Raw genomic sequence first — 56,683 nt, forward strand, 5'->3', positions numbered from 1 at the left:
ACCGCGCCGCAAGAGGCCAGTTCGCGGTGCAGGGCGCGCTCGAAGTCCACACCCGGCGCGATGTCGGCGACATCCATGAACACCCGATCGCCCAGGATGCGGGTGAGATCGTCCTTCAAGCGGCCGGCGTGGCCGGCGGAGTCGGCGCGGCGGTAGCTGATGAAGATTCGCTCGCGCCGCGGCGGCTTGGCATCGGGCTCTGTCTTGCGCGTGTCCATGGTCCGATCTTCGCAGGGACGCGGGCGCTTTGCGCACATCGTCGTCCTGCGCCAAAGCCGCGGTTCCCGCGGAAGGCCACACGCTCGGTGTGGGTTAAGTTAATCAATCGATTGATTTATGGGTTCCAATACGGGCCCCATGTCCGTCTCCACCCTGCCACCCCATCCCACCCGCGCCGACGGCGTGGAGGCGCGCGGGCGCATCCTGCACGCCGCCCTCGCCCTGTTCGCGGAAAAGGGCTTCGCCAAGACCTCCACGCGCGAGATCGCGCAGGCGGCAGGCGCCAACATCGCCGCCATCAGCTACTACTTCGGCGACAAGGCCGGCCTCTATGCCGCAACCTTCACTGAGCCCATGGGCGGTGATTCCGGCGAACTGATTTCGCAGTTCACCGCCCCCGACCTGTCGTTGGAACAGGCATTGCGCACCTTCATGACGAGCTACGTCGCACCGCTGAAGGACAGCGAAACGGCACGCCAATGCATGCGCCTGCACATGCGCGAACTCATCGAGCCCACCAGCCAGTGGAAGATGGAGCTGGAGCGCGACGTCAAGGCGCCCCACCAGGCCCTCGTCGGCCTGCTGTGCCGGCACCTCGGCGTCCCCGCGAACAGGGCCGACGACGACATGCACCGCCTGGCATTCTCGGTGACCGGCCTGGCCATCCAGCTCTTCGTGATGCAGGACGTCATCGGTGAAATTCGGCCGCCGCTCCTACGCTCGCCATCGCATATCGATACATGGGCCGAGCGCCTCGTCCAGTACGCTCTCGCGCTGGTTGCCTCGGAGGCCCGGCGCCGCGGCGACATGCCCTCTTTCCAACCCCGGCGGGCGGCCATCGCCCGCAAGAAGAAGACCGACAAGATCCTATGAGCCTTCGCAGATCGAGACGGATCGGTCCGGCCGCCTGCCTGTCCCTCCTGGCGCTCGCCTTGGGCGGCTGCAGCCTGACGCGACCACCGTCCAGCGTCGACGCCCCGTTGCCCGCGCAATGGCACGCACCCTTGCCGGCGCCCGGCGCCTCGGCCGCCCTGCCCCACGGCGGCTCGGTGCGCGAGCTGACCGAATGGTGGCGTCAGATCGACGACCCCTTGCTGGTCGAGTTGATCGACGCCGCCGAGAACGCGAGCCCGACCCTGGCCAGCGCCGCGGCCCGCGTCAGCGAGGCGCGCGCCAGCAGCGTCGCGGCCGGTGCGGCCTTGCTGCCCAACCTGTCGGGCACGGCATCGGCGTCCCGCGGCAACTCGCAGTTCGCCGGCACCAGCGGCTTTGGCAGCGCGGCCACCACCACGGGCGGATCGACCGCCACGCCGATCGTCACCACCTACCAGGCCGGCTTGCAGGCAAGCTGGGAAATCGACCTGTTCGGCAAGCTGCGTGCGGGGCGTGACGCGAGCAGCCTGCGCCTTGCCGGGGCCGACGCGCGCTGGCACCAGGCCCGCGTGTCCGTGGCCGCCGACACGGCCAACCTCTACTTCAACGAACGCGCCTGCGAGCAGCTCGTGACGGTGGCCGAGAACGACGCCAAGTCCCGCGGCGAGACGGCCCGCCTGACCGAGCTCTCGATGCGCGCCGGCTTCACCGCCCCCGCAGATGCGGCCCTGGCCCGCGCCAGTGCGGCTGACGCATCGAACCGCCTGAAGCTGCAAAGCTCGCAGTGCGCCGTGGTGCGCGCGGGGCTGGTGGCCTTGACCGGCTTGGACGCCAAGGTGGTCGACCAGAAGCTGGCCGCGGCACCCGCCGATCGTCCGCTGCCGCGAACCCGCACCGTTCAAAGCGTGCCGGCCGAGGCGCTCGCGCAACGGCCCGACCTGTATTCGGCCGAACTCGATGTCGCAGCGGCCAGCGCCTCGGTCGGCGAAGCGCAGCGCGCGCGCTATCCGAGCCTGACGCTCACCGGCACCGTCGGCAAGCTGCAGCTTCGCACCCAGGGCTTCAAGGAAACGCTGGACACCTGGAACATCGGCCCGCTGCAGCTCACGGTGCCGATCTTCGACGGCGGCGCGCTGGCGGCCAACGTCGATGCCGCGACCGCACGCTATGACGAGGCGGCCTCGGTCTATCGCGGCAATGTGCGCCAGGCCGTGCGCGAAGTCGAGACGGCGCTGCTCAACCTCGACAGCACCACCCGCCGCGCCGACGATGCCGACGTCGCGGTGCAGAACTACCAAGCCTCGCTCGACGCGATGCTGGCCCGCTATCAAAGCGGCCTGGCCAGCCTGCTCGACCTGGAGACCTCGCGCCGCCTGCTGATCACCGCGCTCACCGCGCGCGTGCAATTGCAGCAGGAGCGCTCCGACGCCTGGGTGGCGCTGTATCGCGCCATGGGAGGCGGCTGGGTCCGGCCCGATGGCGCGACCGCCATCAGCCAGACCGCGCCCCAACAAGAAACGACATCCTCGAAGTCGCAATGAACATCAAACGTCCAACCCTCATCGTCGCCGCCGTGGTGCTGCTGGTCATCGCGGCTGCCGCCTTCTTCATGATGCGCAAGCCCGAGCCCGCACCGGGTGCCCCCAGCCCGGCTGCCGCCAAGCCCGGTGCACCGCCCGCTCGGCCGACACTCACGGTCACCGTCGCCAAGCCCGAGCCCGCCGAACTGACCGACACGCTCGCGGCCAACGGCAACGTGATGCCGTGGCAGGAGGCCAGCGTCGGTTCCGAATCGAACGGCCTGCGCCTGGCCGAAGTGCGCGTCAACGTCGGCGACGCCGTCAAGCGCGGCCAGGTGCTGGCCACTTTCGCGCCCGAGACGATCAATGCCGACGTGGCCCAGGCCAAGGCCTCGCTCGCCGAAGCCCGCGCCACCGCCGCCGACGCCGCCGGCACGGCCGAACGCGCACGCACGCTCGAGAAGACCGGCGCGCTGAGCCAGCAGCAGATCAACCAGTACACCACCGCTGCACAGACCGCCAAGGCCCGCGTCGAAGCCGCCGAGGCGGTGCTTGCCGCGCAGCAGGTCCGTGGCCGAAACACGCAGGTGCTGGCCCCCGACGACGGCGTGATCTCCGCGCGCACCGCCACCGTCGGCAGCGTGGTCGCCGCCGGCACCGAGCTGTTCAAGTTGATCCGCCAGGGCCGCCTCGAATGGCGTGCCGAAGTCACCTCCGCCGAGTTGGGCCGCGTGCCCGTCGGCACACCCGCCACCGTCATCAGCGCCAGCGGCGCACAGGTGCAAGGCAAGGTGCGCGCCGTATCGCCGATGGTCGACCCGCAGACCCGCGCCGCCATCGTCTACGTCGACATGCCCAACCTGCAGCAGAACAGCGCCATCAAGGCCGGCATGTTCGCGCGCGGCGATTTCCAGTTGGGCCGCAGCAATGCATTGACCGTGCCGCAAGCCTCCATCGTCCCGCGCGACGGCTTCAACTACCTGTTGCTGCTGCAACCCGACAACCGCGTGAGCCAACTCAAGATCGAGACCGGCCGCCGCGTCGGCGAGCGCGTCGAGATCACGACCAAACTGCCGCCCGATGCGCAGGTGGTGGTGCAAGGCGCGGGCTTCCTCAACGATGGCGACTTGGTGCGCGTCGTGGATGCTGCCAATCCGGCGCCCGCCGCGTCCAAGTAAAGGGGTCACCATGAACGTCTCCGCATGGTCCATCCGCAACCCGATCCCGGCGGTGATGCTGTTCGTGCTGCTCACCTTTGGCGGGCTGCTGTCCTTCAATGCGATGAAGGTACAGAACTTTCCGGACATCGACCTGCCCACGGTCACCGTCTCGGCCGCCTTGCCCGGCGCCGCACCCTCGCAGCTGGAAACCGACGTCGCGCGCAAGCTCGAAAATGCCATCGCCACCATCCAAGGCCTGAAGCACATCACGACCAAGGTGCAGGACGGCGCGGCCACGTTGATCGTCGAATTCCGCCTGGAAAAGCCGGTGCAGGAAGCCGTCGATGACGTGCGTTCCGCCGTTCAAAAGGTGCGCTCCGACCTGCCCGCCGACGTGCGCGATCCGGTCGTCACCAAGCTGGACTTTGCGGCGCAGCCGGTGCTCGCCTTCACCATCGCATCGAGCAAGCTCGACGCCGCCGCGCTGAGCTGGTTCGTCGACAACGACGTCACCAAGAAGCTGCTCGCGCTGCCGGGCGTCGGCGCGGTCAACCGCGTCGGCGGCGTCACGCGCGAAGTGCATGTGGACCTCGACCCGGCCAAGTTGCAGGCGCTCGGCGCGAGTGCGGCCGACATCTCGCGCCAGCTCCGCCAGGTGCAGACCGAAAGCGCCGGAGGCCGCACCGACCTCGGTGGCAGCGAGCAACCGGTGCGCACGCTCGCCACGGTGCAATCGGCCGACGAACTGGCCGACCTGCAGATCGCGCTGTCCGACGGCCGTCGCATCCGCCTCGACCAGGTCGCGCGCGTGAGCGACACCATTGCCCAACCGCGCGCCGCTGCCCTGTTGGATGGCAAGCCCGTGGTCGGCTTCGAAGTCGCGCGCAGCCGCGGCTCCAGCGAAGTCGAGGTCGGCGCCGCGATCCAGAAGGCGCTCGGCGAGATGCGCGCGGCACATCCCGACATCCAGCTCACCGAGGCCTTCAACTTCGTCAAGCCGGTCGAGGAAGAGTACGAGGGCTCGCTGCACCTGCTCTACGAAGGCGCCATCCTGGCCGTGCTCGTGGTGTGGCTGTTCCTGCGCGACTGGCGCGCGACCTTCGTCTCGGCCATCGCCTTGCCGATGTCGGTCATCCCCGCGTTCATCGGCATGTACCTGCTTGGCTTCTCGGTCAACGTGATCTCGCTGCTGGCGCTGTCGCTGGTGGTCGGCATCCTGGTGGACGATGCGATCGTCGAGGTCGAGAACATCGTGCGCCACCTGCGCATGGGCAAGACGCCCTACCAGGCGGCGATGGAGGCTGCCGACGAAATCGGCCTGGCCGTGATCGCCACCACCTTCACGCTGATCGCCGTGTTCCTGCCGACCGCCTTCATGAGCGGCGTGGCGGGCAAGTTCTTCAAGCAGTTCGGCTGGACCGCATCGCTCGCGGTGTTCGCCTCGCTGGTGGTCGCGCGCGTGCTCACGCCGATGATGGCGGCCTACATCCTCAAGCCCATCGTCACGCAGGAGAAGGAAGCCGGCTGGCTGAAGGTCTACATGCGCATGGTGGGCTGGTCCATGAAGCACCGCTTCTCGACCATGGTGCTGGCCACGCTGTTCTTCTTCGGCTCGCTGGCGATGATCCCGCTGCTCAAGACCGGCTTCATCCCGCCCGACGACAACTCGCAGACGCAGGTCTACATCTCGCTCGCACCCGGCGCCACGCTGGCACAGACCACGGCCACGGCCGAGGAGGCGCGGCGCCGCGTGATGGAGGTCAAGCATGTGCGCAGCGTCTACACCACCGTGGCCGGCGGCAGCGCGGGCGGCGATCCCTTCGCCAACTTCGGCACACCGGAAACGCGCAAGGCCACGCTCACGATCCAGCTCGACGAGCGCGGCGACCGGCCGCGCAAGCAGGTCATCGAGAACCAGATCCGCGCCGCACTGGAAAGCCTGCCCGGTGTGCGCAGCACCGTCGGCCTCGGTGGCTCGGGCGAGAAGTACATCCTGGCGTTGTCAGGCGATGACCCGAACGCGCTGACCACCGCCGCCCGCGCCGTCGAGCGCGACCTGCGCACCATCCCCGGCCTCGGCAACATCACCTCCACCGCGAGCCTGATCCGCCCCGAGATCGCTGTGCGCCCCGACTTCGCCCGCGCCGCCGACCTCGGCGTGACCAGCAGCGCCATCGCCGAGACCCTGCGCGTGGCCACGTTGGGCGACTACGACGTGTCGCTGCCCAAGCTCAACCTCGCACAGCGCCAGGTGCCGATCGTGGTCAAGCTCGAAGACTCCGCACGCACCGACCTGCCCCTGCTGGAACGCCTCAGCGTGCCGAGCGCACGCGGCCCCGTCATGCTCGGCCAGGTCGCCAAGCTCACGGTCGAAGGCGGCCCCGCCGTGATCGACCGCTACGATCGCTCGCGCAACGTCAACTTCGAAATCGAACTCTCGGGCGTGGGCCTGGGCGACGCGAAGGATGCGGTCATGAAGCTGCCCTCCATCACCAACCTGCCACCGGGCGTGCGCGTGGCTGAAGTGGGCGATGCGGAAGTGATGACCGAACTGTTCAACAGCTTCGGCCTGGCGATGCTGACCGGCGTGCTGTGCATCTACATCGTGCTGGTGCTGCTGTTCAAGGACTTCCTGCATCCGGTGACCATCCTCTGCGCACTGCCACTGGCATTGGGCGGCGCCTTCGTCGGCCTGCTGATCGGGCAGAAGGCGCTGTCGATGCCCTCGCTGATCGGGCTCATCATGCTCATGGGCGTGGCGACGAAGAACTCCATCCTGCTGGTGGAATACGCCATCGTCGCGCGGCGCGAGCAGCACATGAGCCGCTGGGACGCCTTGCGCGACGCCTGCCACAAGCGCGCACGGCCGATCATCATGACCACCATCGCGATGGGCGCCGGCATGCTGCCGATCGCGGTGGGCTTCGGCGCGGCGGATTCGAGCTTCCGCTCGCCGATGGCCGTGGCCGTGATCGGCGGGCTCATCACCTCGACGGTGCTGAGCCTGCTGGTGGTGCCGGCCGTGTTCACCTACATCGACGACATCGAGCACTGGATCCGGCGTACCGTGCGCAAGGTGCGCGGCCAACCGGCCGATCCGCACATCGATGACGACCTGAAAGGCCCAGCCGAAGTACCGGCATGGGAAGCCGGAAAGGGTTAGTCTTGCGGGCACGTTCCGCGTCTGCGAAGAAGCGAGGTTCAACCATGCAACGCTTGCCCATTGCTATCCTCCTGGCCCTGCTCGCACTCGCCGTGTCGACGGCAAGCGCACAACCCTCCGAGGCCGCCCGCCAGCGCTACGAGCAGACGATCGCGCAGTGCAACAGTGGGAACCTGCCCCGGCCCGAGCGCAATGCCTGCATCCGCGATGCCGGTGAGGCGCTGGCCCGTGCGGGCGGCGGCCAGGTCACGAACCCGGACACCATCCCCGACAGCCGCTCCACGGTGATCGGCCCGGACGGCACGCCCAGGCCCGCTGACGACAGCGATTCGACCTACACCACCCGGGACGGCCGCGCCGTCGTCGTGCCACCCGCTGGCAGGTGAACGCCGTGCCGCCGTTCAGAGGCGCAGCACGCTGCGCACCTCCTGCGGCCAGCGATCCGGATCCATCCCGTGGGTCTTGAAAAGCGCCAGCACTGATCGATCCAGCCCCAGCCCGATGCAGGCCGTGTGCGCGACCGCACTGTCGGACTGCCGGATGCCGAACTTGCCGGTGAAGTGCTCCTGGTGCCAGTTGAACGAACAGATCGCCGTCGGCCTTTCGAGTGACACCACCGGCACCACGATCTCGAACTTGAGCGCCATCTCCCGCTGGCTCTCGGCCAGCAAGCGTCCGGTCTTGCCGAAGAAGGGGTCGTTCGCGACCTCGCTGTGCACCGGCAATCCGAGGCTGCGGAACATCGCCATCCCGCGCGCCAGCCAATCGTCGCGCCACTGCTGCACGGCCTCGGGCGCACCCACGCGCACCAGCTCCCGCATGCGAAACGACTGCATCCGTGTCGGTTCATGGGAGGGCTCATGCCGGAAGCACCATCCCACCACGCTGACCAGGCGTCCGCCTTGCGGAAGCAGGCCGCCGAACAGCGGATAGACCGGATAGCAGGCGGCAGGCAACAGCATCACCTCGGCGATGTCGAGCATGTCTTCCCAGCGCTCGCCTTCGGCCGCCCGGGCCGCCATCTCGCGCGCCTGCGCATCGCTGCCGAAGAAGCTGTGCACGCTGCCGATCAACTGCGGGAAGTTGCCGAGGTAGCCCATCTTCTCGATCAGCTCGCGTGCCACGATCGGGGGAAACATCATCGGCCTCGCGTCAGGCGCATCACCGGTGCGCATGAACAACGCGTCGAAGCACTGGAGGATGTGCTCGAAGACTTCTCCCCGGCCATGCACTCCCCTCACGCCTGATGGATGGAGCAAGCCGTGCGCGACGAGCTCTTCGTGGAACTTGCGGGGGTCATAGCGGTCGGCGGCTTGCGCTGCCGGCGGCGACTGGTTCATGAATGTCGAAGCCTCTCTTGTCATCAGAAAAACCAGGGCGCTGGCAGCGCCCAGGACGCCCATTGGAAACCATGCGAGAGCCCGGCAATGTGCCTCAAGCCGCCTGCCCTGCGCTGAAACGGACAGTCGTCACAGTACCCTGCAAATGCCGACCTCTTTCAGCGAATCGCGGCCCTCGTCAACCAGTGACGGAGTGGTGTCAATCATTTCCTTGAAGCAACGATCGTCATCGAAATGCACAGCACGAATGCAGCCTCTTTGGTTGTCGTGCATTGCCAACACCGGCACATTTGAAGCGCAACATTCCGCAAGCGCACAAGCCACGTCACCAGGCCTCCGCATGCGCATTCCGATCACCCCGCAACTCATCCTGCAATGGGTCCGGCAACAGGCGCGCCATGTTCCGCGCGACACGTCCATTGCTTGCAAAGCGCAGCGCTCATTCACCGCCGAAGCGTGCACGGCTGCGGAGTTCGGGACGACGGGGCCAGCCGCAAGCACCGCGACCGAGCCGGCCCCACGGCATTGGGCAACAAAGGCAAACGGACCCATGACGATGTTCGTGACGCGAGCCTCCGCAGTTTCGCTCCGACGTCTGCCTCATGGCCGGTACCGACGGAGGTAGTCGAGATGACTATGTACAACTTTTGGCCGAATCGTTAGGCTCCCTGTCGTCGGATTCACGTCAACACCCAGTCAGCATGCCCAGCCCCCGTCGTCAAGACCCCACCTCCAATCTCCGCCTCGGCGTGGATCTGGTGGACGTCCATGCGATCGAGGATTCGCTGGCGGAATTCGGCGACCGATTCGTCCATCGCATCTTTTCGACGCACGAGGTCGAGGTTTCAAGCGGATCGCCCAAGCGCCTCGCCGCGCGCTTCGCCGCCAAGGAGGCCCTCATCAAGGCGCTCGACCTGGCCGAGATCGGTGTCGACTGGCGCAACATCGAGGTCCGCGGTGATGCCGCTGGCCGCCCGGGCATGCGCCTGGCCGGCAACGTGGCGGCACGTGCGCGCGAACTCGGTGCACACGACATCCTGCTCTCGATGAGCCATGAAGGTAGCCTCGCGATGGCCACGGTCATCGCGCAGATCAGGCCGATGGAGCCGGCCGCAACGGGATAGGAGCATGGCGCCCGCAAGGCGGGTGGGGTACGCAGAGTCGATAAAAAAATGAGTTCGTTTTAGCTGTCACACACATGAATACAACAACCGACATTCACAACGTCGAGGCCGTGGTACGGGAGGTACTCGGCAAGCATGGACGCCTGGTCCATGACGTCTACAGACTCCCCAAGGATGCAAGCCTCGGTGATGCCGGCCTGACCTCGCTCGCCAGCGTCAACGTGATGCTGGCGCTCGAGGCGGAGTTCGGCGAGATCCCGGAAGCGCTGCTCACGCGCAGCGTGTTCCGGAGCATCTCTTCCATCACCCGGGCCATGCAGTCGCTCACGGCCTGAAGGCCGCCGCTTCCGTTCGTCCGGCCGGTTCCGGCCCTCTACAGATCACTCCCTGCTTCGGCGACCTTCGCCAGCCTCGATGCGTGCGTGACGAGCAGCACCTCCCCTTCGTTCGATCGCCTCCTATGAAGTCCAACATGTCCATCTCCACGACCCCGTCGAAATCCATCGCCATCATGGGAATTCGAGGCATTCCCGCCAATCACGGTGGCTTCGAGACCTTCGCGGAGCAACTCGCGCCCTACCTGCTTTCCGCTGGCTGGGCGGTCACCGTCTACTGCCAGGAAGACGGAAAGATGCCGACCCGGGAAAGCATGTTCCACGGCATCCGGCGCGTGCACATCGGCGTCGGGCGCGACACCGCCCTCAACTCGATCCGCTTCGACTGGGCCTGCATCTCGCACGCGCTGAAAGACCGGCCCTCGCTGGTGCTCACGCTCGGCTACAACACCGCGCTGTTCGGCCTGCGCCTGCGCGCGGCCGGCATTCCCAACGTGATGAACATGGACGGCATCGAATGGTCGCGCCAGAAGTGGGGTCCGATGGCGCGTGCCTGGCTCTACCTCAACGACTGGGCCGGGTGCCTCGGCGCGACCCACCTCGTGGCGGACCATCCGGAGATCGCACGCCACCTGTCCTCGCGCGTACGAGCCCGCAAGATCACCACGATTCCCTATGGCACCACGGCCATCGAGGACGTGGATGCCGCGCCGCTGAAGGACCTGGGCGTGCAGCCGGGCAAGTTCGTCACCGTGATCGCACGGCCCGAGCCGGAGAACTCGATCCTGGAGATCGTGCAGGCCTTCTCCGCGAAGAAGCGGGGCGTCGACCTGGTGGTGCTCGGCAACTACCGGTCCGAGGTCGCCTACCACGCCCAGGTGCAGGCCGCGGCCAGCAGCGAGGTGCGCTTCCCGGGCGCGATCTACGACAGCAGCATCGTTCATTCGCTGCGCAAGCACTCCATGCTGTACGTGCACGGCCATCGCGTGGGTGGAACCAATCCCTCCCTGCTGGAAGCCATGGGCGCCGGCAATGCGGTGCTGGCCCACGACAACCAGTTCAACCGCTGGGTGGCCGGCGACGGCGCGGGCTACTTCAAGGACACCAGCAGCTGCCGCGACGCGCTCGACAAGCTGCTGGACGACGCCGCGCAGCGCAGCGAGATGAGCGCCGCGACGCTGAATCGCGCGCGCGTCACCTTCGCTTGGCGCGACGTGCTCGCAGCCTATGCATTCCTGCTCTCCGATGTGCACTCCTGGGCCCACGGCCGCCCCTCGTCCTGGCAACGCCTGCCCACATCGCTCCCCCAAGAACCTGAAAGCACATAGATGATTTCCTTCCGACCGATGGTCGCGGCTCTTCTGGCATGCGCGCTCGCAGCTTGTTCGAGCCCACCCCGTCAAAAAGAAGCAAGCACCCTGCCGCCGCCCGTCATGGCGATGGCGACGACAGCCGCCGGCGCGCCGCAACCCGATGCCGGCTACACCTTCGAGCCCGGCGACGAATTCGACCTGCGCGTGCCGGACGCGCCGCAACTCGACCAGTCGCTGCGCGTGCTGCCCGACGGCAACGTGAGCCTGCCGCTCATGGGCGTGGTGCGCTTCCAGGACCGCACCGTCGACGAGGTGCAGAAGGACTTGCGCGCGCGACTCGACAAGCTTGCTGGCGAAGCGCCGAACCGCGAATACCTGTTGCGCCCGAACGATGAACTCGAGATCAAGTTCCCCTTCGCCAAGGTGCTCAACGACGTGGTGCGCCTGCGGCCCGACGGCAAGATCCAGCTTCAATTGGTGGGCATGGTGCGCGCCGAAGGCCGCTCGCCCGAAGAGCTCGCGCAAGACCTGCGCGCCCGTTATGCCACCTATGTGCGCAACCCCGACGTCGCGGTGATCGTGCGCACGGTCAACTCGCAAAGCGTGCGCACGGCCAATGGCGTGGGCCGCGCCGGCTTGTTCGGGCTGAAGCCGACCATCGTGATCCGCAGCTACCAGGCACCGCAGGTCTTCGTCGGCGGCGAGGTGGCCAAGCCCGGCACGCTGCCGTTCCGGCCCGGCCTGTCGCTGGTCCAGGCGATGGTCGAGGCGGGCGGCCAACTGCCCAGCGGCGACCCATCGGCCTTGATGCTGTTGCGCCGCCGCCAGGACAACACCCTCGAAGTCGTCAGCACCGGCTTCACCGCCGACGCGCTGCGCTCGCCCGATCGCGACATCCTGCTGCGCCCCTTCGACGTGGTGATGCTGCCCAAGTCCGGCGTTGCCATCGCGGCCGACAAGCTGAACCAGTACGTCTACAACCTCGTGCCCTTCCTGAAGAACGGCTCGATCGCCCTGAACTACGACAACGTCGGCAGGCGCTGAACACAAGAACACACGCTCAAATGCCCGGTACCACTCCCCTGTTCCCAGACCGTCCTTCCGCTTCCTCGACCCTCATCTCGCCCGGCGAAATCGCGGGCATGCTTTGGCGCAACTGCCGGTTGATCGCGACCTGCGTCGTGCTGGTCTCGGCACTCGCGCTGGGCCTGTATTTCGCGCAAGTGCCCGTCTACACGTCCACTGCGCGGATGTTGGTGCAGATCGACCAGATCGGCACGCCGTCGTTCCTGTCGGGCATCGCGGCTTATCGCGAATCCCAGTTGGCCGAGCCGGTCAGCCGCAAGATCGAGACCGAGATGGCGCTGGTGCTCAACCGCACCAACGCCATCGAAGTGGTCGACAAGCTCGGCGTCCAGGCTTCGCAACTCCCGATCTCGCCCATCGCCAGCGCCCGGTCGATCGTCATGGAGATCTTTCCCGCGTTGGGTACCCCGGAGAAGACCGACGCCGCCACCCGGCAGGGCCGGATCGCCGACGACATGCTGGCCAGCATGAGCATCGAGCCGGTGCGTTCCAAGACGGCGGAGACCACGTCCAACGTGCTCGAAGTCAGCCTCGCCAGCACCGACCCCGAACTCGCCCAGCGCGCGCTCGCCGGAATGCTCGACGCCTACCTGCGCGTCAGCACGCAACAGAACCGGCGCCTCGGCACGGCCACGACCAACCTGCTGAAGTCGCAGATCGAATCGGCGCAGGCGGAACTCAAGAGCGCAGAGGACGCGATGGTGCAGTTGGCCATCCGCGAGAGCCACGACAACGACCTCACCGCATCGGCCACGTTGGCTGGCGCGGCCACAGGCGCCGTGGGCACGCGTCGCGAAAGCGGCCGCGGTGCCAATGAAACAGCGAACGCGCAACTGGTCACGCAGTACCTCGAACTGCAGGGCCAACTCGACGAACTCCGCCAGACCTTCACCGACGAGGCTGACGGCGTCAAGAAGCTGAAGCAGCGCGTCGCCGACATCCGCGCCCGCCTCGCCTCGCAGGTGCGCTCGACCGCCACCAACGCGGCCGCCTTCAACCGGCTGGAGCGGCAGCGCTCGCTGGCATTGGACCGTTATGTGGAACTGCGCCGCAAGCTCGACCAGATCGACATCTACATGCAGCTCACGCCGGCGGCACTCGACGGCCGCATCGTGGTCGACCCGCCGAGCGCGCCCGACACGCGCGACGCGCGTCGGAAGAAGCTCATCGCGCTGGCCGGCCCATTCGCCGGTCTGCTGCTGGGCCTGTTCCTGGCCACCTTGAAGCAGTTCCTTCGCCCGCGCATGCGCGGCCGCCGCGAGGTCGAGCGCCTGCTGGGCACGCCCATGCTGGGCGCCCTGCCCACCTTCACCGACAAGCCTGCCAGCACCACCCCGTAAGACGCCGCCGGACGCGCCCCTCGAATGAAAAATCCTGATTCGTTACTGGCAGCCCGCCTCACGCTGGCCATGCTGGAAAAACTGCCGCCGCGCAATCACGGCGGGAACGTCGTGCTGGTGACCAGCGCAACGGCTGGTGAAGGCAAGAGTTTCGTGTCACGCATGCTCGCCCATGAATCGGCCCAGTCCACCCTCGGCGACATCGGCCTGGTCTCCACCGGCTTCGTCGATGCGACCATGGGTACCAAGCTGGTCGACACATCGGTCCATGCCACCCGGACGCCGCACCTGTTCTACATCCCCGTCTCGCAGGAGCAGCGGCCCGACGAGCTCTACAACGCAGCCGCAGTGACGGCGGGCATCACGGCGCTGCGTACGCGCTTCCAGCTCAGCCTGATCGACGGTCCGGTGCTCGCGAATTGCGGCGCGCTCTTGACGCGCGTCGACGCTGTGCTGCTGGTGGTCGACTCGGCCCGGACCTCGCCGCAGAAGGTCCGGCGCGCATTGAGCGATGCAGCCATCGCGCCCAGCGATATCACTGGCGTGGTGCTGAATCGCGCGCCGCAACCGCTTCCTTCGTGGATCGGCGGCGATTGAACACCTGGCAGGTCCGCGCCACATCGAGCTTCGAGTGCATCCTCCTCGCGGCCGGCGTGTTGCTGGGCGGGATCGGCATGGCGGTGTTGCTGGGCGCACCCTCGACGGGCGTGCAGGTGGCTGGACTGGGCGTCATGGCGGCGGCCGTCTACGCGCTGGCCACGCGGCAGGTGCGGCGTCCGCTGCTGGCCGCGGTGTTCTTCCTGGCGCCCGTCGACATCAGCAAGGCGGTCATCTCGCCGCTGACGTCGCTGTATTACCCCGCCGGCCCCTATTTCTCGCCGGGCCTGTACCTGACGCTTTCGCACATGGCGCTGCTGGTGCTTCTGGTCGCCTGGCTGGGCCGTCGGGCGCTGCTGGAGCGGCGCTGGCCGCCCATGACAGGGCTCGACTGGCTGGCCATGGGCTTCATGGTGTACATCTGGATCCGCAGCTTCGGCGCGGCGCAAGGGCTGCTGTCGCTGGGCAGCGCCGCGTCCTATTCGCTCGCGGTGATCGGCTTCTACGTCGCCTCGCACGCCATCCAGGACACCGCGGACCTGCGGCTGGTGGTCAAGGCCTCTCTCGCGGTGCTGTTCCTGACGATCCTCTTCGTCTCTCTGCAAACCATCACCCAGTTGCCCCTGACGCTGCCTGGCTCCAAGGGGCTTTCCTTTGGCGCGACCGTCGACTTCGGCAAGGGCGTGACGACGTATCGGCCTTCGGGGTTCATGAACCACCCCAATTCGCTCGCGCACTACCTGGTTGTCGTGCTGCCGCCGGCCATCGCGTTGTGCCTGCTCGGGCCGGCGCGCATTCCCCTGGCGGCCTGGTGGCTGGCCATCGTGGCGACCGCGGGCGGGATCATGACCTTGCTGGTGACCCTGTCGCGCGGCGGATGGGCCAGCACCGCGCTCGCCACCTGCGTCATCGTCGCGGTGTATGTCCGCAAGGGGCTGATCAGCCGCTCGCGGCTCGGGCTCATCCTGTTGGCCGTCGTCGTGTGCGCATTCGTGGCGGTGACCGTCTACCCAACGATCCTGCTGCGCCTCACTGCGCCTGACAACCGCGCGCTCGAATCTCGCGTGCTGCTGGCGGACATGGCCTTCACCATCATCAAGGCCAATCCATTCGCGGGCGTGGGATTCGGCGACTACAACCGCGCGGCGTTCGAATACGCGACGCCGCTGTTCGCCACCGTCACTGCCGACTACCAACACGCGTTGCACCAGCTGGTCGTACACAACCATTTCCTGCTCGTCGCAGCGGAACTGGGCATCCCGGCGATGCTGCTGTTCGTGTACCTGCTGTGGCGCTTCGTGCGCCTGCCCTGGCCGCTGTCGCGCTGGCAGGACCATGGCACCTTCGCCATCGCAATCGGCCTGTCGGCGGCGGTCGTCGGCGAGGCGCTGTTCTTCAACTCCGACAATTACTACGCCGACATCAGGGTCTACCTGTTCTGGCTGGCCGCCGGCGTATTGCAGGCGCTGACCCTGCTCGCCAAACGGGAGCGCGCGGCGTGAAACGCGGCAAGTTCCTGGTGGCGCTGGGCTCGGCCATGGGTTCGCGGCTCGCGACGGCTGCCCTCAACTACGGGCTGTTCTGGGCGCTGTCGCGGCTGCTCGGCACCGAGGCGCTGGGCGGCTTCTCGCTGCTGATGAACGTCTTCCTGATGGTGCAGTTGTTGCCCTTGCTGGGCCTGACGGTGCCGCTGATGCGGCGGGTCGCGACCACGCCGGACAGCCTGCCGGTGGAGACTACCAACGCCTTCGCCTTTGCCGCGCCCGTCAGCGTGGTGCTGGCGCTGGTGGTCGCGGCATGGGGCCATGTCTCGTACAGCGGCGACATCGCGCTGTCCTTCGGCCTGGTCGCGCTGTCGCTGCTGCCAACTGCCTGGACCATCGTGGCCGAAGCCGGGCTGCTTGCGCAGGAGCGCGTGGCCGACGTGGCGCGGCTTTATTTCATCGAGGCGCTGCTGCGGACCGTACTCGCGATCGTGTGCGTCTGGCTCGGTTATGGGCTGGTCGGCGTGTTCACCGTCTTCCTGGTGCTGCGCTTCGTGGCGGCACTGCTCTATGCCCTGCATTCGATGATGCCCTTTCCGCGTGTCGGCGCGTGGACCTGGCAACTGCAGAAGCGCAATTGGTCCGAGGTGCCGGTGTTCTTCAGCATCGCGGTGGTCGCGGCGCTGGTGTCACGGCTCGACGTGCTGACGCTGTCGCACCTGCGCGGGCTGCATGACGTGGCCACCTATTCGGCCGGCTCGCGGCTCTACGACGCGGCGCAGATGCTGCCGACGGTCACCGCGCTGGTGGTGCTGCCCACGCTGTCGCGGCAGTTCGTGTCGGCGCGCGAGCAGTTCCGCACCACGCTCGGCCTGTCGGTGCACATCGGGCTGCTGCTGGGCCTCGGCATCGCGCTGGTGGGCGCGGCGTTCGCGCAGCCGGTGATCGACCTGCTCTACCGCCCCGACATGGCCAGCGCCGCGGCCGGCCTGCGTTGGCTGATCTTTGCCGCGGCCATCATGATGGTGGACGTGATCCTGTCGTCCACGATGCTGGCGGCGAGCGCGCAGAAGCATGACTTGCGCGCGCTGACTTTCGGACTCGTGGCGCTGGTGCTGGCACTGGTTGCGCTGGTGCCCAGCTTCGGACCTACGGGAGCGGCGGCTTCCGTGGTCATCGGCCTGACCGTCCGCGTGATGTGGCGCCTGCGCTGGGCGGTGCGGGAACTCGGCATGCCCGCGCCCTGGCTTCATATCGCACGCCTGGTGGTCGGCTGCGCGGCCGGCGTGGCCGCCATGGCTTTCACGCTCCCGCATGGCGCGCTCGCGGCCGCGATGGCCGCGCCCGCCGCCTACGCAGCGACGGTCATCCTGCTGGGCACCTTGGGCCGTCATCCGTGGCGCACGCTGCGCGCCGACCTCGTGCTGCTGACCAGCCGCAACCCGACCTGAAGAACCCCTCCCCTCATGCGAATCCTCCACCTCGATCCGGACGACATGGGCAACCCGTTGTCGGGCGGCGGTCCCATCCGGACCTACGAGATCTACAAGCGCCTCGCGCTGCGGCACGAGATCACCGTGCTCACGCCGACCTTCGCGGGCTCGACGCCCGAGATGCACCGCAGCGGCATCCGCTACGTGCGGCTGGGCCGCAAGATCCGCAACCACGGCTCGTCGCACCACATCACCTACCTCGCCTCGCTGCCCCGCGCCGTGCGGCGCTTCGACCACGACCTGCTGGTGGAAGACTTCATGCCGCCGTCGTCGGCCACGTACACGCCGCTGTTCCGTCACCGCGACCGCCCGCTGATTGCCTCGGTTCAGTGGTTCTTCGCGCGCGCCTACACGCGCCGGCTCAAGCTGCCGTTCCACTGGGGCGAGGAGTACGGCGTGCGGCTCTACGACAACTTCGTCGTGCTGACCGAGGCGATGCGGACCTTCATCGAGACCCGGCATCCCAAGGCCAACTGCCGCGTGATCGCGAACGGCGTGGACGATGCCCTGTTCGAGACCGATCCGCTGCCGGGCATGGGCATCCTGTTCCTCGGCCGCATCGAGATCCGGGCCAAGGGCATCGACCTGCTGCTCGCCGCCTACGCGCAGATCCCCGAATCCGAACGCGAAGTCCTCACGCTGGCCGGCACTGTGCAGGAACCGCAGGAACTGCAGCAACTCATCGACCGCCATGACCTGCGGCGCTGGGTCCGCATCACCGGGCCCTTCAATGCGGCCGAGCGATTACTGCTGCTGGAGGGATGCCGGTTCGTGGTGATGCCCTCGCGGACCGAGACCTTCGGCATGACCATCGCGGAGGCCAACGCCGCCGCGCGGCAAACGGTGATCTGGGACATCGCGCCGATGAACGAGGTGGCCTCGCCGTTCAGCCCCCGCGTGAAGGCCTTCGATGTCGACGCCTATGCGGCGGCGATGCGCGTGCTGCTTCATGCGCCCTTGGCCAACCTCGCCGGGCTCGGCGAAGGCTCGCGCGAGTTCGCGCGGCGATGGGACTGGAGCGCGGTGGCCGACGCGCAGGAGCGCTTCTACCTCGACGTGATGGACCGGCATCGGCACCAGCGCGCCAGGGCGCGCGCCTGAACGTCACGACAGGCCTGACTTCGCGATGAATCACTCTACTGCCATGCCGCCGAAAGACGCTCCGATGCGCTGGGCCGAGACGCGCGCGTGCATCCGGCTGGACTTCGCTCGCTTCACGCCACTGATGGGTCACAACGTGACGCTGCCAAAGAAGGCGTTCCTGTTCCTGCTGCCGTCCTTCCAGGGCATCTTCCTCTACCGCCTCTACCGCCATGCCTACCTGCGCGGCTGGCGCACCCTGGCCAACCTGATGTACCTGTTCAGCCAGTACGTCACGCGAGTGGACATCGCGCCCGCCACGTCGATCGGCCCCGGCTGCCTGATCGGGCACTTCCCGATCGTGCTCTGCGGGCGCATCGGCCGCAACTTCACGCTGATGGGCGATGGCGGCACGGGCGGCGGCTTCGACAGCCAGGACATCGGCGGCGGACCTGGCCTGCCGGTGATTGGCGACAACGTGGTCATGGCCATCAAGTCGATGGTGCTCGGGCCGGTCCATGTCGGCGATGGTGCGCGGCTCGGCCCTGGCGCCGCGGTCATGCGCGACATCCCGGCTGGCGCCTTCGTGGCCGCGCCGCTGTCGCGCGTCACGCTCGCCACGCGCGGGGATGAGACATCGGGGGCAAACCCATGAGCGCAGCAACGGGCCTGGTCTCGCTCGCCCCCGAACGCCTCGGCTGGCGCGAAACGCGCCGGCTCATCGGCACCGACCTGGATCGCATCGCGCAACACCTGCAAGTCCCCAACTCGTGGGCGCATCGCCTCTACTTCTTCTGCCTGCCGGGCTTCCAGGCGCTGCTGTTCCATCGCATCTCGCGCTGCCTCTACCTCAAGGGATGGACCAGCCTGCCGCGCATGGTGTCGCTGTTCGCCCTGTACCTCACGCGCGCCGAGATTCCGCCCACCACTTCCATCGGCCCCTCGGCGCTCATCGCGCACGCCACCTGCGTGAACGTGTTCGGCAAGCTCGGAGCGCGCGTCACCATCAATGGCTGCAGCGCCATCGGCGGCGGCATGGCCATGGACGACATCGGCGGCGGCCCGGGCTATCCGGTCATCGGCGACGACGTCGTGCTGGCCTACGGCGCGAACGTGCTCGGCCCGGTGCGCATCGGCGACGGCGTGCACGTCGGCCCGGGCGCGCTGGTCACCTTCGACGTGCCCGATGGCGGGCTCGTCCTCTGGGACCGGCCCCGCGTCATCCGCGGCGGCGCCAGCCCCACCCCTCCCATGCATCAGGACAAGACATGAACCCACCGCTGGTCAGCATCATCATCGTCAACTGGAACGTGCGCGAACTGCTGCATGCATGCCTCCAGTCGGTCTACGAACAGGGAGGCCTCGCGGCCGACGCGATGCAGGTGATCGTCGTCGACAACGCCTCGGCCGACGGCAGCACCGCGATGGTCCGCGACAGCTTCCCGCAAGTGCAGTTGGTGGCCAACGTCGACAACGTCGGCTTCGGCCGCGCCAACAACCAGGTGCTGGAGGACTGCGTCGCACCCTATGTGCTGCTGCTGAACCCCGACACGGTGGTGGAACCCAATGCCATCGCCGACCTGGTCAAGGCCATGGACACCCAGCCCGACGTGGCGGTGATCGGCTGCCGCCTGCTCAATGCCGACGGCACGCTGCAACGCTGGACCGGCGGCGCCTATCCGCGCCTGCTGAACCTGATGACGCACAACTTCTTCCTCGACCGCCTGCTGCCCGCCGCATGGCGGCCGCTGCCGCTCTACCTGGACCATGACGTGGGCGAAGACATCGACGTGGATTGGGTCTCCGGCGCCTGCATGATGCTGCGCGCCAGCAAGCTTGGCGGGCGCCTGTTCAACACCGAGTACTTCATGTACGGCGAGGACATGGAGCTCTGCCACCGCCTCAAGCTCGCGGGCGGCCGGGTGGTCTACAGCCCGAAGGTGTCGATCATCCACTACCAGGGCGCGAGCATGAAGAAGCAGCAAGGCGACGTGCTGCTGTCCTCGCTCAAGGGGCCGCGCCAGTTCTACCGGCAGATGCGCGGCGGCCGGGGCCTGCGCGTGTACGACCTCATCACCGTCTGCGGCTTCGGCTTGCGATGGCTGATGTACCACCTGGCCAACCTGTTGCGGCCCGATGGTGACTTCGACCGCAGGGCCCGGTCGAGCCAGGACATGATGCGGCGCGCATGGGCCATCCTGCGCACCAACTGACGCGGCGCGCGTGGCTCGCGGGGTCGACGCTGGCGGTCGGCGCTGGCGGCTTGCTGCTGCAGTCGTCGTGCCGGGCGGAGCCTGGCCCCGGGGGCTCGGAAAGGGCGACGTTTACCGCCGGCGGCGAACCGCATGCCTTCAACGTGACGATCGATGCGCGGGCGGCGGGCACGCCGGTGAATCGCCGCGTGCTCGGCAGCAACGTCGGCTGGGTCTATGGCGGCGACAACATGGTGAAGGACGACGGCGCCTTCGCCCCCGAGATGCTCGCGATGGCGCGCCGACTCGGCCCGACCGTGCTGCGCTATCCGGGCGGCACCTTCTCGGACCTGTTCCATTGGGAAGCGCCGGTCAACGAACACGTCTTCAGTCGCGAGCGCCAGCGCATGCTGATGGACACGCAGCGCTTCCTCGAACTATGCGAGGCGGTCGACGCGCAGGCGCTGATCACCGTCAACATCGTCACCGGCACGCCCGAGGAAGCCGCGCGCTGGGTGAGCGCCACCAACGTGGCGCGCATGACTTCGCGCGTCACCGGCCGCAAGCTGCCGCGCGTCGTGTACTGGGAGCTCGGCAACGAGCCCTACCTCAAGGAAGAGTCGCGCAACGACGTCAACCTGCCGCCGCCGGAATTCGCAAGGCGCGTCAACGCCTTCATCCGGGCCATGCGCGCCTTCGACCCCGACATCGTCATCGGCCTGCCGCTGACCACCGACCAGCGCGCCGGCCTGCCGGTCACGCCCTACCCAGGCTTCACACGCACTGTGCTGGGCATCGTGACCGAGCGCTTCGACTACGTGTGCCTGCACAACGCCTACATGCCCTTCGGCTACAAGCGCGGCATGTCGCCGGCCGAGTTGTACTGGGGCGCCGCCGCGGGCGCACTCACCGTGAAACGCGACTTCGGCATCATGCGGCAACTCCTCGGCGAACTGCGGCCGAAGCAGAAGCTGCCGTTGGCCGTGACCGAGTACAGCGCGCTGTTCAGCCTGGGCCGGGGCCCGTCGGACAAGTGGACCAGCGCGCCCGCAGGCGCCATCTTCCTGGCCGATGTGTTGCGTGTGTTCGCCGAGACGCCCGACTTCCTGCTGGCGAACTACTGGTCGCTGTCGGCCAACGGGCTGTTCGGCGCGATCCATGCGGGCGCGTTTCCGAGGCCTGCCTTCCAGGTGCTGCAATTGATGCGCGAGGCGCTCCAGGGGCAGCGCATCCCGGCCGTCGTGCAGGCGGAAACCGTGCGCGTCGCGAGCATCGGGCAGGTGGAAGCGGTCGATGCCATGCCGCTGGTCGAAGTGCTGGCCACGCGCTCCGACGCGAGCGGCAGCCGCACGGCCTTGCGCCTGCTCGTCATCAACAAGGACCCCCGGCGCGCGGCCCAGGGCCAGTTCGCATTCGGCAACGTGCGTGCCGTGCAAGCGCGCATGAGCCTCCTGTCCACCACCGACGTCTTTGATGCCGGCGACAAGCCGGACATGCTCGCGCGCAGCGAGTCGGTGCTCGAAGGCTCCGCCAACCAGAAACTCGGCGCCCGCCTGCCCCCGCACAGCGTGGCGCTCATCACCGTGGACCTCCGCAGCTCATGACTCCCACTTCTCCCCGCCCGCGCGTCGGCGTGGACTTCCACACCTTCGACGGCATCTTCCAGGGCAGCCGCAGCCACATCCTCGGCGTCTACCAGGAAGCGATCGTGCAGGCGCCCGAGATCGACTTCGTCTTCCTGCTGGGCAACGCCGCGCGGCTGCGTGCGGAATACCCGGTGTTCCATGCGCCGAATGTCGAACTGATCGAGGTGCCGCACGCCGGCGGCATGGTGCGGCTCGGCTGGCAACTCGCGCTGCTGCAACGCAAGCACCGGATCGACCTGCTGCACATGCAGTACCGCCTGCCCTTCCTGCGGCTCGGCCCCTGCGCCTGCACCATCCACGACACGCTGTTCGAGACGCATCCGCAGTATTTCACGCCCAACTTCGTGCGCATGTCGCGGGTGACCAGCATGATCGCCGTGCGCCATGCCAGCCTGCTCTTCACCGTGAGCGAGTTCTCGCGCGGCGAGATCGCGCGGCTCTACGACATCGACCCGGCGCGCATCGCCATCACCACCAATGGCATCGACACCGCGCGCTTCCATCCGGGGGCCGAGGGCGCCGACTATGTGCGGAGTGCAGGACTGGAACCCGGCGGCTACCTCTGCACCGTCGGCCGGCTGGAGCCGCGCAAGAACCACCTGAACCTGCTGCGCGCCTACGCCCTGCTCCCCGGGCCGAGGATGCCGCTGGTGATCATCGGACAGCGCGACTTCCACAGTGAACCCATCTTCGACGCGGTGCGGACGCTGGGACTGGAGCAGGATGTGCGCTTCATGGAGAAGGTGCCGGACCACGGCCTGCCCGCGCTGCTGCGCCATGCGGCGGTGTTCGTCTACCCGACCTTCGCCGAAGGCTTCGGCATGCCGGTCGCGGAGGCGATGGCCAGCGGGGTGCCGGTGGTGACGTCGAGCACCACTTCGCTGCCGGAGGTCGCCGGTGATGCCGCACTGACCGCCGACCCCAACTTTCCCACCGCCATCGCAGCGGCCATATCAACGCTGCTGTCGAACCAGGTGGCGCGATCACGCGCCATCGAACGAGGCATTTCGCAGGCGGCGAAATTCAACTGGCATGCGTCGGCGCAGGTGATGGTGGCGGCCTATCGGGCGCACTTCGCGAAGGACTTGCGATGACCCTGGCGGCTCCGGCGCCCCCGCGATCCGACAGCCTCCTGCAACTCTCGAGGGGCCGCGACAACAACCTCAACCAATGACGCGCCCCGGCTCGGGGCGATGTTCTTCTCCGGCGCGGCCTGCTGGGTTTACCGTGACCGGTTGCGGATCCAGGGCCGCTGGGCCTTGATGGCCTGCGTCGCGATGGCTGTCGGCGCGGCCGTCGCGCCACAGGCTTTCGAGGTGGTCTATCGACTCGCCCATCCCTACGTCCTGATGTACCTGGCCTTTGTCCCTGGCAGTGCCAACAGGCCCGGCGGCACGCGCGGCATTCGCGCCTACAACCGGGTCGGCGACTATTCCTACGGCATGTATGTCTATGCATTCCCGGTCCAGCAATGCACTGCCGCCTTGCTTCCAGAGGTTTCGACGTGGACATTGACCGGTATAGCCATCATCGTGACGCTGGTGCTCGCGATGCTGTCGTGGCACCTCATCGAAAAGCCGGCCATGGCGCTCAGGCGCACTGCATCGGCCCGCAACGAAAACTGAATGAAATTCTTCGCCAAACTGGCCGTGGTGATCGGCCTCGCCACCTGCCAGGGGCTCTCATCCACCAGCGGCACCGCACAGGCCGCACCGCCCGCTGCACCCACGGCCAAGGCCACGCGCATCACGTTCATCGGCAACAGCCTGACGCTCCACCCCGCGAGCAAGGAACTGGAATGGCCGAACCACTGGGGCATGGCGGCATCCGCACAGGCCCGTGACTACGCGCACCTTACTGGCGCGGCGCTGAAGCTGCCGGTGTCGATCTTGAGCTTTTCCAGCCTTGAGCTTGACCCCGTGGCCAATGCGGGGCGCATTGCCGAGGTGGGTCCACTCGTCGACGCCTCGACTTTGGTGGTCGTCGAGTTGGGGGACAACGTGCAGGCTGCCAAGCTGGGGGCCTTCACCGAAGCCTATGGGAAGCTGCTGGCGTCGGCAGGGCGTGGGCTTCGTCTGGTGTGCCTCTCGACCTGGTGGCGCAATCCCGCGACCGACGCCGTGATCCGGCAGCAATGCACCTCACGCGGTGGCCGCTACATCGACATCGGCGACATCCATGCCGATCCGTCCAGCCAGGACCGCCAGGGACCCCAGTTCGCCAACCCTGCGGTCAATGCGCATCCGCATGACTGGGGCATGGCCCGCATCGCGGAACGCATTGCGGCGGCGCTGCGATAGCGCCGCCGCAAATTCGCCGAATCGCGCTTAGGAGGAAGCCAGCGCCGCCCGCGCCTTGCGCTCGCCGAGACGCTTGGCCAGGCGAGGCAGGATCAGCACGGCAAGCACGATGATGACCAGCGCAATCGACATCGGCCGCTGGAAGAACACCACCGCGCTGCCCTCGCCGATCGACATCGCGTTGCGCAGTTGCGCCTCGGCCAGCGGGCCCAGGATCATGCCGACCACCACCGGTGCGGTCGGGAAGTCGAAGCGCCGCATCAACACGCCCAGGATGCCGATGCCGTAGAGCAGGAACAGGTCGAAGGAGCTCTGGCGCATGCCGTAGGCGCCCACCGTCGCGAAGATCAGGATGCCGGCATAGAGCTGCGGCTTGGGGATCTTCAGCAGCTTGACCCACAGGCCCACCATTGGCAGGTTCAGCACCAGCAGCATCACGTTGCCGATGTAGAGCGAGGCGATCAGCGCCCAGACCAGTGCGGCCGAGGTGGTGAACAGTTGCGGCCCCGGCTGGATGCCGTAGTTCTGGAAGGCGCCGAGCAGGATGGCCGTGGTGTTGCTGGTCGGGATGCCGAGCGTGAGCAAGGGGATCAGCGCTGCCGTCACCGTGGCGTTGTTCGCGGCCTCGGGACCGGCCACGCCTTCGATGGCGCCGGTGGTGCCGAAGTCCTTCTTGTGCTCCGGCTTGGCGAGCTTCTTTTCCGTGGCATAGCTCAGGAAGGTCGGGATCTCGGTACCGCCCGCCGGGATGCAGCCGAAGGGCGTGCCGATGGCCGTGCCGCGCAGCCAGGCCGGGATCGATCGCTTCCAGTCACTCCCGCTCATGTGCACGCGGCTCAGCTTGTTCTGCCCTTCGACGAGCTTGCCTTCGTAGAGCACGGCATAGAGCACTTCCGCCACGGCGAACAGGCCGACTGCGACCAGCACGATCTCGATGCCGTCCAGCAGTTCCGGCACGCCGCCGGTGTAGCGGCCCTGGCCGGAGATCTGGTCGAGGCCGACGCAACCCGCCGCCAGGCCGAGGAACAGCGCCGTCATGCCGCGCAAGGTGCTCTTGCCGAGCACCGCGCTCACCGTGGTGAAGGCCAGCAGCATCAGCAGGAAATATTCCGGCGGCCCGAGCTTGACCGCGAACTCCGCGACGAAGGGCGCGAACAGGGTGACGATGACGGTGGCGATGGAACCCGCCACGAAGGAACCGATGGCCGCGGTGGCGAGCGCCGCGCCCGCCCTCCCGCTCTTGGCCATCTTGTTGCCCTCCATGGCCGTCACCATGCTGGCCGTTTCCCCGGGCGTGTTGAGCAGGATGGAGGTGGTCGAGCCGCCGTACATCGCGCCGTAGTAGATGCCGGAGAAGAAGATCATCGAGGCCGTGACCTCGACCTTGGCCGTGATCGGCAGCAGCATGGCCACCGCGACCGCCGGGCCGATGCCGGGCAGCACGCCGACGGCCGTACCGAGCGCACAACCGACCAGGCACCAGAGCAGGTTGGCAGGGGTGATCGCCAGCGCGAACCCGTGCATGAGGGCGTTGAAGATGTCCATGTTCAGATCCAGCCGGTGTTGGTGAGTCCGGGCAGGTTGATGGCCAGGAACTTGGTGAAGGCCCAGTACACCGGCGCCGAGATCAGGAAACCTGTCAGGGCATCGATGAGCCACATCCGCGGCTGGTTGGCCGCCGCCTGCCCGTTGGCGCGGCGCAGGCCCTGCACGGCCAGCACATAGGTCATCGTGCAGCTCAGGATGAAGCCCAGCGTGGTGATGAGCGCGGCGTTGAGCAGCAGGCCGGCCGACACCCAGACGAAGCCGGGCCAATAGGCCGGCGCGTCATCCGAAGAAGGGGCGTCCAGCTCGCGAAAGCCGCCGGTGCGTGCCTCCCAGATGATCCAGGCGCCGCAGATCGTGAGCATGATCGACACCAGCCACGGCAGGAAGTTGGGACCGACGCCGCCATAGCCGGCCTCGGACGAGATATCGACCGCGCCCATCGCGAGCAGCAGGCCCGTCAACAACACGCCGACCCCGACCAGGGTCTGCGGCCAAAGGGCCGCGGATGGCGTTTCCACCGCGTTATCCGATGTAGTCATTTTTCTGTTCCAAGAATCCCGAATTCAGGGCGTGCGCGCCCCGTCCAGAAACACGCTGGGGCGGGTAGAAGGCGTGAAGATTCCGTAGCGAGGGCGCCGAGGTCGGGTCGAGGAGCGGAACTGCACTCCCGTGCAGTGAGCACCGCAGGCCCGAGATCGGCGTCCGCAGTAGGAATATTCGCGCCTTCTACACCATGCCGGATTTGGTCATGATGGCCCGCAGGCTCGCGAAGTCGTCGTCCACGAACTTCGCGAACGCATCTCCGGAGATGACGGCCGGCGTCCAGTCGTTCTTCTTGAGCGCATCGGCCCACGACGGCGTCTTCAGTGCGGCCAGCACCAGGTCGGTCAGCGCCTTGCGCTGCTCCGGCGTGATGCCCGGCGCGCCGTACACGCCGCGCCAGTTGCCGATCTCGACATCGATGCCCTGTTCCTTCAGCGTGGGCACGTTGATGCCGGGCAGGCGCTGCGCCGAGGTGACGGCGATGGCCTTCATCTTGCCGTCGGCGATGTAGGGCGCGAACTCGCTGTAGCCGCTGCCGCCCACCGTGACGTTGCCGCCCAGGATGGCCGCAGTCGCTTCGCCGCCGCCACGGAAGGCGACATAGTTGATCTTGGAAGGATCGGCGCCGACCTTCTGCGCGATCATGGCCGCGGCGATGTGTTCGGTGGAGCCGCGCGAACCGCCGCCCCACTTGACGCTGCCCGGGTCCTTCTTGAGCTGCGCGACCACGTCGGCCATGGACTTCAGCGGCGAGTTGGCCGGCAGCACGAACACGTTGTATTCGGTGGTCAGGCGTGCCAGCGGCGTGGCCTGCTCCAGCTTGACCGGCGGCTTGCCGGTGATGATGCCGCCGAGCATGACGGAGCCCATCACCATCAGCGCGTTCGGGTCGCCCTTTGAGCCGTTGACGAACTGGGCCAGGCCCAGTGCGCCGGCAGCGCCGCCCTTGTTGTCATAAGTGACGGTGTCGGCCAGCTTTCCATCCGACATGGCCTTGCCGAGCGCACGGCCGGTGGTGTCCCAGCCGCCGCCGGGGTTGGCGGGGATCATCATCTTGACGTTGGCCGCAGCCCAGGCCGACAAGGGCAAGGCACCGGTGGCGGCCAGTGCTGCAAGGGATTTCAGAAAGGTATCGCGACGCATATGAGGAAGTCTCCTGTGGCTGTGGTTCTGACGGGTAGCTGACTGGCTATCATGCGCCGCCTTGCTGTCAGTTTGCTGTCCGGCACCTTGGGGAAAACACTGAACCTCGGCAGGGCATCTGATCGCGCCCAATGCTGGCATGAAACTCCTTCTGGTCGAGGATGACCCATCGATGCAAGCCACGCTGCAGCGCGCGCTGGCCCGGCGCCGCATCGACGTGCGTCTCTGCGGGGACGGCGCACTGGCAGTCGCGCAGTGGCGCGAACTGGAGCCCGACGTGGTCGCGCTGGACCTCAGCCTGCCCAACCTGGACGGCCTGCAAGTGCTGGCACAGGCGCGCGCGGCGGGGCTTCGCACCCCCGTGCTGCTGCTGACCGCGCGCGGCACCGTGGGCGACCGCATCATGGGTCTGAACTCGGGCGCCGACGACTATCTGCCCAAACCCTTCGACCTGGATGAGCTGGAGGCCCGCCTGCGCGCGCTGCGCCGCCGCAACCAGGGAATGGGCGCAGACGACGGGGTGCGTTCGCAACAGGTGGGCGCGCTGCGCTTCGAGGCCGACAGCGGCGCCATCTACAACCGAAGCGAGGTGATGGAACTCACCCCGCGCGAACTGGCGTTGCTCACTGCGCTGATGGCCAAGCCCGGCCATGCCGTGACCAAGGAGCGCCTTTTCGAACTGGTCTTCCCCGGCGAGACCGAAGTGCAGTACGAGGCCATCGAAGTCGTGGTCTATCGCCTGCGCAAGAAGCTGGCCGGCACCGGCACGGCGCTGATGACCTTGCGCGGCCTCGGCTACCTGCTGCGCGAAGAAGGATGAAACGCGCCACCTCGCTGCGCCGCACCTTGCTGATCGGCATCCTCGCGCCGATCGGCCTGTTCATCGTCATCAACTCGATCAGTCTCTACAAGCAGAGCCTGGCCGCCGCCACGCTGGCCTACGACCGCACGCTGCTGGCATCGGCCAAGACCATCGGCGAGCAACTCGACGTCGAAGGCTACGACGACAAGGCCGAGTTGCGCGCGAAGGTGCCCTACTCCGCGCTGGAAGCCTTCGAGGCCGACAACCAGAGCCGCATCTTCTATCGGGTGTCGCACCTGTCGGGCGCGATGGTGTCGGGCTTCGACGACCTGCCGTTCTGGCACGGCAAGATTCCGCCGCGCCCGGCCTATGCAGCGCTGGTCGACTTCTACGATGCCACCGTGCACGGCGAGCCTGTGCGCGTGGCCGTGCTGCTGAACCCGGTGGCCAGCGAACGTGGCCGAGGCATGGCCGTCGTCCAGGTGGCCGAGACGCTGGAGCTGCGCCAGACGTTGGCGCGGCGCATCCTGCTCGACACGCTCTGGCGGCAACTGTTGCTGATGGCGGTGATCGCGGCCGTGGTGGTGCTGGTGGTGCAGCGCGCGACGCGCCCGGTGCGCCGGCTCAGCGCGGAACTGGAGGCACGATCGGAAAGCGACCTGTCGCCCATCGATGCGCCCGATGCACCGCGCGAACTGCGTCCGCTGATCGATGCCACCACCGAGGTCATGGGGCGGCTGCAACGGCTGCTCGACCACCAGAAGCGATTCGTGCGCGACAGCGCGCATCAACTGCGTACCCCGCTCGCGGTGCTGAAGGCGCAGGTGCAATCGGCCCGTCGCGGCGACATGCCGCCCGACGAGGCCTTGCGCGAGATCAACGAGACTGTCGAGCGTGCGACCGCGCTGGCCAACCAGATGCTTTCGCTGGCCAAGGTCGAGCAACTGCGCCAGCAACCGGAGTCGACGCGCATCGACTGGGCCGACATGGCGCGCGAAGTGGCATTGGATGTGTCGCCGTTGATCGCCGACAAGGCGCTGGATTTCGAATTCGAGGAGGTGCCGTCGCCGGTGCGCGCGCACCTCTGGATGCTGCAGGAGCTTACGCGCAACCTGCTGCACAACGCCATCAAGCACAGCCCGCGCGGCGGGCGGCTGCTGGTCGCGCTGCGGCACGAGGATGCGGGCGTCTGCCTGCGGGTGCAGGACGACGGCCCGGGCATCTCGGCGGAACTGCGGCAGCGCCTGTTCGCACCCTTTGCAGCGGGCGACGTGACGCGCGGCTCCGGGCTCGGGCTGGCGATCTGCCGCGAGATCGTGCTGGCGCTGGGCGGGCGGATTTCACTGGACAACAGGGAAATCAATGAACAGGTCGTCGGTTTGACGGCATGGGCCTGGCTTCCGCTGGACAATCCGTCCTGATGGACAGACTCCGCATCGACAAATGGCTCTGGGCCGCACGCTTCTACAAGACGCGCTCGCTGGCTGCGGACGAAATCGGCAAGCACCGCGTGCAGGTGAATGGCGACATTGCCAAGGCCTCGCGCGAGGTGAAGGTCGGCGACCTGGTCACGCTGCGCCAGGGGGCAGTCACGCGGGTGGTGAATGTGCTCGGCCTCAGCGGGATGCGTGGGCCGGCGCCGGTCGCGCAGAAGCTCTATGAAGAGACGCCGGAGAGCATCGCCGCCCAGGCCGCGGCGCGGGAGTTGCGGCGCATGGGCACCGAGCCCGCACACAGCCTGGAGCAAGGACGGCCCACGAAGCGGGATCGGCGGCAACTCGACGACGCCAAGGGCGGGGGCTGGGGAACGCGCTGGAGCGCAAGCATCGACGACGAGAAGGACGACGAAAGTTGATCCGCCGGCACGTGCCGGCATCCGAGGGCGGTCAGCCCATGAAAATCGCCAGGTTCAGCGCATAGGACTTGCCCAGCCAGATCGCGCGGTCCCGATGGTCGCGCAACTCGTCGCCGGTGTTCGGATGTACGAACACGTCCAGCGCGCCGTGGTTCAGCGCAAGCCAGCCGATGACATGGGGAAAGTCGGCCGCGGGGATGGCCAACTGGTAGCTCCACATCGGATGCGGGCCCACCGGCTTCTCATGGAAACGGCCCATCTCCATGCGCCCGGCCAGTTCCTTCTCGATGGTCTCGCGCAACGCCCATGCAGCATCACGCGACTGCCCATCGAAGTAGACATGCGCATGCCAGCTCTCGATGGTGGTGGGGTTCAGTGGGTTCATGAAAGCGGAGTCTAGGCGCGTGCATCCAAAACGTCTTGCGTGACGTACTCGCCAGGCAGATTCACAATGTCCCGCAGAAAGGATCGCCATGAACCCCATCTCCTGGAAGCGCCGCGTGGTCCTGTTCTTCCAGCGCTTCTGGCAGCCCACCAGCGCCTGCATGACCTGCATGCCGGGAAGCCTCGGCAATCTCCTGAGCCTGCCGCATTGGGCGACCGCATTGCAGACGGGCCTGATCACCGGCATTCTCGCCTTGCTGCTGACCTTTACGCCCGTGGGCAGGCTCTATGGCAACCGATACGGCACCGCGCTGCTCGTGGGCCTGCTGACGACGCTCGGCGACACCTTTGCGCACGAGAACCACTATGGCGGCTTTCACCTTGAAGCCGTGCTCACGGGCATCGTGTCGGGGCTGCTCTCGCTCGTGGGCTCGTACCTCTTCGAGGATCGCGCGCGACGGCTGCGTGCGCTGTGGGCGCGGGTGACCGGCCGGGTCAGCGCCTAGCCCCACCTCCGCACACGGCCATCGCCTGCTGCCGGCGACTCAACGCTCCAGCGTCTTGCTGCGCGTCTCCGGCAAGGCCAGCATCGCCAGCACGCAGACGATGCTGGTGCCGGTCACATACCAGGCCGGCGCCGCGGGGTTGCCAGTCGCGCCGATCAGCCAGGTGATGATGAACTGCGTGGTGCCGCCGAACAGCGACACGCCCACTGCGTAGGCAATCGACATGCCCAGCGCACGCAGGTGGTTGGGCAACAGTTCCGGGACGATCACGAGCGATGCCGCACCGCTGATGGCCGTCATGCCGCCCAGCAGCGTGGTCACGAGCAGCAGGTTGGTGAAGCTGGTGTGCTCGATCAGCAGCATGAAGGCCGGGTAGGTCAGCAGCGCCAGCGCCACGCGCGGGATCACCATGATCCAGCGGCGGCCGTAGCGATCGGCCAGCCAGCCGCCCACCAGCGAAAAGACGAAGGTCGCGAGCCCGAACACGACGGTCGCGGTCATGCCGATCACGGGCGACAGCTTCAGCGTCGAGATCGCATAGGTCGTCATGTAGTTGCCGACGTAGGTGGACACGGTGCCGCCCATCACGACCAGGATGCCGAGCAGGATGAGCTTCGTGTAGCTGCCAAGGCCCTCGCGCTTCGCGCCGGCGGTCGTTTCAACGGGGCCATGCTCCAGCGTCTCCGGCATGCGGCGGCGCAAGTAGATGGCGATCGGGATCAGCAGCAGGCCCAGGATGAAAGGCACGCGCCAGCCCCAGGCCAGCATCTGCTCCTGTGACAACGAAAGCGTCAATGCCACGCCGATGGTCCCGGCGACCAGCGCGGCGAGGCCCTGGCTGGCGAGTTGCCAGCTGCCATAGAGGCCGCGCTGGCCCTTGGGCGCGATCTCGATGAGGAAGGCCGTGGACGGTCCGACCTCGCCCCCAAGCGCAAGCCCCTGCACCAGCCGGCACAGCACCACGATGATCGGTGCGGCCATGCCGATGCTTGCATAGGACGGTGTCAGCGCCAGGCCCAACGTGCCGATCGTGATGAGCGCGATGGTCAGCAGCATCGCGGGCTTGCGGCCGGCGCGGTCGGCAAAGGCTCCAATCAGCACACCGCCGATCGGCCGCGTGACGAAGCCGACGCCGAACACCGCCACCGACAGCAGCAGACTCATCAGCGGCGTGGACGCGGGGAAGAAGGTCTTGCCGATGTAGACCGCGAAGAAGGCATAGGTGGTGAAGTCGTAGAACTCCATCGCGTTGCCGGCGACCGTCGCGGCGACGATGCTGCGCGAGACGCGCTCGGTGCGCGGGGCGGCACCGCCGCTGTACACGTCGGTGGCGGCGTGTCGCCAGACCGCTGTTTCCTGTGGTGTGGTGCTCATGTCGCCCTCTTTCTGTTGTAGTGGACGTTGCCCTCGCGGGGCCGGAAGAACCGTTCAGGCGGCCAGCGGCGCATTGCTCAGGTAGCGCTCGGCCAGGCGGGTCCAGTAGGCCGCGCCGATCACGACGTTGTCGTCGTTGAAGTCGTAGGCCGGGTTGTGCACCATGCAGGCGCCGGCACTGTCGCCGTCACCGTTGCCGATCAGCAGGTAGCAGCCCGGGCGCTTCTCGAGCATGAAGGCGAAGTCTTCGCTGCCGGTGAGCGCCGGGCCATGCAGCGTGACGTGCTCTGCCCCCACCAGTTCGATGCCGACGCGCCGCGCGAACTCGGTTTCGGCGAGCGTGTTGACCAGCGCCGAGTAGCCGCGCTGGTAGTCGATCTCCGCCGTGACGCCGAAGCTCTGCGCCTGCGCCTGGGTGAGTTCGGTGATCCGCTTCTGCAGCAGGTCGCGCACGCTCTGCTCCAGCGCGCGCACGCTCAGGGCCAGCCGCGCGCTTTGCGGGATCACGTTGTTGGCGATGCCCGACTGCAGCATGCCCACGGTGACGACCGCGGTCTGCTGCGGATCGACGTTGCGCGAGACCACGGTCTGCAAAGCCATCACCAGGCTGGCCGCGGCCACCAGCGGATCGGCCGCGCGGTGCGGCATCGCGGCATGGCCGCCGCGGCCGTTCAGCGTGATGAAGACCTTGTCGGACGAGGCCATCATCGGGCCGTCGCGGAACACCAGCTTGCCCTGCGGATGTCCGGGCATGTTGTGCATGGCGAAGATGGCGTCGCAAGGGTACTTCTCGAACAGGCCGTCGTCCATCATGCGCATGGCGCCGCTCTCGCGGGTGCCGTATTCCTCGGCAGGCTGGAAGATCAGGTTCAGCGTGCCATTGAACTGCGCGCGCTCCGCCAGCGACCTCGCGGCACCGAGCAGCATGGCGGTGTGGCCATCGTGGCCGCAGGCATGCATCACGCCGGCATTGCGGCTCGCGTACTTGAGGCCGGTCTCTTCCTTGATCGGCAGCGCATCCATGTCGGCGCGCAGGCCGATCGAGCGGGTGCCGCTGCCGCGTTTCAACTGGCCCACCAGGCCCGTGCCGCCGAGGCCGCGCTCCACGCTGTAGCCCCATGCCTCCAGGCGCTCGGCGACCAGGTCGCTGGTGCGCTGTTCCTTGAAGGACAGCTCGGGATGATGGTGGATGTCGCGCCGGATGGCGATGAATTCATCGGCATGGGGCCGCAGCGCTTCCAACGTGGCTTCAGTGCTCATGGGGTTCATCCTTTGGAGTGAACTTGAGGGATCTTCGGCGCGGGAACTTCGAGAGCCTAGCCACTTCGGGCAACGCTTTCAATGCACGCAGACCCCGAAATGCGTCGCGCCTTCCTGACCAATTCGTCAGGTTTGCTGCGCCTCGCACCGGCCCGGCCCGGCCGCGATGAGGTTCAACGAAGGTCTCGACCACCCGCCCGGGTACTTTCCCCGATGTGCAGGTACTGGGCCCGCTTTGGTATGTCGTATACGATATTCCACGTACAAAGGACTTCCCCATGATGCCCTGGCTCTCCGCTCCGGCGGCCGACCACCTCTCCACGGTGCGCGACATCCCGCTGGCCAAGCTGGTGCGCGACGACATGCTGGCGATGATCCTGCGCGGCGAATTGCAGCCGGGCCAGCGCATCAACGAGCCCGACGTCGCGGCGCGCCTGGGCATCTCGCGCGTGCCGGTGCGCGAGGCATTGCGTGAACTGGAGAGCACCGGCCTGGTGGTCGCGCGCAAGCATGCAGGCGTGTTCGTGCGCGAGCCGGACGAGGAGGAAGTGCGCGAGCTGTACGAGATGCGCGGGCTGCTCGACGGCTATGCCGGCCGGCGCGCGGCGCGGCTGGAGACTGCCGCGCGCATCGCGTTGGCCGATGCGCTCGACGCGTCGATCGTCGTCATGAACGAAGCCTTCGCGGCGCACGACGTGCAGCGCTACTACCGCGAGAACCTGCACTTCCACTGGGCCATCGTCGAGGCCGCCGGCAACCATGCGCTGGCCGCCACCTACCAGGGCATCGTGCAGAAGCTGCACCTGTCGCGGCTGAAGAACCTGTCCCAGGACACCGGCATGCGCGCCTCCATCGCGGATCACACGAAGATCGCGCGGGCCCTGCGCAAGGGCGACATCGCACGCTGCGAGGAACTGATGGCGCGCCATGTCGGCGACGCTTACGACCGGCTGCAACGCACCCGCAACTGAACGCCGGACCCGCCGCATTCGTCGAGCCAAGGAGACATTCCATGCAACGCCGTGCCTTCAACTTCGCACTGCCCTCAGCCCTGCTCGGGCTCCATGGCCTCGCCCGCGCCCAGCCTTTCCCGGCCCGGCCCATCCGCTACATCGTGCCGGTCTCGGCCGGCGGCGGCAGCGACATGGTGGGCCGCACGGTGACGGAGCGCTGGGGCAAGCTGCTGAACCAGCCCTTCGTGGTGGACAACCAGGGCGGTGGCGGCGGGGTGATCGCATCGCAGACCACGGCGCGCGCGCCGGCGGACGGCTACACGCTCATGCAGGGCTACGTCGCCACGCATGGCACGAGCCCGGCCACGCGAAAGGTGCCCTACGACCCGGTCAAGGACTTCACGCCCATCGGCATGATCGGCGGGACGCCCAACGTGCTGGTCATCAACGTGGACGTGCCGGCGAAGGACTTCTCGCAGTTCATCGCGCATGCCAAGGCCAACCCCGGCAAGCTCAGCTACGGCTCGGCCGGCCAGGGCTCGCTCACGCACCTGACAATGGAACTGTTCAAGGGGCAGACCGGCCTGGAGATGACGCACGTGCCTTACCGCGGCATCGCGCCGGCCTTCACCGACCTGCTCGGCGGACAGACGCAGGCGATGTTCCCTGGCCTGGCCGCGGCCATGCAGTACATCAAGTCGGGCCGCGTGCGCGCGCTGGCGGTGACCGGCAAGGAGCGGCATCCGCAGATCAAGGACGTGCCGACACTGGAGGAACTCGGCCTGCCCGGCTTCGACGCGATGCAGTGGTATGGCGTGGTCGGCCCGGCTGGCATTCCGGCCGACGTGGTGGGCCAATTGAACGACACGCTCAATGCTGTGCTCAAGGCGCCCGACCTGGCCGACAAGCTGGCCGTCGAGGCGGTGCAACCGATGCCGATGACCTCGAAGGAATTCGGCGAATACATCCGCGCCGACCTCGCGCGCTGGACCCAACTGGCACGCGAACGCAACATCGTGCTCGAGAACTGAAGGGACCCTTCACACATGGCACGCAACACGCAGGTCGCTGCAGACCACAACGCCCCGCCCATCACGCGCATCCTGGCCGAGTTCGCCGCCAACCATCCCTCACGCGGCTGGAGCGATGCGGTCGACCACGAAGCGCATCGCACCTTCCTCAACTGGCTGGGCTGCGCGGTCGGCGCCGCGAAGCATGAAGCGGTCGAGGCCGCACTGGCCGCGGTGCGCGAGCTTCAACCCGCGCCGCAAGCCACCCTGCTCGGCCGCGCGGACAAGGTCGACATGGCCAGCGCTGCCATGCTCAACGGCATCAGCTCGCACACCTTCGACTTCGACGACACGCACCTCAAGACCATCATCCATCCGGCCGGGCCGGTGGCCTCGGCGTTGCTGGCCTTGGCGGAACACACGGGCGCGAGCGGACGCGCGGTGATCGACGCGCTGGTGCTGGGCATCGACGTGGCTTGCCGCCTCGGCAACACGGTCTACCCGGACCACTACGACCGCGGCTGGCACATCACGGGCACCACCGGCATGCTCGGCGCGGCGGCCGGTTGCGCGCGCCTGCTCGGCCTTGACGCGGAGCGCACCGCCATGGCGCTGGGTATCGCGGCATCGCAACCGGTCGGGCTGCGGGAACAGTTCGGCACCATGACCAAGCCCTTCCATCCGGGCGGGGCGGCGCGTGCCGGCCTGATGGCCGCGTTGATGGCGAAGCACGGCTACACCGCCAGCCCGAAGGCGCTCGAAGCACCGCGCGGCTGGGCACAGGTGGTGTCGCCGAAGCATGCGTGGAACGAAGTGACCGATGAACTGGGCGAGCGCTTCGAGATTTCGTTCAACAGCTACAAGCCCTTTGCCTGCGGCATCGTGATCCATCCCAGCATCGATGCTTGCGTGCAGTTACGCGAGCGCGGCATCGCACCCGGGCAGGTCGAGCGCATCGAGCTCAAGGTGCATTCGCTGGTGCTGGAACTCACCGGCAAGAAGGAGCCGGCCGATGGCTTGCAGGGCAAGTTCAGCGTCTACCACGGCTGCGCGGCGGGCCTGATCTTCGGCCGCGCGGCGGAGGAGGAGTTTGCGGATGACATCGTGACTCGCGCCGACGTGGTCGCATTGCGCCGCAAGGTGGTGGCCACGGTGGACGACGGCATCGACGAGGCGAGTGCGGATGTGACGGCGGTGCTTGTCGATGGGCGTCGCGAGCATGTGTTCGTGGAGCATGCCATCGGCTCCCTGCAACGACCGATGAGCGATGCGGACCTGGAGCGCAAGTTCCACGGCTTGTCCGATGCGCTCCTGGGTGCGCAGAGGAGCAATGAATTGTTGAAGGCCTGCTGGACGCTGGGTGATGCGCAGGATGTGCACGGCTTGACCACACTGGCGAGGCCGTAGCGCCATGGAAACAGGAATGACGAAACGCCACGACTCGCCTGACGGCTTCATCGGCAGCCGCCGCACTTTCTGCGCCGCAACCGCACTCGTGCTGGCCGGCTGTGCGGCCACGCAACCCGACCCGCGCGCAGGCGCCATCGCCGAACTCGGCAGCACAGGCAAGCTGCGCGCGGCCATCAACTTCGGCAACCCGATCCTCGCCAACCGCGGCGCGGACGGCGAGCCGCGCGGCGTGTCGGTGGACCTCGCGCGCGAGGCCGCGCGGCGGCTCGGCCTGCCTGTCGAGCTGGTGCAGTTCAACTCCGCAGGCAACGTCGTCGACGCGGTCAAGTCACGCACGGTCGACCTGGCCTTCGTCGCGATCGACCCGGTCCGCGGTGCCGACATGGACTACACCGCGCCCTACGTGATCATCGAAGGCGCCTACCTGGTGCGCAACGAATCCTCGCTGCGCCGCAACGAGGATGTGGACCGCGCCGGCACGCGCATCGCCGTGGGCCGGGGCAGCGCCTACGACCTGTTCCTCACGCGCGAGATCAAGTCCGCCACGCTGGTGCGCGCGGCGACCTCGCCTGCCGTCACCGACCTCTTCATCGCGCAGAACCTGGATGTCGCTGCCGGCGTGAAGCAACAGTTGGAAGCCGACGCGAAGCGCGTGGGCAATGTGCGCCTGCTGCCGGGCCGCTTCATGGTGATCGAACAGGCCATGGGTGTGCCCAAGGGCCGCACCGCCGCGCAGGCGTGGCTCAGCGGATTCATCGAGGAGATGAAGGCCTCCGGCTTCGTCGCAGACGCCTTGCGGCGGCATGGCATCGAAGGCGCTGCAGTGGCGCCGCCGCGTGCCCGCACCTGATTCCGATCCCTACGGATGCACCTCATGACCTTTTCACGCCGCACGGCCATCGCCGCCCTCGCCTCCACCGCCACGGTTCCGCTTCGCGCATGGGCGCAAGGCGCATGGCCGACCAAGCCGATCCGCCTGGTCATCCCGCTCGCACCCGGCAGCGCCGTCGACAACGCGGCCCGCGTGGTGATGCAGAAGATGTCGGAAGGCCTCGGCCAGGCCTTCGTGATCGAGAACATCCCCGGCTCGGCCGGACTGATCGGCGCCGAAAAGGTGGCGCGCGCCGCGCCCGATGGCTACACGCTGGGCGGCTTCAACGACAGCGTGCTGACCATGGTGCCCAACATGCAGGCGCACATGACGTGGAACGCGCTCACCGACTTCGAGCCGGTGTCGCTGGTCGGCACCGTCGAATGGGGCCTGGTCGTGAAGGCCGATTCGCCCTGGCGCACGCTGGCCGACTTCATCGCGGCAGCCAAGGCCGCGCCCGGCAAGCTGACCTATGGCTCGGGCGGCAACGGCAGCCCGCAGCACATCGGCATGGCGTTGCTCTCCGGCCGGGTCGGCATCGACCTGCTGCATGTGCCGTACAAGGGTGCGACGCCAGCGGCGGTCGCGGCTGCGGCGGGCGAGGTCGACGTGTGCATGCAAGGACTGGGCACGGTGGTGTCGCTGATCCAAGCGGGCAAGCTGCGATTGCTGGCCGTGTCGTCGGCGACGCGTCAGCCGCAGTTTCCGGACGTGCCGACCTTCGCCGAGGCCGGCACGCCCGGCTTCACCTTCAACTCATGGTTTGCGCTGGTGGCGCCAGCGGGTACGCCGAAGGAGATCGTGGCCCGGCTCAATGCCGAGATCGCAAGGACGCTGGCCGACCCCGCGATGAAGGAGAAGCTGTCGTCCATCGGCGTGACGCCGCGCGGCATGCCCGCCGCCGAATTCGGCCAGGCCTTGAAGACGCAGTACGCGCTCTATCGCAAGCTGATCATCGAGCAGGGCATCAAAGCCGAATGAAAGGCCTCGCGCTATCCACATGAATGCATATCGAGTTTCACAAGACGCGCTTCGGCGCTTCATCGAGGCGGTCTTCATCAACGAGTGCTTGCCACCGGCGGATGCCGCCACGGTCGCCGCCCTGATGGCCGAGGCCGACCTGCAGGGCAGCGATGGGCACGGCGTGATCCGCCTGCTGCCCTATCTCAAGCGCCTGCGCGCGGGCGGCATCAACAAGCATCCGAAGATCCGCGTGGTGCATGAGCGCGCGGCCATGGCGGTGGTCGACGGCGACAACGGCATGGGGCACCTGGTCGTCACGCGGGCCGTGGACATTGCCATCGAGAAGGCGCGCAGCGCCGGTGTCGCATGGGTCGGCACGCGCTTCAGCAACCATGCGGGGCCTGCGTCGCTGTATGCGCGCCGGCCGTTGCAGCACGACATGCTCGGGCTCTACTTCGCGGTGGGCAATGCCAACCACCTGCCGCCGTGGGGAGGCACCGAGGCGCTGTTGTCTACCAACCCCATCGCGGCCGGCATCCCGGCCGGCGACGAGCCGCCCGTGGTGCTGGACATGGCGACGACCGTAGCGGCCTACGGCAAGGTCAAGGCGCTGGCCAAGCGTGGCGAGCCGATGCCGACGGGCTGGATGGTCGACCGGCAGGGCGAGCCACTGCTGGACCCCAAGCGATCGAACGAAGGCTTCCTGCTGCCCATCGGCGGCTACAAGGGCTACGGGCTCGCGCTCATCGTCGGCCTGCTGTCCGGCACGCTGGGCGGCGCGGCAATGGGTCGGGACGTCATCGACTTCAATGCGGACCATGTCTCGGTCACCAACACGGGGCAGGCGATCCTGGTCATCGACCTGGCGGCCTTCGGCGACCCTGCGGTGTTCAAGCAGGCGGTCGACACGCTGGTGCGCGACATCCGCGGCAGCGAGCGCATGCCCCATGTCGAGCGCATCTGGTTGCCCGGCGAACAGAGCTTCGACAAGCGCCGCAAGCATGCGCAGAACGGCATCCCGCTGGCGCCTGCGCTGCTCGATGAACTCGACGCGCTTGCTGCCGAGACCGGCGTCACTCCGCTGGCGCGGCTGGCACCAACTTGAGCATCAACTTCCCTTCGACATCAACCAAGAGGACTCCATGAAACGCTCGATCAAGTTCACCGCCATCGCCCTAATCTCCACGTTGGCGGCCCTTCCCGCCTTGGCCCAGAACGTGAAGGTGACACCGCTCGGCGGCATCGACGGCGAGTTCTGCCCGCAGGACCGCGCACTCGTCTTCGAGGACCCGAACGGCACTCGCATCCTCTACGACCCGGGCCGCACCGTGGCCGGCGCGAACGATCCGCGCCTGGGCAAGATCGACATCATCCTGGTCAGCCACATGCACGGCGACCACGTCGGCAATGCGCACAACAAGGAGCCGAACTCGGGCACCTGCGCAAGCCCCGACGTGTCCGTTTCGGCGCTGCCCAACACCAGCGCCGTGGAGATCGCGCTGGCCAAGAAATCGAAGATCGTCACCGGCAGCGAGATGCCGCCCTTCTTCGCGGCCAAGCTCAAGGCCAATGGCGGCGATCCGGCGAACTCCGTGCTGGCCCGCTTCGGCGGCAGCGTGGTGGTCGGCGGCGTGCGCATCGCGACGGTGTTGGCGCTGCACAGCAACGGCGTGGACCCGGACTACGTCGGCGGCGACCTCGGCAAGGCGATGAAGGACGCGGGCATCGCGGGCAATGTGGGCGACGCGACGGGCTACGTGCTGACCTTCAGCAACGGCCTGGTGGCCTACCTCTCCGGCGACACCGGCATCCTGGCCGACCAGGAACGCGTGGTGCGCGACCACTACAAGGCGAAGCTGGCCGTCATGAACATCGGCGACGGTTTCACCACCGGGCCGGCCGAGGCAGCCTACGTGATGAACGAACTCGTTAAGCCCGCCTCCGTGATCGTGTCGCATGCGAACGAGGTCGGCACCGTCGGCGGCAAGGTCCGGCCGGGCAGCAAGACGGAGGCCTTCCTGAAGGCGGCGAAGATGCCGGCGTTGGTGCCGCTCTCGGGGAAGACGATGGTGTTCGATGCGGCGGGGAAGGCTGTGGCGACGGATTGAATCCGGCGGGAGTTCCTCCCCCTTTTTGGGGAGGAAAAGACCACATGAATCGGTTCCACGGGTTGACAATGGCCGTCGCTCGTCCCTGGAGTTTGCCCACCCGCAATCCACCATGCAGACCGACATCCGTCATCGACTGTTGGCCATCCTGGCAGCGGACGCGGCGGGTTATTCGCGGTCGATGGCGCGCGATGCGATGGGTACGCTGGCCGCACTCGACGAGGCCCGCCAGGTCTTTCGGACACAAGTCGCGCTGATGGGCGGGCGTGTCGTGGACACCGCCGGCGATTCGGTGCTGGCAGTCTTCGACACGGCGGTGGGCGCGGTCCGGGCAGCGGTCGCGACCCAGGATGAACTCGCTTCCCGATCGAGCCAGCCGCCCGCGCAGCTCCGCTTGCAGTTCCGCATCGGCATCCACGTCGGCGACGTGATCGAGAAGCCCGACGGCACGGTCTACGGCGACGGCGTCAACATCGCGTCGCGGTTGCAGGCACTGGCGGAGCCCGGCGGCCTGGTCGTGTCGCACGCCGTCGAGGAACTGTCCTCCGAACAGGCGCACGCCAACTTCGAGGACATTGGCCCGCAGCAGGTGAAGAACATCGCCAAGCCCGTGGGCGCCTTCAGGCTGGTGCCTGTCGCCACGCCGAACTCGACCGCGCCCGTGGCGCCCGTCGCCGCGGCGCCGGCCATGGTGCTGCCGCACGCGTCCCGCCGCTGGCACTGGGTGATCGCGAGCATCGTGGTGGCCTGCGTCATCGGCGGCGCAACGGCGACCTGGCGATGGCAATCGCTGCGGCATGCCACACCGCCGGTGAACATCGACGAAGAGGTCATCAACCGGCGCGCGCTTGCCGTGCTGGCCTTCAGCGATCGGCGCGGCAAGACCGCGGGCTCCACGCTGGCCGACGACATGGCGGATGCCATCGGCGCCCAACTGGAGCGCACAGGCGTGCGGGTCATCGAACGCGGCGCCACCATGCAGCAGGATCCCGCCGCGCCGGAGTTCGAGCGCATCGGCCGGGAGCAGGCGGTGCGTTTCGTGCTGGGCGGCCGCGTGGTCCGCGACGGCAGCACCGTCCGGGTGGCAGCCAACCTGACCGAAATCGCCACGGGAGCCGTCTACCGCCTGCACGAGGCCGAATTCAAGAGCGACGAGGAAGCCGTGCGTTCCGCCTATGGACGCGACGTGGCCAGCGCCCTGAAGGCCCGCTACTACGAGATCGAAGGCGTGCGGGCCCGGCTGCCCGGCCGGGACAAGGATCCGGTCGACGCCATCGTCCTGGCCTGGCGCGACCTCGACCGCGGCAACACGCAGGAAGATCTGGAACGGGCGCGCCAGCGCTTCGAGTTCGCCGCGGAGGTCGACCCGAATTCCGTAGATGCGTCGATCGGCCTCGGCGTGACACACCTCGTGGCGTTCTACAACTACTTCAGCAAGTCGCCGCGCGATGAACTCGACATCACCGAGAAGGTGCTGAAGCGTGCCCTGGAGCTCGGCCCGGCCAATGCGCAGAACCTGTCGGCCTGGGCCGAGTTGCTGTTCTTGCGGCAGCGCCCCGACGAGGCGTTCTGGGTCTGGCAACGCAGCCTGGAGATCAGCCCCGACGACCAGGCCAGCCACCTGCGCATGGCGATCGCGCTGGTGCGGCAAGGCCGCTTCGCTGATGCCCAGCAACACATGACCAGGGCATCGGGCTTGCAGCCCCACCAGACGCGGGCGAAGCAATGGCTCATCCAGTGCCGGGCCGAGGCGGCCTTCGCGCAACAGCGCGACGAAGAAGCCTACGAGATCCTGCGCAACTGGACGGCCGAGTTCCCGAACAACGGTCGGCCCTACCTCATGCTCGCGGCCATCGACGCATTGCATGGCCGCAAGGCAGCCGCCGCGGCCAACATGGCACGGCACCGCCAGTTGCAACCACTGAGCAATATCGCCTACGTGGTTCTCACCCACCCGTCGACGGACCCCGGCTTTCTTGCGCAACGCGAGCGGCTGGTGGAGGGACTTCGAATGGCGGGACTTCCGGAGGGCAGCAAATGACTCGGCTCCAATCGACGCTTCACCGTGCGGCAGCGCTGGCCATCGCAGTGCTTTGCAGCGTTGCGGTCCGGGCGCAACAAGACCCGCTGGTGTGGTCGCCGAGCCGGCCCGCGCACCCGTGGATGCAAGTTCCAATGACCTATGCGCAGCCCCAGGGCGGTACCCTCGTCAGCTTCAAGTCCCCGCGTGAAGGCGCACCGGAACTGGAGATCAAGGCCGTGGTGTTCAAGCCGCCCGGTGATGCCAAGGCGGCAGTGGTCATCGTCAATGCCGCCGACGGCTGGAGCGACATGCGCGAGGGCCACTACGCCCGGTCCATCAGTTCCGCCGGCTACACGGTGCTGGTGATCGACACCTACGGCGCGCGGCGCGTGACGTCCGCGTCGACCGACAACACGGCCATCAGCCTCTATGAACAGATGCGCGACACCTTCGCCGCAAAGCGCTACCTCGTCTCCCTCGGCTACCCCGCCGACCGGATGGCGCTCATGGGCTCCGGACGCGGCGGCACCGTGGCCTTGCTGGTCGCCGACCGGACATTCCTGCCTGCGGAAAAAAGCGACCGGTTCGCGCTCGTCATGGCGGTGGGCGCCACTTGCTTCCTGCACCCGCGGCAGCCCAAGCCGACCGCACAGATGTTCGTCGCGATTGGCGGCAAGGACGAAGTGACGGGCGTCAAGCCCTGCGAGGCGCTCGCGAGCGAGTACGCGGCGGCGGGCGGCAAGATCCAGGTCAAGATCTACTCCGGGGCAACCACCGCGTTCGACGGCGATCCGAAGGACCGCATCATGTTTCGCAGCACGAACATGGAAGGCCTGGCCAAATGCAACGTGGTGGTCGAGCCCGATGGGCGCTTCAGCTACGACGGCAAGACCTTTCCGGAGACCGACCCGGCCGCGTTGTTTCCGGAAATGCGAAAGAGCTGCATCAGTCGCGGCGCATCCATCTACACCAATGTCACCCAGAAGGCCAACGTCACGCTCGACTTGATCGACTTCCTGGACACCAATTTCCGCCACTGAATCCCTGCGTCGGACGACGCGCCCGACCATTACGTTCCATCTTGTTTCAAGTGCAACGTGCCACGCCAAAGCCGTGTCACTAAACTGAGACAGGGCCCGTGACATCGATCCGGCCCAGCCCTCCTCCACACCACAAGACAGGGACACATCCATGAAACTCCACACCTTCCGGCTGTCGCTCGTCATCAGCGCCGCCGTGCTTTCCAGCGTCGCCGCGCAGGCCGCATCCCAGGCCCCCGTCGCCGCGGAAAACGGCATGGTCGTGAGTGCGCAGCACCTGGCCACCCGGGTCGGCGTCGACGTGCTCAAGCGCGGCGGCAATGCGGTCGATGCGGCGGTGGCTGTCGGCTATGCGCTGGCGGTGGTGTACCCGGCCGCCGGCAACCTGGGCGGCGGCGGCTTCATGACCGTGCAACTGGCCGACGGTCGCAAGACCTTCCTCGACTTCCGCGAGAAGGCTCCGCTGGGCGCCACGGCCAATATGTACCTCGACAAGGACGGCAATGTCATCAAGGGCCTGAGCACCAAGGGCCACCTCGCGGTCGGCGTGCCGGGCAGCGTCTCCGGCATGGAGTACGCGCGCGAGAAGTACGGCACCCTGAAGCGCGCCGAGTTGATCGCGCCGTCCATCCAGCTGGCCGAGAAAGGCTTCGTGCTGCAGCAGGGTGACGTCGACCTGCTCAACACCTCCACCGCCGATTTCAAGGAGGATCCTGTGAGCGGCGCCATCTTCCTGAACAAGGGCCAGCCCTTCGTGGCCGGCCAGAAGCTGGTGCAGAAAGACCTCGGGAAGACCTTGCGAACCATCAGCGCCAAGGGCACCGACGGCTTCTACAAGGGTTGGGTCGGCGATGCCATCGTGGCGTCGAGCAAGGCCGGCAAGGGCCTGATCACGCAGGCCGACCTCGACCAGTACAAGACCCGCGAGATGGCGCCCGTCGAATGCGACTACCGCGGCTACCACGTCGTGTCGGCGCCCCCGCCCAGCTCGGGCGGCGTGATCATCTGCGAGATGCTCAACATCCTCGAGGGCTATCCGCTCAAGGACTTGGGCTATGGCGCGGCCCAGGGCATCCACTACCAGATCGAGGCCATGCGCCACGCCTACGTGGACCGCAACAGCCACCTGGGCGACCCGGACTTCGTGAAGAACCCGCTCGACCGCCTGCTCGACAAGGGCTATGCCGAGAAGATCCGCGCCGTCATCGACCCGAAGAAGGCCGGTGTCTCCAAGGACATCAAGCCGGGCGTCCCGCCGCATGAAGGCAGCAACACCACGCATTACTCCATCGCCGACAAGTGGGGCAACGCGGTAGCGGTCACCTACACGCTGAACGACTGGTTCGGCGCCAAGGTCACGGCGGCGAAGACCGGTGTGCTGCTGAACGACGAGATGGACGACTTCACCTCGAAGGTCGGCGTGCCGAACCTGTACGGCCTGGTGCAGGGAGAGGCCAACGCGATCGCCCCCGGCAAGCGTCCGCTGAGTTCGATGAGCCCGACCATCGTCACCAAGGACGGCAAGCCCGTCATGGTGGTCGGCACGCCGGGCGGCAGCCGCATCATCACGGCCGTGATGCTGACGATGATCAACGCCATCGACTACGGCATGAACGTGCAGGAGGCGGTCGACGCGCCGCGCTTCCACCAGCAGTGGCTGCCCGACGTGACCAACGTCGAGACCTATGCGTTCAGTCCCGACACCCGCAAGATCCTGGTCGACATGGGCCACAACCTCGGCGAGCCGCAACCGGCCAATCACCTCGCGGCGATCATCGTTGGTGCTCCGTCGCTTGGGGGCAAGCCGGTGGCGAACAACCGGTTCTACGGCGCGAATGATCCGCGGCGGAATACGGGGCTGGCGGCGGGGTATTGATGCACTGATCCAGCACCCAGAACAGCAGCGCTCGCACGAGCGCTGTCGCGGTCGGGTGCGTGCAGGTCTACCAGCCCCAACTCTCATCGCTCGATTCGCGGTGCGCTTCAAACCGCTTCAGCATGAAGTCGACGAACACGCGCGTCTTGGCGGACATGTTGCCCTTGTTCGGGAATACCAGGTAGATGTCGGCCTTGGGCAACGACCACTCCGGCAGCACAGGTCGCAGGCGGCCTGATCGCAGGTAGGGCGCGGCATCCCACAGCGAGCGCATCAGGATGCCATGCCCTTCCAGCGCCCATGACAGCGCGCAGTCGCCATCGTTGCTGCTGAGCGGGCCGCGGACCTTGACGGTCTCCTGCCGGGTGCCGGAGCGCAGGTGCCAGGTTCCGTAGGTGTCGTCGCTCTCGCGGATGAACAGGCAATGGTGCCGCTGCAGTTCGCCCGGCAGCGACGGCTCGCCGGCACGGCGCAGATAGGACGGCGCGGCGCAGAGGATGCGCTTGTTCGGCGCCAGCAGGCGCGCGGTCAGGCGTGCATCGGGGAGTTCGCCGAAACGGATCGAGGCGTCGAAGCCCTGCTCGACCAGGTTCACCGGCTTTTCCGTCAGGCTCAACTGGACCTCGACCTCCGGGTAGGCACGCGCGAATTTCGACAGCGCGGGCGCCACATGCCGGCGACCGAAACCCAGGGTCGCACTCAGCTTGATCTGACCGCGCGGAACGGCCTTGGCGCCCGCCACTCGCCGTTCCAGTTCATCCATGTCCGCGAGCACGCGGGCGCCTTCGCTCACGTAGGTCTCGCCCTCCGGCGTCAGGCTGATGCGCCGCGTGGTGCGGTTGAGCAATCGCACGCCCAGACGCGCCTCCAGGGCCGCCAGGCGCTTGCTGACCGAAGGCGCTGTAACGCCCATCTGCTGGGCAGCGGCGGCAAGCGTTCCGAGCTTGATGACCAGCGTGAAGAACGCGAGATCTGAAAAGGTATCCATCAGCCGATTCATTCCTTGAAGGCAACTATGAAGTGTCCCATGAGCTATTTATGTTGTCACGGCTCATCAATAGACTTCGCTTCATTGGCACAGGGCCACTGATGAAGGCCCGCAGATTTCAAGACCCACCCACGACCAAGGACAGGCCATGCCGTCTCGAACCCTCTATCAGAAGCTCGTCGACTCCCACACGGTCACACGACTCGACGACCAGAACGTCCTGCTGTTCTGTGACTTGCATCTGATGAATGAATACACCAGTCCGCAGGCCTTCGCCGGACTGCACGAACAGGGTCGCGAAGTGCTGATGCCCGCGCAGAACGTCTCGACGGTGAGCCACGTCATCCCGACGCACCCGGTCGCGAATCGCATCATCCAGAACCCCGCCGCTGCGCTGCAGGCAAGCAACCTGAAGCGCAACTGCGTTCGCCATGGGATTCCGCTGTTCGATACGAACGATGCGCTCCAGGGCATCGAGCACATCATCGCGCCCGAGCATGGAATGATCCGGCCCGGCATGGTGGTGATCTGCGGCGACAGTCACACCACGACCTACGGTGCATTGGGCGCGCTGGGCTTCGGCATCGGCACGTCGGAGGTAGAGCATGTGCTGGCGACGCAGACGCTGGTCTATCGCACCGCGGATGACATGCGGATTCGGGTCGACGGACGACTGCCGATCGGCACGACCTCCAAGGACCTGATCCTCATGGTCATCAGCCGAATCAGCGCGCAAGGTGCGCGCGGCCATGCGGTCGAGTTCTGCGGCAGCGCAATCGACGCGCTTTCGATCGAAGCCCGATTCACGCTGTGCAACATGACCGTCGAGGCAGGTGCACGCGGCGCGCTCATCGCGCCGGACCAGGCAGCCATCGACTATGTGCTGGCACGCGCCCCCGACATCAACGGCGACATCCGGGATCGCGCGCTGGCCCATTGGGCGACCCTGTTCAGCGACGACGACGCCGTGTTCCATATCGAGCATCGCTTCGACGCCAGTGACGTGGCGCCCCATGTGACCTGGGGCACCAGCCCTGACCAGGCGATCCCTATCAACGGCAACGTGCCGGCGCCGGGAGGCTCGCAGCGGCTCAGCACGGAGCAGGCGCTGCGCTACACCGGCCTGCAAGCGGGCATGACCCTCGAAGGGCTGAAGGTGGACCACGTCTTCATCGGGTCCTGCACCAACGCACGGATCGAGGACTTGCGCGCCGTGGCGAAGGTCGTCGAGGGCCGGCATGTGTCACCGACGCTCAGGGCCATGGTGGTTCCCGGCTCGGGCGCGGTCAAGGTCCAGGCCGAAGCGGAGGGGATCGCCCAGATCCTCATCGACGCCGGCCTTGAGTGGCGACAGCCAGGCTGCTCCATGTGCCTTGCGATGAACGACGACATTCTTTCCCCGGGCCAACGCTGCGCATCGACCACCAATCGCAACTTCGAAGGTCGCCAGGGGCGCGGCGCAGTCACGCACCTGATGAGCCCCGCCATGGCCGCCGCAGCCGCGATCACCGGCCACATCACCGACGTCCGTCACATGGACCTTGCAACTTCTGAAAGCATCGCATGACCGAGCTTGCCAACCGTATCGAAGGTATCGCAGCGCCCATCGAGATTGCCAACCTCGACACCGACCAGATCATGCCGAAGCAGTTCCTGCACGGCATCGACAAGGCCGGTCTGGACCGGGGCCTGCTTTGGGATCACCGCTTCACCGGTGACGGAGACATCAAGCCGGACTTCGTCCTGAACCGGCCCGCGTACGCCGATGCCCGCATCCTCATCGCCGGCCCGAACTTCGGCTGCGGCTCGAGCCGGGAACATGCCGTGTGGGGGCTGCAGCAGTTCGGCATCCAGGCAGTGATTGCTTCCGCCTACGGCGAGATCTTCTATTCGAACGCCATGAACAACCGCCTGTTGGCCGTCATCCTCCCCGAGGACGAAGTGCAGGCATTGCTCGACGAATCTCGGCAGGGCACAACGCCGCTGCACGTCGCCATCGACGTGGAGGCCATGACGGTCAAGTCCGCGCAGCACACCTTCGCGTTCGCGATGAGCGCGCGCCACCGCACCATGTTCATGCAGGGCCTGGACATGATCGGCGCCTCCTTGAGCCACAAGGCCGAGATCGAGGCATTCGCTTCCCGGCATTGGGCCGCCCAGCCGTGGGTGAAGGACGTGGCCGGACGTACCAAGGCGCGTCTCGACGCGCAGTGATCCCCTCGAATTCAAGCAACCCCAGGAGACAAACCATGCATCGCCGTCACGCACTTCTTTCGCTGGCCCTTTCCATCAGCGCGTCATTCGGCGCCCAGGCCCAAGGCCAGGATTGGCCGCAACGCCCGATCAAACTCATCGTTCCCTACGCCCCCGGCGGCAGCGCCGACATTGCGGCGCGCCTTGTCACCGACGAGTGGGCGAAGAAGCTCGGCGGCGTCATGGTGGTCGACAACCGGGCCGGTGCGGGCGGCAACCTGGGCGTTGATGCCGTGGCGAAATCCGCCCCCGACGGCTACACCATCGGCCTGCAGACCGTCTCGCTGGCGATCAATCCTTCGCTGACGCCCAAGATGCCCTACGACACGCTGAAGGACCTGGCGCCGATCGGCATGGTCGCGAGTTCACAGCACGTGCTCGTCGTGACCAACAACCTGCCGGCGAAGGATGTGAAGTCGCTGATCGCGCTGTTGAAGGCCGAACCCGGCAAGCACAACTATGCCTCTGCTGGCGGCGGCAGCACCTTTCACATGGCGGCTGAATTGTTCAAGGCCAATGCGGAGGTTCCACTGGTTCACATTCCCTATCGCGGCGGCGGCCCGGCACTCGTCGACACCATCGGCGGGCAGGTCAGCTTGAGCTTTCCCGTGCTGTCGGCGGCGCTGCCGCAGGTGCAAGGCGGCAAGTTGCGTGCGCTGGGCGTCACCGGCACCAAGCGCTCGCCCTTGATGCCCGACGTTCCGACGCTCGCTGAAGCCGGCTTGCCCAACTACAACTTCGAGACGTGGTTCATGGTGTTCGCCCCCGCCGCCACGCCCAAGGCCGTCATCGACAAGCTGAACGCGAGCCTGAACGAGGCGCTCAAGTCTCCCGCAGTTGCTGCGCGCATGACCAAGGAAGGGTTCGACCCGATTCCGTCGACGCCCGCGCAAGCGCGCGCCCGACTCGAGAAGGAACTGCCGCAGTGGGGCAAGCTCATCAAGGACCGCGGGATCAAGGCGGACTGAGTGAGCCGCGAGCGGTCGCCTGTCACATCACTTCGCCACCCGACACCGAGATCGACTGCCCCGTGACCGACGCCGCCGCCTCCCCGCAAAGCCAGCGAACCGCATTCGCCACCTCGCCCGGTTGCACGATCCGCTGCTGCGGGTTCACGGACGCGAATTCGGCCAGGGCTTCGTCGGCGCTGCGGCCTGTCTTGGCGACCACGTTGGCGACGCTGTCGCGCAGGATGTCGGTGTCGGTGTAGCCGGGGCACACGGCGTTGACCGTGATGCCCTTGCGCGCCACTTCGAGCGCGAGCGAGCGCGTGAGGCCGACCACGCCGTGCTTGGCGGCCGTGTAGGCGCTGACGTAGGCATAGCCGCGCTGGCCGGCCGTGCTCGCGATGTTGACGATGCGGCCCCAACGGGCCTCCAGCATGTCGGGCAACGCGGCCTGCGCGCAGAGGAAGCTGCCGGTGAGATTCACGGCGAGCATGCGCTGCCAGAGTTCCAGCGATGTCTTGTGGAAAGGCGCGCTTTCGGCCTGGCCGGCGTTGTTGACGAGGATGGCCACGGGGCCGAGCGCGGCGCGTGCCTCGGCGAAGGCGGCGGTGACCGAGGCCTGGTCGGCCACGTCGGCCACCGCGATGAAATGGCCGCCGCCGGGGAGTTGGTCGGCCAGGCGTTGCAGGGTCTCGCGCTGGCGGCCGAGCAAGGTGAGCCGGGCGCCGTCGGCGGCGAGCGTGCGCGCGATCTCGGCGCCGATACCGCGTGCCGCGCCTGTGACCACAGCGTGGCGGTTGTCGAGTGATGGCATGGTGCTATTTCTTTCGGGTGGGGGCGCGATCCCAGGTTGTCGCCGTCACGCCGCGTTCGCGCAGCTTGAATTTCTGGACCTTGCCGTTCTCGGTGCGCGGCAGGTCGTCGACGATGTCGATGTAGCGCGGGATGGCGAAGTACGGCAAGCGGCCTTCGCAGAACGCTGCGAGTACGGTGAGGTCGACACGGGTGCCGGGCTGCACGATCAGGGAGGCCATGACTTCGTCTTCGGCCAGCTCGGATTGCACGGGATAGACCGCGACAGTCGCGACCGAAGGATGGCTCAGCAGCACCTGCTCCACTTCATACGAGGAGATGTTCTCGCCGCGGCGGCGGATCGCGTCCTTCATGCGGTCGATGAAGCGGAACGCGCCATCGGACTCCCGCACCACGCGGTCGCCGGTGTGGAACCAGAGATTGCGCCAGGCTTCCAAGGTCTTGTCGGGCATGCCGAAGTAGCCGGTGGCGAAGGCGAAGGGCTCGTCGGCACGCAGCAGCAGTTCACCGGCCTGGCCATCGGGCAAGGCCGCGTCCGATGTGTCGGCGACGCGCGCATCGAAGCCGGGTTGCAGCCAGCCCATGACGCCCGTGCGTGGCGCATCGGGGCGGGTGGCGATGACGAAGTTGGTCTCGGTCGAGCCGTAGCCTTCCAGCAGTTGCACGCCGGTGCGGCGGCGGAACTCCGCGCCGGCCTGCGCGGGAACGCCGGGCCCGAGGCCGATGCGCACGCGGTGCACACGCTCGCCCTCGCCTTCCGGCTGCGCGAGCAGGATCGGCACCATCGCACCGAGCAGGTAGACCACCGTGGCGCCGCAGGCCTGCATCGCGGGCCAGAAGCCAGAGGCGGAAAAACGCGGTGCAAAGACCACCTCGGCGCCGGTGAGCGCGGCTTGCGCGAAGGTGTTCAGCGCGTTGATGTGGAAGAGCGGCAACGTGGTGCACAGCACGTCGTCGGCGCCCACGCCGAGGATGCGGGCGGTGTTGGCGCCCCACCAGTGGAACTGCGCATGCGGGCAGGTCACGCCCTTGGCCGGGCCGGTGGTGCCCGAGGTGTAGAGGATGGCGAGGGTGTCGCCGGGTTGCACGTCGGCGGCTTCGGCGGCTTCGCCGTCTTCCGGCATCTGTATGCACGGGACGGTGCCGATCCGCGATTCGCCCGCGTTGTTACCGCCGACGATCCAGATCGCGGCAAGGTCGGTCTGCGACAAGTCTGCCGTCTGCAGTCGTTCGGCCAGCGCATCCTCGATGACCAGCAGGCGCGCGCCGCTGTTGGCCAGGAAGTACTGGATCTGCGGGCCCATCGACGCGGTGTTGATCGGCACGGAGATGGCGCCGATCCAGCCACAGGCCAGGAACACTTCAAGGCATTCGACGCGGTTGCCGCACATGAGTGCGACGCGGTCGCCACGTTGGACGCCGGCGCGTTGCAGCGCACCGGCGCGGCGGGCGACGATCTCGGCGGCCTGTGCATGCGTCCAGCGTGTGCCGGCGATCGAGAGCAGGGGCTTGTCGCCGAAGCGCGCGGCCAGGCGTTGCAGCATGGCCGGCAGGGTTCGCACGGGAGAGGCTTCAGCTTGTGTCATGCACGCGTCTCCTGCGGGCGATCAATCCTCATCGTGCGTGCCGCCACCGAGGTAGGTCGCCTGCACGCGCGGGTCGCTGGAGAGCGCTGCCGACGCGCCGTGCAAGGCAATCTCCCCGGTCTCCAGCACATAGCCTTCGTCCGAACTCTCCAGCGCCGCACGCGCGTTCTGCTCCACCAGCAGGATCGACACGCCGTCATCGCGCAGCTTGCGCACGATCGTCAGGATGTCGCGCACCACCAGCGGCGCGAGGCCGAGGCTGGGCTCGTCGAGCATCAGCAGGCGGGGCGCGGACATCAGCGCGCGGCCCACGGCCAGCATCTGCCGCTCGCCACCGGAGAGCGTGTTGGCGCGCTGCGACTTGCGCTCCGCCAAGCGCGGAAAGCGGTCGTAGACCGACTGCAGCCGCTTCTTCAGCGCATCGCTGCGCAGGCGCTTGGTGTAGGCGCCGAGTTGCAGGTTGTCGAGCACCGTGAGTTCGCCGAACAGCTCGCGCTTCTCCGGAACGAGGCAGAGGCCGCGCTCGACGCGCGATTCCACGTCCAGGCCATGCATGTCCTCGCCTTCGAACTTGAGGATGCCCTTGGAAGGCAGCAGGCCCATCGCCGCGGCGAGCAAAGTCGTCTTGCCTGCGCCGTTCGGTCCGATGACCGAGATGATCTGGCCCTTCTCCAGCGAGAGCGACACGCCACGCACCGCATCGACCTGGCCATACGAGACATGCAGGTCGCCGATCTCCAACATGGAACTCATACGACGCTCCCCAGGTACGCCGCCTGCACACGCTCATCCGCGCGCACCGCCGAGGGCACGCCCTCGACCAGCTTGGAGCCGAAGTTCATCACGACCAGTCGGTCCACCAGTTTCATCACGAAGTCCATGTCATGTTCGACGATCAGGATCGTCACGCCTTCCTCGCGGAGCTTGCGCAGCAGGTCGCCGAGCGCCATCTTTTCCTTGCGGCGCAGGCCGGCGGCGGGTTCGTCGAGCACCAGCAGCACCGGGTCGGCCGCGAGTGCACGGGCGATCTCCAGGATGCGTTGCGTGCCCAGCGGCAGGCTGCCGGCGAGTTCATGGGCGCGGTCGCCCAGGCCGATGCGATCAAGCTGACGCTTGGCCTCCTGCAGGATCTGCCGCTCTTCCGTGCGGTCGAGCCGCAAGCCCGCCTTGAGCACGCCCGCCTTCGTACGCGAATGGGCACCGAGCGCGACGTTGTCGAGCAGGCTCATCTGCGGCCGCAGCTTCACGTGCTGGAAGGTGCGCGCCAAGCCCAGCCGCGCGACTTCGCGCTGCGGCATGCCGGCGATGTCGCGGTCAAGAAAGCGCACCTGCCCGGCCGTCATCGGCAGCGTACAGGTCAGCAGGTTGAACATGGTCGACTTGCCGGCGCCGTTCGGGCCGATGAGCCCGATGATCTCGCCCGCGTTCACGTCGAAGCTGACCTCGTTCACCGCCACCAGGCCGCCGAAGCGCTTGACCGCGCCATTGACCGACAGGATGCGCGTGCCGCGCGCGGGCAGCTTGCGATGCGGCAGCGGTTCGACCGGTGCGGCCAGCTTTTCATCCGAGCGCGGCGCGGCGAAGCGGCCGTGCGTCATCTTGCGCAGGAAGCCCATCAGCCCGCCGCGCGCAAAGTGCACCAGCAGGATGAACAGCGCCGCAAAGGTGATCGCTTCCAGTTGGCCGGCACGTTGCGTCAGCATCGGCAACACGTCCTGCAGCGCGTTCTTCAGCACCAGCACCAGGCCCGAACCGACCAGCGCGCCGGCCAGTTGCCCTAGCCCACCGGACACCGCCATCAGCAGGTACTCGATGCTGGCCCGCACGTCGAAGGGCGCAGGGCTCACGAAGCGGTTCATGTGCGCGTAGAGCCAGCCCGCCAGCGCGGCGAACAACGCAGCCAGCACGAACAACGTCAGGCGCACGCGGTAAGCATCCGCCCCCACGCTGGCCAACAAGGTCGCACCACCGCGCAGGCTGCGGATTGCGCGGCCCGGCCGCGATGCCAGCAGGTTGTAGCTGAACAGGATCGCCAGCCCGACGATGAACCAGATCAGGTAGTAGATGGCACGCGGATCGACCAGCGACCAGCCCGCGATCTTCAAGGCCGGGATGTTCGACAGCCCGGTATGACGGCCCAGCGCATCGACATTGCCGAACAGCATCGCGATCGAAAGGCCCCAAGCGATGGTCGACAGCGGCAGGAAGTGCCCGCCGAGTCGCAGCGTGAGCATGCCGATGGCCAGCGCCGACAAGCCCGTCAGCAGCAGCGCGAACAGCAGACCGATCCATGGTGACATGCCTTGCGCCGTGGTGAGCCATGCGGTCGCATAGGCCGCAATGCCGACGAAGGCCGCCTGCCCGAAGGAGGTCGCGCCGCCCACGCCAGTGAGCAGCACCAGGCCCAGCGCCACCAGTGCACCGATGCCGATGTCGTTCATCAGCGAGACGGTGAAGTTGCCGAGGACCAGGGGCGCGAACAGGATCGCGACGACCACCACGCCGATCAGGATGCGAAAGTTGGAACGGTGGTTCATTGGTCCAACTCCTCTTCATCCTCTTCCACATGCGCCGCGAGGAAGGAGCGCAGCATCAGCACCGGAATCAGCAGGCTGAACACGATCACATCCTTCAGCGCCCCGCTCCAGAAGGAGGCGAAGCTCTCGACCAGGCCAACAGCCAGCGCGCCGACAGCCGTCATCGGATAGCTCACCAGCCCGCCGATGATGGCGGCCACGAAAGCCTTCAATCCGATGATGAAGCCCGAGTCGTAGTACATCGTGGTCACAGGCGCGATCAGGATGCCGATCAATCCGGCAAGCAGCGAAGCACAGCCATAGGCCAGCATGGCCGTGCGCGCGGGCCGGATACCGACGAGCCGCGCGCCCACGCGGTTGACGGCGGTGGCGCGCAGGGCCTTGCCGGCCACCGTGCGCTCGAACACCAGGAAGAACAATCCGCTCAGCACCAGCGCCGAAGTCACCATCAGGATCACCTGCCCGCTCACCGTGAAGCCATCGCCCAGCGTCAGCATGCCGGAGGCCAGCGGCTGCGTGCGCGAGCCTTCGGGCCCGAAGAACAGCAGTCCCAGCCCCGAGAGCAGGAAGTGCAGCGCCAGCGACACGATCAGCAACACCAGCACCGACGCATCCGCGATGGGCTGGAACACCACGCGCGCCAACAGCGGTGCGATCGGCACCACCAGCAGCACCGAGGCCGCGATTTGCAGCACCGCCGGCATGCCCGCGCGCGCAGCCAGCCAGGCCAGCAGGCAGGGCACGGCGGGCACAAGTCCCCAGGCCAGGACGGCCTTAGGAATGCGCGCATATTCACCGCGCCGGACGAGGCTGCCAACTTCGGTCAACGTGGCCAGCAAGGCGAGCGTCAGCACCAGACCGATGGTCGGCGGCGTGCGGCCGGTCTCGAAGGCCGCCAGCGTCAGCGCCGCGAAGGCGGCCACGTCGCCGAAAGGCACGAAGACCACCCGCGTCACCGAGAAGATCAGCACCAGGCCCAGGCCGGCGAGCAGATAAACGGCACCGTTGGCCAGACCGTCGATGCCCAGGATGAGTGCCACGTCCCACGTCATTGAAGCGCTCCCTTTTGTTTCATGTCAGCAGCTGGCATTCAGGGCGCCAGCTTCCACTTGCCGTCTTCCAGCTTCACGATCACGCGGGCACGTTCATCCACACCGGAGATGTCGCCCGGCTTGAAGGTGTAGACACCATGCGTGCCCACCACTTCCTTGGTGCTGAAGATCGCGTCGCGCAAGGCCACGCGGAACTCCGGCGTGCCCGGCTCGCCCTTGGCACGCGCGGCGGCATCGGCGAACACCAGCCAGCCGTCGAAGGAATAGGCCGAGAAGGCATCGGTGGTCGGTGCGTTGTTCGTCTTCTGGAAGACCGCACGGAAATCGAGGCCGATCTTCTTGGTCGGATAGTTGTCCGGCAGTTGCTCGGCCACGATGATCGGGCCGGTGGGCATCAGCGCGCCCTGCCCGGCTGCGCCAACCACGCGAACGAAGTCGGGATTGATCAGGCCATGCTGGCCATACACGCCGCCCTTGTAGCCGCGCTCCTGCAAGGCCAGGAAAGGCAACGCGCCGGGCGTGCCTGCGCCGCCCGTCATCACCGCATCGGGCTTGAGCGCGACGATCTTCAGC

Annotated in this window: 53 protein-coding genes (2 of these 53 cut by a window edge); 38 read left to right on the top strand and 15 right to left on the bottom strand. The window is 67.2% G+C overall.

Annotated features, from left to right (window positions below; genetic code table 11):
• Positions 1-218 carry the start of a toll/interleukin-1 receptor domain-containing protein gene (locus WKW79_RS18150; protein ID WP_340336569.1) on the bottom strand. The gene continues 685 nt to the left of window position 1, outside the view, so 218 of the gene's 903 nt are visible here — the first part of the coding sequence; the start codon lies at positions 216-218; its stop codon lies beyond the left edge, outside the window.
• A 139-nt stretch (positions 219-357) separates the two neighbouring features.
• Between WKW79_RS18150 and WKW79_RS18155 the strand changes: the two genes are divergently transcribed.
• From WKW79_RS18155 to WKW79_RS18175, 5 genes are read left to right on the top strand one after another with little or no spacing between them, the layout of a single operon-like run.
• A complete protein-coding gene (locus tag WKW79_RS18155; RefSeq protein ID WP_340336570.1) occupies positions 358-1,092 on the top strand; it encodes a CerR family C-terminal domain-containing protein in 735 nt (244 codons plus the stop codon).
• A complete protein-coding gene (locus WKW79_RS18160; protein WP_340336571.1) occupies positions 1,089-2,633 on the top strand; it encodes an efflux transporter outer membrane subunit in 1,545 nt (514 codons plus the stop codon). Before WKW79_RS18155 ends, WKW79_RS18160 begins: the two co-directional genes overlap by 4 nt.
• Complete coding sequence (locus tag WKW79_RS18165; RefSeq protein ID WP_340336572.1) at positions 2,630-3,790, top strand: efflux RND transporter periplasmic adaptor subunit; 1,161 nt, start codon at positions 2,630-2,632, stop codon at positions 3,788-3,790. Before WKW79_RS18160 ends, WKW79_RS18165 begins: the two co-directional genes overlap by 4 nt.
• Positions 3,791-3,800: 10 nt before the next feature.
• On the top strand, positions 3,801-6,935 hold the full coding sequence (locus WKW79_RS18170) for an efflux RND transporter permease subunit (protein ID WP_340336573.1): 3,135 nt from the start codon (positions 3,801-3,803) through the stop codon (positions 6,933-6,935).
• 44 nt (positions 6,936-6,979) lie between these two features.
• Positions 6,980-7,321, top strand: a complete 342-nt coding sequence (locus WKW79_RS18175) for a hypothetical protein (RefSeq protein ID WP_340336574.1) — start codon at positions 6,980-6,982, stop codon at positions 7,319-7,321.
• A 15-nt stretch (positions 7,322-7,336) separates the two neighbouring features.
• On the opposite strand, the gene WKW79_RS18180 is transcribed toward WKW79_RS18175, so the two are convergent.
• Positions 7,337-8,275, bottom strand: a complete 939-nt coding sequence (locus WKW79_RS18180; protein WP_340336575.1) for an amino acid--[acyl-carrier-protein] ligase — start codon at positions 8,273-8,275, stop codon at positions 7,337-7,339.
• Positions 8,276-8,976: 701 nt separating this feature from the next.
• Here WKW79_RS18180 and acpS point away from each other — a divergent pair.
• From acpS to WKW79_RS18260, 16 genes are all read left to right on the top strand, one after another.
• Positions 8,977-9,399 carry a holo-ACP synthase gene (gene acpS, locus WKW79_RS18185; protein ID WP_340336576.1) on the top strand — a complete coding sequence of 141 codons (423 nt, stop codon included), beginning with the start codon at positions 8,977-8,979 and terminating at the stop codon, positions 9,397-9,399.
• Positions 9,400-9,473: 74 nt separating this feature from the next.
• The gene (locus WKW79_RS18190; protein WP_340336577.1) at positions 9,474-9,734 is read left to right on the top strand and encodes a phosphopantetheine-binding protein; all 261 of its coding nucleotides are present in this window, start codon (positions 9,474-9,476) and stop codon (positions 9,732-9,734) included.
• Positions 9,735-9,871: 137 nt separating this feature from the next.
• Positions 9,872-11,062 carry a DUF1972 domain-containing protein gene (locus tag WKW79_RS18195; RefSeq protein ID WP_340336578.1) on the top strand — a complete coding sequence of 397 codons (1,191 nt, stop codon included), beginning with the start codon at positions 9,872-9,874 and terminating at the stop codon, positions 11,060-11,062.
• A 111-nt stretch (positions 11,063-11,173) separates the two neighbouring features.
• The gene (locus WKW79_RS18200) at positions 11,174-12,091 is read left to right on the top strand and encodes a polysaccharide biosynthesis/export family protein (RefSeq protein WP_340336579.1); all 918 of its coding nucleotides are present in this window, start codon (positions 11,174-11,176) and stop codon (positions 12,089-12,091) included.
• 20 nt (positions 12,092-12,111) lie between these two features.
• Positions 12,112-13,473 carry a GumC family protein gene (locus WKW79_RS18205; RefSeq protein ID WP_340336580.1) on the top strand — a complete coding sequence of 454 codons (1,362 nt, stop codon included), beginning with the start codon at positions 12,112-12,114 and terminating at the stop codon, positions 13,471-13,473.
• 24 nt (positions 13,474-13,497) lie between these two features.
• Positions 13,498-14,070, top strand: coding sequence for a P-loop NTPase family protein (locus WKW79_RS18210; protein WP_340336581.1), 573 nt, complete (start codon positions 13,498-13,500; stop codon positions 14,068-14,070).
• The gene (locus WKW79_RS18215) at positions 14,067-15,572 is read left to right on the top strand and encodes an O-antigen ligase family protein (protein ID WP_340336582.1); all 1,506 of its coding nucleotides are present in this window, start codon (positions 14,067-14,069) and stop codon (positions 15,570-15,572) included. The genes WKW79_RS18210 and WKW79_RS18215 overlap by 4 nt, the downstream gene beginning before the upstream one ends.
• Complete coding sequence (locus WKW79_RS18220; protein ID WP_340336583.1) at positions 15,569-17,005, top strand: oligosaccharide flippase family protein; 1,437 nt, start codon at positions 15,569-15,571, stop codon at positions 17,003-17,005. Before WKW79_RS18215 ends, WKW79_RS18220 begins: the two co-directional genes overlap by 4 nt.
• 15 nt (positions 17,006-17,020) lie before the next feature.
• Positions 17,021-18,148: a glycosyltransferase family 4 protein gene (locus tag WKW79_RS18225; RefSeq protein WP_340336584.1), complete on the top strand. Its 1,128-nt coding sequence runs from the start codon at positions 17,021-17,023 to the stop codon at positions 18,146-18,148.
• Positions 18,149-18,173: 25 nt separating this feature from the next.
• On the top strand, positions 18,174-18,782 hold the full coding sequence (locus tag WKW79_RS18230) for a serine O-acetyltransferase (RefSeq protein WP_340336585.1): 609 nt from the start codon (positions 18,174-18,176) through the stop codon (positions 18,780-18,782).
• Positions 18,779-19,399 carry a serine O-acetyltransferase gene (locus tag WKW79_RS18235; protein WP_340336586.1) on the top strand — a complete coding sequence of 207 codons (621 nt, stop codon included), beginning with the start codon at positions 18,779-18,781 and terminating at the stop codon, positions 19,397-19,399. The genes WKW79_RS18230 and WKW79_RS18235 overlap by 4 nt, the downstream gene beginning before the upstream one ends.
• A complete protein-coding gene (locus WKW79_RS18240; RefSeq protein WP_340336587.1) occupies positions 19,396-20,340 on the top strand; it encodes a glycosyltransferase family 2 protein in 945 nt (314 codons plus the stop codon). The genes WKW79_RS18235 and WKW79_RS18240 overlap by 4 nt, the downstream gene beginning before the upstream one ends.
• On the top strand, positions 20,316-21,923 hold the full coding sequence (locus tag WKW79_RS18245; RefSeq protein WP_340336588.1) for a hypothetical protein: 1,608 nt from the start codon (positions 20,316-20,318) through the stop codon (positions 21,921-21,923). The genes WKW79_RS18240 and WKW79_RS18245 overlap by 25 nt, the downstream gene beginning before the upstream one ends.
• Positions 21,920-23,059, top strand: a complete 1,140-nt coding sequence (locus WKW79_RS18250) for a glycosyltransferase family 4 protein (RefSeq protein ID WP_340336589.1) — start codon at positions 21,920-21,922, stop codon at positions 23,057-23,059. The genes WKW79_RS18245 and WKW79_RS18250 overlap by 4 nt, the downstream gene beginning before the upstream one ends.
• A 99-nt stretch (positions 23,060-23,158) precedes the next feature.
• On the top strand, positions 23,159-23,590 hold the full coding sequence (locus tag WKW79_RS18255; RefSeq protein WP_340336590.1) for an acyltransferase family protein: 432 nt from the start codon (positions 23,159-23,161) through the stop codon (positions 23,588-23,590).
• Positions 23,591-24,265, top strand: a complete 675-nt coding sequence (locus WKW79_RS18260; RefSeq protein WP_340336591.1) for a hypothetical protein — start codon at positions 23,591-23,593, stop codon at positions 24,263-24,265.
• A 27-nt stretch (positions 24,266-24,292) separates the two neighbouring features.
• On the opposite strand, the gene WKW79_RS18265 is transcribed toward WKW79_RS18260, so the two are convergent.
• The 3 genes from WKW79_RS18265 to WKW79_RS18275 form a co-directional block, all read right to left on the bottom strand.
• Entirely contained in the window at positions 24,293-25,810 is a 1,518-nt protein-coding gene (locus WKW79_RS18265; RefSeq protein WP_340336592.1) for a tripartite tricarboxylate transporter permease, read from the bottom strand.
• Between the two features lie 2 nt (positions 25,811-25,812).
• Positions 25,813-26,352 carry a tripartite tricarboxylate transporter TctB family protein gene (locus tag WKW79_RS18270; protein WP_340336593.1) on the bottom strand — a complete coding sequence of 180 codons (540 nt, stop codon included), beginning with the start codon at positions 26,350-26,352 and terminating at the stop codon, positions 25,813-25,815.
• 187 nt (positions 26,353-26,539) lie between these two features.
• Positions 26,540-27,499, bottom strand: a complete 960-nt coding sequence (locus tag WKW79_RS18275; RefSeq protein ID WP_340336594.1) for a Bug family tripartite tricarboxylate transporter substrate binding protein — start codon at positions 27,497-27,499, stop codon at positions 26,540-26,542.
• A gap of 139 nt (positions 27,500-27,638) precedes the next feature.
• On the opposite strand from WKW79_RS18275, the gene WKW79_RS18280 reads away from it, so the two are divergent.
• Genes WKW79_RS18280 through WKW79_RS18290 form a run of 3 tightly spaced genes read left to right on the top strand, consistent with a single transcriptional unit; the run spans position 27,639 to position 30,156 of the window.
• Entirely contained in the window at positions 27,639-28,319 is a 681-nt protein-coding gene (locus WKW79_RS18280; protein WP_340336595.1) for a response regulator, read from the top strand.
• Entirely contained in the window at positions 28,316-29,722 is a 1,407-nt protein-coding gene (locus WKW79_RS18285; protein WP_340336596.1) for a sensor histidine kinase, read from the top strand. Before WKW79_RS18280 ends, WKW79_RS18285 begins: the two co-directional genes overlap by 4 nt.
• A complete protein-coding gene (locus WKW79_RS18290; RefSeq protein ID WP_340336597.1) occupies positions 29,722-30,156 on the top strand; it encodes an RNA-binding S4 domain-containing protein in 435 nt (144 codons plus the stop codon). Before WKW79_RS18285 ends, WKW79_RS18290 begins: the two co-directional genes overlap by 1 nt.
• Positions 30,157-30,187: 31 nt before the next feature.
• On the opposite strand, the gene WKW79_RS18295 is transcribed toward WKW79_RS18290, so the two are convergent.
• The gene (locus WKW79_RS18295; RefSeq protein ID WP_340336598.1) at positions 30,188-30,541 is read right to left on the bottom strand and encodes a DOPA 4,5-dioxygenase family protein; all 354 of its coding nucleotides are present in this window, start codon (positions 30,539-30,541) and stop codon (positions 30,188-30,190) included.
• 88 nt (positions 30,542-30,629) lie between these two features.
• On the opposite strand from WKW79_RS18295, the gene WKW79_RS18300 reads away from it, so the two are divergent.
• Positions 30,630-31,046, top strand: a complete 417-nt coding sequence (locus tag WKW79_RS18300; RefSeq protein ID WP_340336599.1) for a hypothetical protein — start codon at positions 30,630-30,632, stop codon at positions 31,044-31,046.
• A gap of 39 nt (positions 31,047-31,085) precedes the next feature.
• Here WKW79_RS18300 and WKW79_RS18305 read toward each other — a convergent pair whose 3' ends face one another.
• Positions 31,086-32,420 carry an MFS transporter gene (locus WKW79_RS18305; protein WP_340336600.1) on the bottom strand — a complete coding sequence of 445 codons (1,335 nt, stop codon included), beginning with the start codon at positions 32,418-32,420 and terminating at the stop codon, positions 31,086-31,088.
• A gap of 54 nt (positions 32,421-32,474) precedes the next feature.
• A complete protein-coding gene (locus tag WKW79_RS18310) occupies positions 32,475-33,680 on the bottom strand; it encodes a M20 aminoacylase family protein (RefSeq protein WP_340336601.1) in 1,206 nt (401 codons plus the stop codon).
• Positions 33,681-33,958: 278 nt separating this feature from the next.
• On the opposite strand from WKW79_RS18310, the gene WKW79_RS18315 reads away from it, so the two are divergent.
• The 10 genes from WKW79_RS18315 to ggt all read left to right on the top strand — a co-directional run bounded on the left by WKW79_RS18315 (position 33,959) and on the right by ggt (position 45,934).
• Complete coding sequence (locus WKW79_RS18315; protein WP_340336602.1) at positions 33,959-34,651, top strand: GntR family transcriptional regulator; 693 nt, start codon at positions 33,959-33,961, stop codon at positions 34,649-34,651.
• Between the two features lie 41 nt (positions 34,652-34,692).
• Positions 34,693-35,664, top strand: coding sequence for a Bug family tripartite tricarboxylate transporter substrate binding protein (locus WKW79_RS18320; protein ID WP_340336603.1), 972 nt, complete (start codon positions 34,693-34,695; stop codon positions 35,662-35,664).
• Positions 35,665-35,679: 15 nt separating this feature from the next.
• Positions 35,680-37,050 (top strand): MmgE/PrpD family protein, encoded by a 1,371-nt coding sequence (locus tag WKW79_RS18325; protein WP_340336604.1) that lies wholly within the window; start codon positions 35,680-35,682, stop codon positions 37,048-37,050.
• 16 nt (positions 37,051-37,066) lie between these two features.
• Positions 37,067-37,903 carry an ABC transporter substrate-binding protein gene (locus tag WKW79_RS18330; RefSeq protein WP_340336605.1) on the top strand — a complete coding sequence of 279 codons (837 nt, stop codon included), beginning with the start codon at positions 37,067-37,069 and terminating at the stop codon, positions 37,901-37,903.
• Positions 37,904-37,927: 24 nt separating this feature from the next.
• Entirely contained in the window at positions 37,928-38,905 is a 978-nt protein-coding gene (locus tag WKW79_RS18335) for a Bug family tripartite tricarboxylate transporter substrate binding protein (protein ID WP_340336606.1), read from the top strand.
• Between the two features lie 19 nt (positions 38,906-38,924).
• The gene (locus WKW79_RS18340; protein WP_340336607.1) at positions 38,925-39,992 is read left to right on the top strand and encodes an Ldh family oxidoreductase; all 1,068 of its coding nucleotides are present in this window, start codon (positions 38,925-38,927) and stop codon (positions 39,990-39,992) included.
• A 37-nt stretch (positions 39,993-40,029) separates the two neighbouring features.
• Complete coding sequence (locus WKW79_RS18345) at positions 40,030-40,995, top strand: MBL fold metallo-hydrolase (protein ID WP_340336608.1); 966 nt, start codon at positions 40,030-40,032, stop codon at positions 40,993-40,995.
• Positions 40,996-41,107: 112 nt separating this feature from the next.
• Complete coding sequence (locus tag WKW79_RS18350) at positions 41,108-43,036, top strand: tetratricopeptide repeat protein (RefSeq protein WP_340336609.1); 1,929 nt, start codon at positions 41,108-41,110, stop codon at positions 43,034-43,036.
• A complete protein-coding gene (locus WKW79_RS18355; RefSeq protein ID WP_340336610.1) occupies positions 43,033-44,058 on the top strand; it encodes a dienelactone hydrolase family protein in 1,026 nt (341 codons plus the stop codon). Before WKW79_RS18350 ends, WKW79_RS18355 begins: the two co-directional genes overlap by 4 nt.
• Before the next feature lie 256 nt (positions 44,059-44,314).
• Positions 44,315-45,934 carry a gamma-glutamyltransferase gene (gene ggt / locus WKW79_RS18360; protein ID WP_422823920.1) on the top strand — a complete coding sequence of 540 codons (1,620 nt, stop codon included), beginning with the start codon at positions 44,315-44,317 and terminating at the stop codon, positions 45,932-45,934.
• A 67-nt stretch (positions 45,935-46,001) separates the two neighbouring features.
• Here ggt and WKW79_RS18365 read toward each other — a convergent pair whose 3' ends face one another.
• Positions 46,002-46,922 carry a LysR family transcriptional regulator gene (locus tag WKW79_RS18365; protein WP_340336612.1) on the bottom strand — a complete coding sequence of 307 codons (921 nt, stop codon included), beginning with the start codon at positions 46,920-46,922 and terminating at the stop codon, positions 46,002-46,004.
• A 148-nt stretch (positions 46,923-47,070) separates the two neighbouring features.
• On the opposite strand from WKW79_RS18365, the gene leuC reads away from it, so the two are divergent.
• Genes leuC through WKW79_RS18380 form a run of 3 tightly spaced genes read left to right on the top strand, consistent with a single transcriptional unit; the run spans position 47,071 to position 50,143 of the window.
• Complete coding sequence (gene leuC / locus WKW79_RS18370) at positions 47,071-48,489, top strand: 3-isopropylmalate dehydratase large subunit (protein ID WP_340336613.1); 1,419 nt, start codon at positions 47,071-47,073, stop codon at positions 48,487-48,489.
• Complete coding sequence (gene leuD / locus WKW79_RS18375; RefSeq protein WP_340336614.1) at positions 48,486-49,136, top strand: 3-isopropylmalate dehydratase small subunit; 651 nt, start codon at positions 48,486-48,488, stop codon at positions 49,134-49,136. The genes leuC and leuD overlap by 4 nt, the downstream gene beginning before the upstream one ends.
• 35 nt (positions 49,137-49,171) lie before the next feature.
• The gene (locus WKW79_RS18380; RefSeq protein ID WP_340336615.1) at positions 49,172-50,143 is read left to right on the top strand and encodes a Bug family tripartite tricarboxylate transporter substrate binding protein; all 972 of its coding nucleotides are present in this window, start codon (positions 49,172-49,174) and stop codon (positions 50,141-50,143) included.
• Positions 50,144-50,165: 22 nt separating this feature from the next.
• On the opposite strand, the gene WKW79_RS18385 is transcribed toward WKW79_RS18380, so the two are convergent.
• The 6 genes in view from WKW79_RS18385 to WKW79_RS18410 are tightly spaced (at most 38 nt apart) and all read right to left on the bottom strand, a layout consistent with a single transcriptional unit that may run on beyond the window.
• Complete coding sequence (locus WKW79_RS18385; protein ID WP_340336616.1) at positions 50,166-50,936, bottom strand: SDR family NAD(P)-dependent oxidoreductase; 771 nt, start codon at positions 50,934-50,936, stop codon at positions 50,166-50,168.
• Positions 50,937-50,940: 4 nt separating this feature from the next.
• Positions 50,941-52,521 (bottom strand): ATP-dependent acyl-CoA ligase, encoded by a 1,581-nt coding sequence (locus tag WKW79_RS18390; protein ID WP_340336617.1) that lies wholly within the window; start codon positions 52,519-52,521, stop codon positions 50,941-50,943.
• A 21-nt stretch (positions 52,522-52,542) separates the two neighbouring features.
• Positions 52,543-53,274: an ABC transporter ATP-binding protein gene (locus tag WKW79_RS18395; RefSeq protein WP_340336618.1), complete on the bottom strand. Its 732-nt coding sequence runs from the start codon at positions 53,272-53,274 to the stop codon at positions 52,543-52,545.
• Positions 53,271-55,058 (bottom strand): branched-chain amino acid ABC transporter ATP-binding protein/permease, encoded by a 1,788-nt coding sequence (locus tag WKW79_RS18400; RefSeq protein ID WP_340336619.1) that lies wholly within the window; start codon positions 55,056-55,058, stop codon positions 53,271-53,273. The genes WKW79_RS18395 and WKW79_RS18400 overlap by 4 nt, the downstream gene beginning before the upstream one ends.
• On the bottom strand, positions 55,055-56,110 hold the full coding sequence (locus WKW79_RS18405; protein WP_340336620.1) for a branched-chain amino acid ABC transporter permease: 1,056 nt from the start codon (positions 56,108-56,110) through the stop codon (positions 55,055-55,057). The genes WKW79_RS18400 and WKW79_RS18405 overlap by 4 nt, the downstream gene beginning before the upstream one ends.
• Before the next feature lie 38 nt (positions 56,111-56,148).
• Positions 56,149-56,683, bottom strand: the end of a protein-coding gene (locus WKW79_RS18410) for an ABC transporter substrate-binding protein (protein ID WP_340336621.1). It continues 623 nt past the right edge of the window; only the last 535 of its 1,158 coding nucleotides appear in the window; its start codon lies off the right edge, out of view — the gene reads right to left on this strand; the stop codon is at positions 56,149-56,151.

Origin of the sequence: Variovorax robiniae, assembly GCF_037889955.1 — a bacterium.
Classification (GTDB): domain Bacteria; phylum Pseudomonadota; class Gammaproteobacteria; order Burkholderiales; family Burkholderiaceae_C; genus Variovorax; species Variovorax robiniae.

Coding starts and splice junctions, on each gene's coding strand:
- leuD (WP_340336614.1), top strand. CDS start 48,486: ATGACCGAGCTTGCCAACCGTATCGAAGGTATCGCAGCGCCCATCGAG.
- WKW79_RS18380 (WP_340336615.1), top strand. CDS start 49,172: ATGCATCGCCGTCACGCACTTCTTTCGCTGGCCCTTTCCATCAGCGCG.
- WKW79_RS18305 (WP_340336600.1), bottom strand. CDS start 32,420: ATGAGCACCACACCACAGGAAACAGCGGTCTGGCGACACGCCGCCACC.
- WKW79_RS18330 (WP_340336605.1), top strand. CDS start 37,067: ATGACGAAACGCCACGACTCGCCTGACGGCTTCATCGGCAGCCGCCGC.
- WKW79_RS18245 (WP_340336588.1), top strand. CDS start 20,316: ATGGGCCATCCTGCGCACCAACTGACGCGGCGCGCGTGGCTCGCGGGG.
- WKW79_RS18405 (WP_340336620.1), bottom strand. CDS start 56,110: ATGACGTGGGACGTGGCACTCATCCTGGGCATCGACGGTCTGGCCAAC.
- WKW79_RS18400 (WP_340336619.1), bottom strand. CDS start 55,058: ATGAACCACCGTTCCAACTTTCGCATCCTGATCGGCGTGGTGGTCGTC.
- WKW79_RS18210 (WP_340336581.1), top strand. CDS start 13,498: ATGAAAAATCCTGATTCGTTACTGGCAGCCCGCCTCACGCTGGCCATG.
- WKW79_RS18300 (WP_340336599.1), top strand. CDS start 30,630: ATGAACCCCATCTCCTGGAAGCGCCGCGTGGTCCTGTTCTTCCAGCGC.
- WKW79_RS18365 (WP_340336612.1), bottom strand. CDS start 46,922: ATGGATACCTTTTCAGATCTCGCGTTCTTCACGCTGGTCATCAAGCTC.
- acpS (WP_340336576.1), top strand. CDS start 8,977: ATGCCCAGCCCCCGTCGTCAAGACCCCACCTCCAATCTCCGCCTCGGC.
- WKW79_RS18155 (WP_340336570.1), top strand. CDS start 358: ATGTCCGTCTCCACCCTGCCACCCCATCCCACCCGCGCCGACGGCGTG.
- WKW79_RS18240 (WP_340336587.1), top strand. CDS start 19,396: ATGAACCCACCGCTGGTCAGCATCATCATCGTCAACTGGAACGTGCGC.
- WKW79_RS18160 (WP_340336571.1), top strand. CDS start 1,089: ATGAGCCTTCGCAGATCGAGACGGATCGGTCCGGCCGCCTGCCTGTCC.
- ggt (WP_422823920.1), top strand. CDS start 44,315: ATGGTCGTGAGTGCGCAGCACCTGGCCACCCGGGTCGGCGTCGACGTG.
- WKW79_RS18285 (WP_340336596.1), top strand. CDS start 28,316: ATGAAACGCGCCACCTCGCTGCGCCGCACCTTGCTGATCGGCATCCTC.
- WKW79_RS18290 (WP_340336597.1), top strand. CDS start 29,722: ATGGACAGACTCCGCATCGACAAATGGCTCTGGGCCGCACGCTTCTAC.
- WKW79_RS18345 (WP_340336608.1), top strand. CDS start 40,030: ATGAAACGCTCGATCAAGTTCACCGCCATCGCCCTAATCTCCACGTTG.
- WKW79_RS18295 (WP_340336598.1), bottom strand. CDS start 30,541: ATGAACCCACTGAACCCCACCACCATCGAGAGCTGGCATGCGCATGTC.
- WKW79_RS18325 (WP_340336604.1), top strand. CDS start 35,680: ATGGCACGCAACACGCAGGTCGCTGCAGACCACAACGCCCCGCCCATC.
- WKW79_RS18275 (WP_340336594.1), bottom strand. CDS start 27,499: ATGCGTCGCGATACCTTTCTGAAATCCCTTGCAGCACTGGCCGCCACC.
- WKW79_RS18355 (WP_340336610.1), top strand. CDS start 43,033: ATGACTCGGCTCCAATCGACGCTTCACCGTGCGGCAGCGCTGGCCATC.
- WKW79_RS18265 (WP_340336592.1), bottom strand. CDS start 25,810: ATGGACATCTTCAACGCCCTCATGCACGGGTTCGCGCTGGCGATCACC.
- leuC (WP_340336613.1), top strand. CDS start 47,071: ATGCCGTCTCGAACCCTCTATCAGAAGCTCGTCGACTCCCACACGGTC.
- WKW79_RS18225 (WP_340336584.1), top strand. CDS start 17,021: ATGCGAATCCTCCACCTCGATCCGGACGACATGGGCAACCCGTTGTCG.
- WKW79_RS18315 (WP_340336602.1), top strand. CDS start 33,959: ATGATGCCCTGGCTCTCCGCTCCGGCGGCCGACCACCTCTCCACGGTG.
- WKW79_RS18395 (WP_340336618.1), bottom strand. CDS start 53,274: ATGAGTTCCATGTTGGAGATCGGCGACCTGCATGTCTCGTATGGCCAG.
- WKW79_RS18280 (WP_340336595.1), top strand. CDS start 27,639: ATGAAACTCCTTCTGGTCGAGGATGACCCATCGATGCAAGCCACGCTG.
- WKW79_RS18165 (WP_340336572.1), top strand. CDS start 2,630: ATGAACATCAAACGTCCAACCCTCATCGTCGCCGCCGTGGTGCTGCTG.
- WKW79_RS18175 (WP_340336574.1), top strand. CDS start 6,980: ATGCAACGCTTGCCCATTGCTATCCTCCTGGCCCTGCTCGCACTCGCC.
- WKW79_RS18170 (WP_340336573.1), top strand. CDS start 3,801: ATGAACGTCTCCGCATGGTCCATCCGCAACCCGATCCCGGCGGTGATG.
- WKW79_RS18270 (WP_340336593.1), bottom strand. CDS start 26,352: ATGACTACATCGGATAACGCGGTGGAAACGCCATCCGCGGCCCTTTGG.
- WKW79_RS18255 (WP_340336590.1), top strand. CDS start 23,159: ATGTTCTTCTCCGGCGCGGCCTGCTGGGTTTACCGTGACCGGTTGCGG.
- WKW79_RS18190 (WP_340336577.1), top strand. CDS start 9,474: ATGAATACAACAACCGACATTCACAACGTCGAGGCCGTGGTACGGGAG.
- WKW79_RS18195 (WP_340336578.1), top strand. CDS start 9,872: ATGTCCATCTCCACGACCCCGTCGAAATCCATCGCCATCATGGGAATT.
- WKW79_RS18390 (WP_340336617.1), bottom strand. CDS start 52,521: ATGACACAAGCTGAAGCCTCTCCCGTGCGAACCCTGCCGGCCATGCTG.
- WKW79_RS18310 (WP_340336601.1), bottom strand. CDS start 33,680: ATGAGCACTGAAGCCACGTTGGAAGCGCTGCGGCCCCATGCCGATGAA.
- WKW79_RS18260 (WP_340336591.1), top strand. CDS start 23,591: ATGAAATTCTTCGCCAAACTGGCCGTGGTGATCGGCCTCGCCACCTGC.
- WKW79_RS18200 (WP_340336579.1), top strand. CDS start 11,174: ATGGCGACGACAGCCGCCGGCGCGCCGCAACCCGATGCCGGCTACACC.
- WKW79_RS18350 (WP_340336609.1), top strand. CDS start 41,108: ATGCAGACCGACATCCGTCATCGACTGTTGGCCATCCTGGCAGCGGAC.
- WKW79_RS18180 (WP_340336575.1), bottom strand. CDS start 8,275: ATGAACCAGTCGCCGCCGGCAGCGCAAGCCGCCGACCGCTATGACCCC.
- WKW79_RS18250 (WP_340336589.1), top strand. CDS start 21,920: ATGACTCCCACTTCTCCCCGCCCGCGCGTCGGCGTGGACTTCCACACC.
- WKW79_RS18385 (WP_340336616.1), bottom strand. CDS start 50,936: ATGCCATCACTCGACAACCGCCACGCTGTGGTCACAGGCGCGGCACGC.
- WKW79_RS18320 (WP_340336603.1), top strand. CDS start 34,693: ATGCAACGCCGTGCCTTCAACTTCGCACTGCCCTCAGCCCTGCTCGGG.
- WKW79_RS18340 (WP_340336607.1), top strand. CDS start 38,925: ATGAATGCATATCGAGTTTCACAAGACGCGCTTCGGCGCTTCATCGAG.
- WKW79_RS18335 (WP_340336606.1), top strand. CDS start 37,928: ATGACCTTTTCACGCCGCACGGCCATCGCCGCCCTCGCCTCCACCGCC.
- WKW79_RS18205 (WP_340336580.1), top strand. CDS start 12,112: ATGCCCGGTACCACTCCCCTGTTCCCAGACCGTCCTTCCGCTTCCTCG.
- WKW79_RS18235 (WP_340336586.1), top strand. CDS start 18,779: ATGAGCGCAGCAACGGGCCTGGTCTCGCTCGCCCCCGAACGCCTCGGC.
- WKW79_RS18230 (WP_340336585.1), top strand. CDS start 18,174: ATGAATCACTCTACTGCCATGCCGCCGAAAGACGCTCCGATGCGCTGG.